Source organism: Oceanicella sp. SM1341 (genome assembly GCF_003448965.1).
Taxonomy (GTDB): Bacteria; Pseudomonadota; Alphaproteobacteria; order Rhodobacterales; family Rhodobacteraceae; genus Paroceanicella.
Window position 1 is genome coordinate 1 of record NZ_QRGC01000006.1, and the last position, 54,940, is coordinate 54,940.

Consider the following 54,940-nt stretch of genomic DNA (forward strand, 5'->3'; position numbering starts at 1 on the left):
CGATATGCGAAGTTCCTCTCGTCGAAACGAGCCGAACACCCCGCATATCCCTTCTTCTTCCAATCATTTCAAAGAGCTGCGAACCGTCCCAGATCCGCTCCCGTTCCCGCCGGCGTCGCCGCCTCGTCTCCGGTGACGCGGCTTATAGGCAGAATCAAAACACCCCGCAACAGCGAAATACGCCTTCGTGACACTTTTTTGCCAAACGGTCAGGAACGCCCTTTTCCGGTGGCTGCGGAGGTGGCGAGGGCCAGGCCCGCGCCCAATGCCAGCACCGCCGCGAGGGCGCACATGGCGATGGGGAACATGGTGAAGAGGTTGTAGTCGAACCCCTCGTACATGCCCCAGGCAGAGGCGCCGAGCAGCAGGGCGCCGAGCAGGCTGTGGCCGGGGGTCATCGCGCCGCCGGCAATGGCGAGGATGGGGGCGAGCAGGCCGGCGAGGCGCCAGCGCTCGGTGTCGGCCAGGGTTTCGGGGAACTGCGCCGCGAGGGCCGGCACACCGCCCAGCATGTCGAGGATCTCGGTGAAGGCGTAGCCGAAGAAGCCCACCATCATCCCGACGATCCCGCCGATGATGCCGAGTACCATGGCCGCGTTGCGCATCTCGTCTCCCCGGAAATCCGTATACAGGACACGGGAGATGGGCAGCCCGGGGGCTGCCCGCAAGGGTTCAGGCCCCCAGGGCGGCCCGCACGGCAGGGGTCCAGCCGGCGTGAACAGTGTCTCCGGCGAGGATCACCGGGCGCTTCATCAGCGTCGGGTGGTCGGCCAGCAGACCGGCGGGGTCGGTGCTCAGCCGGGCGCGCGTCGCGTCGTCGAGCCCCCGCCAGGTGGTGGAGCGGGTGTTGACCAGCACCTCCGGCCCGAGCGCCTCCAGCCAGCCGGGCAGGGCCTCGCGCGGCAGGCCCTCGGCCCGGATGTCGTGGTTGGTGACCTCGTGGCCCGCGGCCTCGAGCGCCTTCAGCGCCTTGCGGCAGGTGTCGCAGGTCTTCAGCGTGTAGGTGGTGAGCTGCATGGCGGGCCTCAGAGCTGCAGCAGGGCGACGAACTCGCGCCACTCGCCCTTGCTCATGCCGGAGGTTTCCTGCGTGACCTCCTCGCCGCGGATCATCCGGCGCACCGCGTCGAGCCCGCGGCCGGAGAGCTGCGCCGCCTCCAGCCGGTAATCCTCGAAGGCCGCGTAGGCGGCGGGCACCCAGTCCGCCACCATGGCGCAGATCGCATCGGCGTAGACGCGGATCTCGTATTGGGCGTGGGCGTCGGCGCGCAGGCGGAGGAAGTGGAAGAGGTTGTGCAGGTCCACCTTCCAGTACCATTGGGTGTAGATGTTGGCCGGCAGGTTCATCCGCGCGAGCTCGCGCGCGAGGCCCTGCTGGCCCTCCTGGCTCAGCATGCCCTCGTAATGGTCGTAGGAGCGGTTGGCGTCGGACTTCAGCATCTCGAGCACGCGGGCGGCCTCCTCGCCCTCCAGCACCGCGCCGCGGCCCTGGTTGTTCGAGGTGGACTGCGCGGCGAGCTGCTCGGGCGCGGGGATGTAGAACTCCCGGTCAAGGATGGAGTAGCGGGCGGAATACTCGTTCACGTTCGCCGTGCGGTGGCGGATCCACTGCCGGGCCACGAAGACCGGCAGCTTCACGTGCAGCTTCAGCTCGCACATCTCGAAGGGCGTGGAGTGCCAGTGGCGCATCAGGTAGCGGATGAGCCCGGCATCGTCGCGCGCCTTCTTCGTGCCCTGCCCGTAGGAGACGCGGGCGGCCTGCACGATGGCGGCATCGTCGCCCATGTAGTCCACTACGCGCACGAACCCGTGGTCGAGCACCGGCACCGCCTTGTAGAGATGCTGCTCCATGCCCGGCGCGGTGGCGCGCAGGGTGGGGCGGGTCTCGGCGCGTGCGGCCTCGATTTCGGCCTGTTGCTCGGGCGTGATCGACATATGTAGGTCTCCTGGCGGCACGGAGCGGTGCTGATTGAAGGCTCGCCGGCCCGCCGCAGCTCAGCGACCGATGGGCCGGGAAACGGGTTGAACCGTGCCGGACCGCATATGTAACCTGCTTGAGGACTCCTGTCTTCCACGTATGCCCGACCTGGGCGCGACAGAACGACGATCCCCAAACACACTACGAGAGGGACCCCCATGACGATAAAATATCTCCACACGATGGTCCGCGTGCGCGACCTCGAGGCGTCGAAAAAATTCTACTGTGACCTGCTGGGCCTCGTGGAGACCAAGCGCATCGACCGGCCGGAGGGCAAGTACACGCTCGTCTTCCTCGCGCCTCCGGGCGGCGGGCCGGGCGACGAGGTCGAGCTCACCTTCAACTACGAGGACGAGGGCGACCTGGGCGAGGCGCGCAACTTCGGCCATCTCGCCTACCGCGTGGGCAACATCTACGAGGTCTGCCAGCGCATGATGGATGGCGGCGTGACCATCAACCGCCCGCCGCGCGACGGCCACATGGCCTTCGTCCGCTCGCCCGACAACATCTCCATCGAGCTGCTGCAGGAAGGCGACCCCCTGCCCCCGCAGGAGCCCTGGGCCTCGATGCCCAACACCGGAAAGTGGTGAAATCCCCGCGGATTCCCCCTTCAAAAGCGGGGGGATTCGCCCTATATCAGCCCTGTTCCCGGCAACGGGGACTATGGCGATAAACGCGCACGTAATAAGCGGATCGGACCCGGGGGCGGTACCCGGCGGCTCCACCAACACCCCGTTCATTGGCGGGCGATGGGGCCGAAACAGGATCGACGGACGTCTAAAGGTGTTTGCTTTCGCTCGGTGAGGTACCACCGTTATCGGTCCGATATGTACAGTTGCCAATGACAACCGTGCTCCGGTGGCGCTCGCAGCGTAAGCTGCGCGCAATACCGAAATTAAGCCCTGGCCTCTAGCAAGGTCAGGCGGGGTTCGCAGGCACCTGGCAACAGAAGCCTGCACTTTCCCCCTTCCGGCACGCTGAATCGCAAGCGCCTGCGGCGACATGCCTTTCCCCGTGCGCATCCATGGCCGGCGCGGCGCGGCTCGGGACCTGCATTCTTCGCCGTCCGTGCGCCGAATTTCCGCGAGGCGGGAAATCTCGCCGCGCCTTCCGCCGCTCCCCCTCTTTCCTCCGTCCGAAAATCGTCTATGGTCGGGGCAACCCGAAGGGGAGATGACGATGGCCTCTCGTGGCTTCAATTACGGCCAACTCATGCAGCGCGCCCTGCGCGGCCTGCTCGTGGAAGTGCTCACGGAAGTGGCCCAGAACGGGCTGCCCGGCGAACACCACTTCTTCATCACGTTCGACACGTCGCACCCCGGCGTGGACGTCTCGCCTGCGCTGCTGCAGCGCTATCCCAGCGAGATGACCATCGTGCTGCAGGACTGGTTCGACGATCTCGCCGTGGCCGGCGACCGGTTTTCCGTGACGCTGAACTTCGGCGACGTGCCGGAGCGGCTGGTGATTCCCTTCGACGCGGTGCGCGTGTTCGTAGACCCCTCGGTGGAGTTCGGCCTGCGCTTCGACCACCACGAGGGCCCGGACGACGACGACCCCGACGAGGCGCCCGAGCCGCCGGAGACCGACGGCGAGGACGACACCCCCGAAAGCCACGCCGGCGGCGACGTGGTGCGGCTCGACCGCTTCCGCCGCAACTGACCGCCGCCGCGCCGGCCGAGGCGGCCCCTTCCGCGGGCCGCCTTTGGCATGCATGCGCTAACTGCCCGGATATCATGACGAATTCGTGACATCCGCCTCGGGATGATTCCTGAGTTTCGTCGGATTGCGCCCCGCCTCCCGGCTGCCTAGCTCTCCTTGCACCACACCGGATCAACCGGCGGACGGAGCAAGATGACATTCCAGACAGACCCGGCCCGATCGAACCCGGCCCTGCCGGCAAGCACCAATCACCTGCGCCTGTTCCTCACCCAGTTCCTGCGCAGGCCGGGCCGCATCGTGGCCCTCTCGCCCTCCTCCCGCAGCCTCGCCCGCGCGATGACCGTGGGCCTCGGCCCCGAGACTGGCCCGGTGGTCGAGCTCGGCAGCGGCACCGGCAAGATCACCGAGGCGATCCTGGCCCGGGGCGTGGCCGAGCGCGACCTCACCCTGTTCGAGATCGACGAGGCCTTCGCCACCCTGCTCGAGCGCAGCTACCCCCGCGCGCGGCTGCTGCGCATCTCGGCCACCGCGGTGGCCGAGGCCGCCACCACGCTTGACCGCCCGGTTGGCGCGGTGATCAGCGGGCTGCCGCTGCTCTCCATGCCCACGGCGGTGCAGCGCGACATCCTCACCGGTGCCTTCGACATCATGGGCCCCGGGGGCGTGTTCGTGCAGTTCACCTACGGCTACCGCCCGCCGGTGGACCGCGCGGTGCGCGAGGAGCTCGGACTGCGCTGGACCCGCTCGCCCCGGGTGTGGAACAATCTGCCTCCGGCGCGGGTGTACACCTTCCGCCGCACGGGCTGATGCCCGGCCCGCAAATGCGTCGGAAGATACGCATTTGCGGTTTCCCTGTGCCGGTGTGCCGCAGTATACCGTGCAGGATCGCATCCGAGGAGGAGAGTGCAGATGACTGATACGAGCAAGGGCACCCGGACGGAAACGGACAGCTTCGGCCCGCTCGAGGTTCCGGCGGACAAGTACTGGGGCGCGCAGACCCAGCGCTCGGTGATGAATTTCCCCATCGGCTGGGAAAAGCAGCCGGTGGCCATCGTCCGCGCCCTCGGGGTGATCAAGCAGGCCGCGGCCGAGACCAACATGTCGCTCGGCAAGCTCTCGCCGGAGCTGGGCAAGGCCATCGTCGCGGCGGCGTCCGAGGTTGTCGCCGGCAAGCTGGATGACAACTTCCCCCTCGTCGTGTGGCAGACCGGCTCGGGCACCCAGTCGAACATGAACGCGAACGAGGTGGTCTCGAACCGCGCCATCGAGATCCTCGGCGGCGAGATGGGCTCGAAGAAGCCGGTGCACCCGAACGACCACTGCAACATGTCGCAGAGCTCGAACGACACCTTCCCCACCGCGATGCACATCGCCTCGGCGGTCACCGCCACGCAGGTCACCATCCCGGGGCTGGAGAAGCTGCACGCGGCCCTCGCCGCGAAGGCCGAGGCCTTCAAGGACATCATCAAGATCGGCCGCACCCACACCCAGGACGCGACCCCCCTCACCCTCGGCCAGGAGTTCGGCGGCTACGCCTTCCAGGTCGAGCAGGGCATCGCCCGGGTGAAGGCCGCACTCACCAACCTCTACCCGCTCGCGCAGGGCGGCACCGCGGTGGGCACCGGGCTCAACACCCACCCCGAGTTCGCCGAGCGCGTGGCGGCCGAGATCGCGAAGATCACCGGCCTGCCCTTCATCACCGCCCCGAACAAGTTCGAGGCGCTGGCCGCGCATGACGCGATGGTCGAGATGTCCGGCGCGCTGAAGGTTGTTGCGGCCTCGCTGTTCAAGATCGCCAACGACATCCGCCTGCTGGGCTCCGGCCCGCGCTGCGGCCTCGGCGAGCTGATGCTGCCGGAGAACGAGCCCGGCTCCTCCATCATGCCCGGCAAGGTGAACCCCACCCAGTGCGAGGCGCTCACCCAGGTCTGCGCCCATGTGCTGGGCAATGACGCGGCCATCGGCTTTGCCGGCACGCAGGGCCATTTCGAGCTCAACGTCTACAAGCCGATGATGGCCTACAACCTGCTGCAGTCCATGCAGCTGCTCGGCGACGCCGCCTCCGCCTTCACCGACAATTGCGTGGTGGGCATCGAGGCCGACGAGGAGCGCATCTCGCAGCTGATGTGGGAAAGCCTGATGCTGGTCACCGCGCTGGCGCCCGAGATCGGCTACGACAACGCCACCAAGGTGGCCAAGACCGCGCACAAGAACCGCACCACCCTGAAGGAAGAGGCGATCGCGCTCGGCTTCGTCGATGCCGAGACCTTCGACCGCGTGGTGCAGCCCAAGGACATGCTCGGCCCCAAGGCCTGAGCCCCCTCGCGGCGCATGACACGGCCCGGCGGCACCCCCGCCGGGCCGTTTTCATGTCTGCTTGACTCGCGGCGCGCGTTTACGGAATGTTCTGCGCAAAGCAGGAGGAGAGCGATGCACCGAACCGTCCGCTGGGCGAATGCCGCCGGCACCGGGCTGGAGCACCTCGCGCTCGGCCCCTCCCCGGGCGGTTTCACCGCCGAGAGCATGGTGATCGGCGAGGACGAGGGCGTGCGCTTCGCCCTGCGCTACCGGCTGGAGGTGGATGCGGGCTGGCGGGTGCGCAGCCTCGCCGCCGCCTGCCCCGGCGGGCCGGAGCTGCGCCTCACCGCCGATGGCGAAGGCCACTGGCAGCAGGACGGCGCCGCCCTGCCGGAGCTCGACGGCTGCATCGACGTGGACATCTCCGCCACGCCCTTCACCAACACCCTGCCGGTGCGCCGCCTCGCCCTCGCCGAGGGCGCCGCGCAGGCGATCCGCGTAGCCTACATCCCCGTGCCCGGCCTGCGCCCGCACGCGATGCGCCAGCGCTACACCCGGCTGGGCGCGGCGCGATACCTCTACGAGAGCGTGGAGAGCGGCTTCCGCGCCGAGCTGCCGCTCGATGCGGACGGGCTGGTGGAGGATTACCCCGGCCTGTTCCGGCGGCTGGCGGGCTGAGCCCCGCCGCCGGCCCGGCTCAGACCTGCTCGACCGTGGCGCTTTCGGGGTAGAAGGCGATGTAGCCCGTCACCCGCTCGGCGGCCGGCAGCGGCGCCTCGTAGCTCCAGGCCGCGTTGCGGATCACGCCGTTGCTCCCCACCAGGTCGTAATGCGTGGCCTCGCCCTTCCAGGGGCAGGTGGTCACGCGGTCGGACTTCTCGAGGAAGGCCATCCCCGCATCCTCGCGCGGGAAGTAGATCACCGGCGGGTAATCCCCCTCGATGAGCTGCAGGGCCTCGCGGGTTTCGGCGATCACGGCGCCGCCGGCGCGCACCACCCAGGTGCCCGGGCTGCGGATGATGGTAATCTTGCGCTCTGTAAGCATGTCGGTATCTCCCCGTACTGGGTCCGGTCTAGCGCGCAGGAATGACGAAACCGTCACACCTCGCGCGCCGGGCGCGGGCCCGTCCCCTCGAATGGCCGGCCCGCTCAGAGCGGAGCGCAGGCCGTCTCCAGCCACTCGGCCGTGTCGGTGTCGAGATGCGGGCGCACCCGGGCCAGCACCTCGGCGTGATAGGCGTCGAGCCAGTCGCGCTCGGCCGCATCCAGCATATCGGCACGGATGAGCCGTCGATCAATCGGCACGAAGGTCAATGTCTCGAATCCGAGCATCTTCCGCTCGCCGCCCTCGGGCACCTCCGGGCCGGTGACGGCCAGCAGGTTCTCGATGCGGATGCCGAAGGCGCCCTCGCGGTAATAGCCCGGCTCGTTGGACAGCACCATGCCGGGCTCCAGCGGCACCATGTTGCGCCGCGAGATCGCCTGCGGCCCCTCGTGCACCCCGAGGCAGGCGCCCACGCCATGGCCGGTGCCGTGGTCATAGTCGAGCCCGGCCTGCCAGAGGGCGATGCGCGCCAGCGCGTCGAGGTCGCGACCCGCCACGCCCTGCGGAAAGCGCGCGCGGGAGAGGGCGATCATGCCCTTCAGCACCAGGGTGAAGGCGCGGGCCTCCTCCTCCCCCACCGGGCCGGTGGCCATGGTGCGGGTGATGTCGGTGGTGCCCTCGGCATATTGCGCGCCGCTGTCGACCAGCAGCAGCTCGCCCGGCACGATGGTGCGGTTGGTGGCCTCGTTCACCCGGTAATGCACGATGGCGCCGTTGGGCCCCGCGCCGGAGATGGTCTCGAAGGAGATGTCCTGCAGCCCGCCCGCCTCGGCGCGGAAGGCCTCGAGCCGGGTCACCACGTCGATCTCGGTGAGCCCGCCCTGCGGCGCGGCGCCCTCCAGCCAGCACAGGAACCGCGCGAGGGCGACCGAATCCCGCTCATGGGCGCTGCGCATGCCGCCGAGCTCGGCCGCGGTCTTGCGCGCCTTGGGGGCCACGCAGGGGTCGGGCTGCCAGCGGATGGTGGCGCCGGCCTCCTCCAGCAGGTCGGCCACCCGGGCCGGCGCGGTGGCGCGGTCGAGCGTGACGGTGCGGCCGGCCAGCCGGGCCAGTGCCGGCTCCAGCGCCGCCCAGGGCTGCACGTCGACCTCGTTGCCGAGATGGGCGGCCACCTCGGCGCCCACCTTGGCGGGGTCGGTGAACAGGCTCACCCGGCCGTCGGCGCCCAGCAGGCCGAAGGCATGGGCATAGGGGCTGCGGGCGATGTCGCCGCCGCGGATGTTCAGCAGCCAGGCGATGCTGTCGGGCAGGGTGATGACGGCCGCATCGGCCCCGGCCTCGGCCAGCACCGCGCCCAGCCGGGCGCGCTTCTCGCCATGCGTCTCGCCGGCCAGCGCCTCGGGGTGCACGCGCATCGGGGCGGCGGGCGGGGCCGGCTGGTCCTCCCACACGGCATCGATCAGGTTGGGCACCGCGCGCAGGGTCACCCCCGCCGGGGCGAGCCTGTCGGTGAGCCGGCCCAGTTCCTCGCGCCCGTGCAGCCAGGGGTCGTAGGCCAGCACCTGGCCCTGCGCCATCGCGCCGGCCAGCCACTCGGCCGGGGCGGTCTCGGCGCTGGCGACGGGGGTGAAGACAGCGGTGTCGACCTGGTCGCGCACCTGCAGCGTGTAACGCCCGTCCACGAACACCGCCGCGCGCTCCGCCAGCGCGGCGCAGAGCCCGGCCGAGCCGGTGAAACCGGTGAGCCAGGCGAGGCGTTCATCGCGCGGGGCCACGTTCTCGCCCTGGAAAGCATCGGCACGCGGCACCAGGAACCCGTCGACCCCGGCCGCGCGCATCGCGTCGCGCAGGGCGGCAAGGCGGGGGGCGCCGGTGGCCGGCGTGGTCTTCGCATCGAAGGTCTGGAACATGGGCGGGCCTCCTTGGCGGCTTTCGGGCGGATGGTCCGGGCGGCTGCCCCGGAGCCCCGTCAGATGACATGTTGCGGGGCAGGTCAATCCCCGTTAGCGTTTTCGCAACTGCAGCAGGAGGACAATCTTGGCCCGGGCTCTCGGACTGGTGCTCATCCTCGCGGCGCTCGGGCTGGGCCTGCTGGACTGGCGGGAGAGCGGCGGGCAGTTCGCGACGCTGCACCTGCGAAGCATCGACACCCTGTGGCGCGACGTGAACTCCGCGAGCGTGGCCGACGCCCGCGCCTGGGTGGAGGCGATGTTCCCCGACTGGATCTGGGACCCGGCGATCACCACCGCGCTGCGCATCCCCCTCGCCCCGCTGCTGCTGGTGCTCGGGCTGCTGCTGGCAGTGCGCAGGAAGAAGCGGCGGCGGCCGTATCGGTGAGGGGGCAGCCTCGCGGCCCCGTGCTTTCGGAGGAAGATGTCCGGAGCCTCGCTCGGCTCCGGACCTGATCTCAGCCCGCCCGCCGTGCCCCGGCAGTGATCTGCTGGCGCATGGCGCGGCCGGCGGCGCGGGGGTCGATGTCGAACAGGGCGGCGAGCTGCTCGGTCATCGCGCCGGCGAGCTGGTCGACATCGGTGATCGTCACCGCGCGCTGGTAGTAGCGCGTCACGTCATGGCCGATGCCCACCGCGATCAGCTCCACCGCCTTGCGCTTCTCGATCATCGCGATCACGTCGCGCAGGTGCTTCTCGAGGTAGTTGGCCGAGTTCACCGAGAGGGTGGAATCGTCCACCGGCGCGCCGTCGGAGATCACCATCATGATGCGGCGCGCCTCGGGGCGGCCGGCGAGCCGGCGATGCGCCCATTCCAGCGCCTCGCCGTCGATGTTCTCCTTCAGAAGGCCTTCCTTCATCATCAGCCCGAGGTTGGCGCGCACCCGGCGCCAGGGGCTGTCGGCGCCCTTGTAGATGATGTGGCGCAGGTCGTTCAGGCGGCCCGGCGTCGGCACGCGGCCGGCCTGCAGCCAGGCCTCGCGGCTCTGCCCGCCCTTCCAGGCCCGGGTGGTGAAGCCGAGGATCTCGACCTTCACCTGGCAGCGCTCCAGCGTGCGGGCGAGCACGTCGGCGCAGATCGCGGCGATGGAGATCGGGCGGCCGCGCATCGAGCCGGAATTGTCGAGCAGCAGGGTCACCACCGTGTCGCGGAACTCGGTGTCCTTCTCCACCTTGAAGGAGAGCGGCGTGGTGGGCTGGGCCACGACGCGGGCCAGGCGCCCGGCGTCGAGGATGCCCTCCTCGCGGTCGAACTCCCACGAGCGGTTCTGCTGCGCCTGCAGCCGGCGCTGCAGCCGGTTGGCGAGGCGCGAGACCGCGCCCTTCAGCGGCTCGAGCTGCTGGTCGAGATAGGCGCGCAGGCGCTCCAGCTCGGCCGGGTCGGCGAGGTCCTCGGCGCGGACAACCTCGTCGAAGGCGGTGGTGAACACCTTGTAGAGCGGGTCGGCGTCGGAGGCGGGCCTCGGCGGCGGCAGCTCCGAGGGGGGCTCGCCGTCGATCTCCTCGGCCTCGGCGGCCTCGGCATCCTCGCTCTCCTCCATGGCCACCTGGGCCTGGGCCTGCTCGGATTCGTCCTCGGCGGTGTCGTCCTGGGCGGCGTTCTGGTCGTCGGAGTCCTGCTCCTGCTCGCCGCCGCCCTCGGTCTCCTCCTCCTCGGACTGGTCCTCGCTCTCCTCGGGGTCCTCGTCGTTCTCCAGCTCGTCGGGGTCCTCGCCGAGCTGCTCGCCGTAGCCGAGCTCCTCGATCACCTTGCGGGTGAGGCGGGCGAAGGCCTGCTGGTCGGAGAGGCAGCCGTCGATGCGCTCGAGCGAGCCGGAGGCCTGGGATTCGATGAAGCCGCGCCACAGCTCCATCACGTTGGCCGCACCGGCGGGCAGCGGCCGGCCGGTGGCGAGATGGCGCACGAGATAGCCCGCGGCCTCGGCCAGCGGCGCCTTGGCGGCCTCGGTGATGCCCTCGTAGCCGTAGCGCTTGGCCTCGGCGGCGATCTTGGCGTCGATGTTGTCGGCGGTTCCGGGCATGGCGCGGGCACCCATCGCCTCGCAGCGCGCGGTCTCCATCGCCTCGTAGAGCGCCTGGGCCACCTCGCCCTGCGGGGCGTAGCGGCGGTGGGTGGCGGCGTTGTGGAACCGGGTGCGCAGGGCATAGGCATCCGCCGTGCCGCGGGCGAGCATCACCTCGTCACGCGTCATCCGCCGCGAGATCTGCGGCAGCCGGGCGGCATCGTTGGTCAGTCCCGGCGGGTCGACCGAATAGGTCACCGTCAGCTCGGGCTCGTTCGCGAGGGCGCGCGTCGCGTCGGTGAGCGCCTTCTTGAACGGCTCCGCCGGGTTGTCGGGCTTGTTGCTCATCAGGGACCCTCCGGGGTCGGGTCGGGATGCGCCCTCCCGCACGGGGAGGGCGGCAGGCCTCAGCCGAGGCTCAGCGAGGCGGCGCTCTCCGGCAGTTCCTCGCCGAAGCAGCGCTGGTAGAATTCCGCCACGGTGGAGCGCTCCAGCTCGTCGCACTTGTTGAGGAAGGTGAGCCGGAAGGCGAAGCCCACGGAGCCGAAGATCTCCGCGTTCTGCGCCCAGGCGATCACGGTGCGCGGGCTCATCACGGTGGAGAGGTCGCCGTTCATGAAGGCCGAGCGCGAGAGATCCGCCACCGTGACCATGCGCGAGATGGTCTTGCGGCCGGCCTCGGTCTGGTAGCCGGGGTTCTTCGACAGCACGATCTCGGTCTCGGCGTCATGCGGCAGGTAGTTCAGCGTGGCCACCAGCGACCAGCGGTCCATCTGGCCCTGGTTGATCTGCTGGGTGCCGTGGTAGAGGCCCGTGGTGTCGCCCAGGCCCACGGTGTTGGCCGTGGCGAACAGGCGGAAATACGGGTGCGGGGTGAGCACCTGGTTCTGGTCGAGCAGGGTGAGCTTGCCGTCCACCTCCAGCACGCGCTGGATCACGAACATCACGTCCGGGCGGCCGGCGTCATACTCGTCGAACACGATGGCGACGGGGTTGCGCAGCGCCCAGGGCAGGATGCCCTCGTGGAACTCGGTCACCTGCACGCCGTCCTTGAGCTTGATGGCGTCCTTGCCGATCAGGTCGATGCGCGAGATGTGGCTGTCGAGGTTCACGCGCACGCAGGGCCAGTTCAGCCGCGAGGCCACCTGCTCGATATGGGTGGACTTGCCGGTGCCGTGGTAGCCCTGGATCATCACGCGGCGGTTGTGGTTGAAGCCGGCGAGGATCGAGAGCGTGGTGTCGTGGTCGAACCGGTAGGTGGGGTCCTTCGCCGGCACACGGTCGGTGGGCTCCGCGAAGCCCTTCACGATCATGTCGCTGTCGATGCCGAACACCTCGCGCACCGACAGTTCCACCGTCGGTTCCATCGCCATTTCCATCGCTCCATCCGCCATGTCTGTCCCGTTTCCCTGGTCTCGAGTCCTGTCGGGCCCGGTCTTTGACCCTCTGCATACGATCTATGTCGCAAGGCAGCAAGTGAAAGACAGGCCCGCGCCTGCTCCCCGCGCCGGCGGCCCGGAGCGGGGTGTTTTCCGGCCCGCCGCGGCGGCGGAGCCTCAGTCGGGGAAGCTGCGCGAGGCGCGGATCTGCTCCCACGCCCAGAACACCTCCTGGAGGCGCTCCTCGTCCTCGCGGCTTCCGCCGTTCATGTCCGGGTGAAGGTTCTTCACCAGGTCCTTGTAGAGCCGCCGGATCTCGCGCTTGGCCATGTCGTCGCGCGCGTCGAGGATCTCGAGCGCGCGCAGCTCGGTTTTCGGCAGCATGCGGCGGCGCGGGGCCTCCGGCGCCCGCTCGGCCCGCGCGCCGGGGTTGATGGTCGCGTTGTCGCCCAGCACGTCCATCGGGTCGGAGAAGCCGAAGCGCCGCCAGGCCTGGCCGTCGGTATGCTGGTTCACCGGCTTGCGCCCGGCCGCCCGCCCGAACGACCAGGTGGGCCGGCCCCACAGCCGGTCCGCCTCGATCTGCTGCTCCAGCTCGTCGCCCGACAGGTCCTGGAAGAAGTTCCAGCGGCGGTTGTACTCCCGCACGTGGTCGATGCAGAACCAGTAGTAGTCGTTGAGCTGCTCGGGGCTGCGCGGGGCACGGTAGGTGCCGCGGGCCTCGCAGCCCGGGTGGTCGCAGCCGCGCGAGGAGGATTCGAAGGCACCCGACATCCCGCGCTGCCGGGTGCGGCGCGCCTTGTCTGCAGAAACCGAGATGTCGTAATCGAGGGGCGAACGGCGAGTCATTGCTTCATGTCTGTGAGGTGAGGGCAGGCCCGCCCTGGCGGGAACTCCCCTTAGTTTAGGGTGTCGGGGCGGGCTGTAAAACACATCAGCACGAAAATGAGGTGAAAAAGATGACGATGGCAGACACGATCCGCACGAAACTGGAGGCGGCCTTCGCCCCCGAGCGGCTCGACGTGATCGACGAGAGCCACCAGCACCACGGCCATTCCGGCTGGCGCGAGGGCGGCGAGACTCACTTCCGGGTGGTGATCCGCGCGGCCGCGTTCAACGGCCTCGGCCGTGTCGCCCGCCAGCGCGCGGTGAACAGCGCCCTGCGGGAGGAACTGGCCGGAAGCGTGCACGCGCTGGCGCTCGACGTGGACGGAACCGCCGCCGCCTGAGGCACCGGGCCCGGCTTGCCGCGGGCCTGCCCGCTTCCGCCCTGCCCGCCGGGCAGGGCCGGGCCGCCCGTCCTCGCGGCGCATCACGTTTCCGCGTTCCAGCCCGCAACGCGGCGCTCAGTGCCCGGAACGGGCCGTCACTCACGCCCCGGCAGGGGCGTCAGCCGGCGGCGCCGGGCCGCCGGGCGGGGCTCATTCGTCGTCGCGGGCCCGGATCTGCGGGCGCAGCGAGGGCAGGTCGTCCACGGCCTCGGACACGGCCGCGGCGCCGAGCACCGAGATATCCGGCGAGCCGGCGCTCACCCCCTCGCCGATCGCGCGGCGGAAGACCAGCAGGCTCTGCCGGTGTTCCTGCCGGGTGCGGAACCAGCCGGGGCGCACCTCCTCCACCAGCGTGTCTGACCGGAAATATTCCCAGCCGCCGCTGGCCTCGGCATTCACGAGGTCGGCGACGGTGGCCGCGAAGCGTTCCGCGCCGTTGCGCCCGCGCAGGCGCTGCGCCCGGCGCGGCGCGGCCACGATCTTGTATTCGTACTGCGTCATCGGCTGTCGCCCTCCTCGATCCCGCGCACCGGCGCCCGTCCGGCGCGCCCCGCAGGCGATCCCGGCCGCGAACCTATCCCAGCCCGACCATCGCCGCCAAGCTGTTAACCCTAAATTAACGTGAATGGATCCATGCTGACACATCCGGCGGCATCCGTGCTGGCCGCGCTGAGTGCGCTCCCCCCGGTCGGCTGATGCCGGGTTCCGCGGGGCACCGGGCCTGCAGAACATCGCCGGGCAACAAAGCTGGTTCGTGGTCATGCCGAATTCGACAAGTCTTCACCGGAGCAAGACCGTGCCGGGGCGCGGCTCTCCCGAACGGGAGGCGCTCCTGCACCTCGCTCCGCAGCCCGCCCGCGAGCCGCCGCGCATCGTGCCCGGCGGGCGCGACGCCACCGCCCCGCCCGCCGCCGGGCAGGGCAACGGCCCGGGGCGCTCGGCGGAGGAACGGGAAGCCGCCTCCGCCGGCCGCATGCATCCGCTCGCCCTCGCCCCCCGCGCCGCGGCGGAGGAGGGCGCCGTGGCGGAGGAGATGCCCGCGCCCCTCGCCGACACGCTCGCCGCCCTGCTCGCGGAACAGGCGGAGGGAGAACAGAGCGCGGCGCTGATGCCCGCCGGCAGTCTTCCCGACCTGGCGCGCGAGGGCGACGGCGCGCGGGACTACCTCGCCTGGAGCAACATCGCCTGGCTGGCAGACAGCCACCTGCTGGAGAACGGCAGCCTGCTGCCCCCCGGCACCCGCTCCATGCTCGCCCAGATGCGCGACCTCGCCGAGGCCATGCGCGACCAGTCCCGCCCCTCGGTGGTCTCTCCCCCTCCCGCACCCGATGCGCAGAAAACCGCCGTGCCGGCCGGTGCGGCACCTGCCTCGGCGCCGGAGGAGACGGAAACCGGCGAGACCGGGGCGGCCGCCGCCGATGGCGAGCCCGCCGCCGCGGAAGCCGCGCCAGCTTTCCCCGGCGCGGCGGGCGTCGGCGCCGGAACAGGCCGCCCACGGGCGCCGGCGCGGCGCCTTCCGGGCATCGTGGCCGCCTGCGCGGGGGTCATCGCCCTCGCCGCCGCGCTGCGCGAACCGCTGCCGGCGCCGGCGCCCGAGGTGACGGAAGCCGTGGTCGACGTGGCCCTGGCCCCCTCGCCCTCCGAGCCGGTGCTGCGCCAGATGCTCGCCACGCGGCTCCACCATGCCACCGCCCGGGCCGACCGCATCGACCCGCTTCTGCTCGAGGACGCCACCCGCCTGCCGCCGGGCCTCTGGCCGCTCGACCAGCTCACGGTGGAGGCCGGGCTCACCCGCTCGCACCGCACCCGGGTCGAGCTGCAGCGCCGGCTCGCGCGCGCCACCGGCGCGGCGCTGGTGGCCGACGGGCTGTTCGGCCCCGAAACCCGGCGCGCCCTGCGCGGCTGGCAGGGCGCGAACGGCCTGCTGCCCACCGGCCATTTCGACCTCGCGACCATCGGCCTGCTGCGCGCCCGCACCGACACGCCGCGAAGCGACCGGCAGGGCGCCATCATGTTGGGGGACTCGCGCCAGGACGCGCTGTGTCTCGACGACCGGCCGGACGCGGCAAAGACACGCGATCTCCTGCGCTGCGAGGAGACCGGCGCCCTGCGCGCCGGCGGCAGCTGGCTCAGCGCGGCACTGCATCCGAACTGAGCGCCGGCGGGATCACTCGATCCCGAGCTTCTCGCGCACGAGGGCGTTCACCGCCTGCGGGTTCGCCTTGCCGCCGGTGGCCTTCATCACCTGGCCGACGAACCAGCCGGCCATCGAGGGCTTGGCCTTCGCCTGCTCGGCCTTGTCCGGGTTGGCCGCGATCACATCGACCACCGCCGCCTCGATGGCGCCGGTATCGGTGACCTGCTTCATGCCGCGGTCCTCGACGATGGCGCGCGGGTCGCCGCCCTCGGCCCAGACGATCTCGAACAGGTCCTTGGCGATCTTGCCGGAGATGTCGCCGGCCGCGATCAGGTCGATGATCGCGCCGAGCTGCGCCGCCGAAACCGGCGAGGCCGACACCGCCATCCCCTCCTTGTTCAGCCGGCCGAACAGCTCGTTGATCACCCAGTTCGCCGCCTGCTTGCCGTCGCGCCCCTGCGCCACCTCCTCGAAGAAGGCGGCGTTCACCGTGTCGGCGGTCAGCACGCCGGCATCGTATTCGGTCACGCCGAAATCGAGCACGAAGCGCGCCTTCTTCTCGTCCGGCAGCTCCGGCAGCGTGGCGGCGATACCGTCCACCCAGGCCTGCTCGAAGGTGAGCGGCAGCAGGTCGGGGTCGGGGAAGTAGCGATAGTCATGCGCCTCTTCCTTCGAGCGCATGGAGCGGGTCTCGCCCTTGTTGGGGTCGTAGAGCCGGGTCTCCTGGTCGACCGAACCGCCGTCCTCGATGATGGCGATCTGCCGGCGGGCCTCGTAGTCGATCGCCTGCTGGATGAAGCGCATCGAGTTCATGTTCTTGATCTCGCAGCGCGTGCCGAGATGCGAGAAATCTCCGCTCTCGCGGTATTTCTCGTAGGCGCCGGGCTGGCAGACCGACACGTTCACGTCGGCGCGCAGGGAGCCTTCCTGCATGTTGCCGTCGCAGGTGCCGAGGTAGCGCAGGATCTGGCGCAGCTTGCGCACGTATTCCGCCGCCTCCTCCGGCCCGCGGATGTCGGGCCGCGAGACGATCTCCATCAGCGCCACCCCGGTGCGGTTGAGGTCGACGTAGGAGTTCTCCGGGTCCATGTCGTGGATCGACTTGCCGGCGTCCTGCTCGAGGTGGATACGTTCGATGCGCACGCGCCGCGCCACGCCGGGCTCCATGTCGACCAGCACCTCGCCCTCGCCCACGATCGGGTGGTAGAGCTGCGAGATCTGGTAGCCCTGCGGCAGGTCGGGGTAGAAGTAGTTCTTGCGGTCGAACTGGCTGAACAGGTTGATCTGCGCCTTCAGCCCGAGGCCGGTGCGCACCGCCTGCTCCACGCAGAACTCGTTGATGACGGGCAGCATGCCGGGCATGGCCGCGTCGATCAGGCTCACATGGGTGTTGGGCTCGGCGCCGAAGCCGGTGGAGGCGCCGGAGAAGAGCTTCGCGTTCGAGCGCACCTGCGCATGGACCTCCATGCCGATCACGATCTCCCAGTCGCCCTTGGCGCCGTGGAGGATCTTCGGTTCGGGGTCGCGATAGGCAAGCTCGGTCATCGGAGGCTCCGTGGTTTCCGGCCCGTTCATACCGGCGGGGCGGGCGGCCCGCAAGAACTCAGCCGCCCTTGCGGATCAGGAAGCGCCGCTCCGGCCCCTCCCCGGTCATCTCCACCAGTTCATGGCCCTGTTCGGCGCAGAAATGCGGCACGTCGATCACCGCCGCCGGATCGTCCGCCAGCATGGCGAGCAGCGCCCCGGGCGCCAGCGGTTGCAACCGCTTGCGCGCCTTGAGCACCGGCAGCGGGCAGAGCAGGCCCCGGGCGTCGAGTTCGGTGACATCGTCCATGCGCAAAGGCCTAGCCCGAGGCCGCGCGCCTGTCCACCGGCTTCGCGCGGCAAGGGCAGGCGGGAGCGCGCGCGGCCGCTCGGGGGGGGCGGAGAGCCGTCCCTCTCCGGGCCTCGACCTGCAACCATCGCGCGGCCTGCCCCGAACGCGGCGCCGAGGCGGTGGCGTGCCGACACCGCCTCGGCCACCACCCCTCCCGACGCTTGCCCGGTCGCCACCCCCCGCGCCTTCCGCTGCCCGACCGCCTCTCCATCGCGCACGCGGCCGCAGCTTGCAGGGCAGGAGAGCCCGCACTGACCGCCAGCACCGGCCCGGAAGGCCCTGGCGGGCTGCCGGCGCCCCACCTGCCCGTTCATGCCCGGCAAGTGCCTCCACCGCTCTGCCGCGATGGCCGGCCCGGGCACGCGGCTGGCCGCCTCGGCCGCCGTCCGCCCGCGCACGGACGAAATCCCGGCCGCAGGCGCCCCACCTCGGGGGGTCTTCCCGCGCGCAGCGCCGCGCCGGGGCCGGCCCGCAGGGCGGGCGCCGGCTCGAGGGGAATGCCGCAGGCTCCGCCGGGTCACGTGGCGGCCGGGACACGGCGCATCGCCCCTACGCAAACGTGACGCCCCCGGCGGGTGACTCGCGCTTCCGCCCGCGCTATCACCCGGTGACACGGGAAGGGGGCGACGCATGTTCGGGATAGACTTCATCGAGGCCTCGGCGGGCATCAAGCTCGCCATCGCCCTCGTGGCGGGGATCGTGAGCTTCCTCACCCCCTGCGTGCTGCCCATCGTGCCGCCCTACCTCGCCTTCATGGCCGGCACCTCGCTCGACCGCATCACCGATGACGGCGCGCCCGACCGCCGCCGCGTGGTCACCGCGGCGCTGTTCTTCGTGCTCGGCCTCTCCACCGTCTTCGTGCTGCTCGGCGCGGTGGCCTCCTCGCTCGGCCAGGCCTTCCTGCAGAACCAGATCTGGTTCTCGCGCATCGCCGGCGTGGTGGTGATCGTCTTCGGCCTGCATTTCCTCGGGGTGTTCCGCATCTCGCTGCTCTACCGCGAGGCGCGGTTCGATGCCGGCCGCGCCGCCGGCGGGCCGCTGGGTGCCTTCGTGCTCGGCCTCGCCTTCGCCTTCGGCTGGACGCCGTGCATCGGCCCCATCCTCGGCACCATCCTCAGCCTCGCCGCCCAGGGCGCCTCTGACCAGGCGGTTGTGCTGCTGGGCACCTACGCCATCGGGCTCGGCGTGCCCTTCATCCTAGCCGCGCTGTTCATCGGCCCGTTCACCCGCTTCATGCGCCGCTTCCGCAGCCACATGGGCACGGTGGAGAAGGTGATGGGCGGCATGCTGGTTTTCGTCGGCGCGATGATGGTGACGGACAGTTTCTCCCGCTTCTCCTACTGGCTGCTGGAGACCTTCCCCGCGCTCGGCATGATCGGCTGAGCCGGGGCACGGCCGATCCGCTCCAGCACGAAGGCCACACGCTCCGCCACCGGCCCCCGCGGCAACTCCACCAGCGTGTAGCCGAAGCCGGCCCAGGCCGTGGCCACCGCGTCATGAGTGGCGCAGGCCTCCTCCCAGCCCTGCGCCCGCTCGCCGTCGCCCGCGTAGATCTTCCGCCAGGGCGGGGCGAGGAAGACGGCCGGCGCATAGCGCAGCCCCTCGCAGGCCCGCTCCAGGTGTCCCGGCACCGGCAGCCCGCAGAGCGCGAGATACCCCGCGACATCGGCCAGCCCACGGTCGAAGACCACCGGGCCGCGCCGCTCCGCCGCCTCCGCGTGCGAGCGCAGCTCCCAGCCCAGCATCGCCTCGGCGAATGCCGCGCGGTCGACCTCCGGCCGGGCCTGTCCGCCGATGGCCCGCTGCGCGCGGATGATCGCCCGCCCGCCCTCGGGCATGCAGGTGAGCCCGCGCGCCGCCAGCGCCGCGACCAGGGTCGACTTCCCGGCCCCCGGGCCGCCGGTGATCACGTGAAACTGCTGCCATCGCGCCATGATCCTGTCTCCTGTCGAAAGGGGAAGGCCCGGGCGCACAGACATGCGAAACGGCACGCGCAGCGCGCGTCCGGGCCTCTGTCTGTGGGATGAGGGCGCAGCATCGCGGCGCGGGCGCTGCCTGTCAACCGCGGCGCACCGGCGCCGGAGGCACCGCTCGTGGGGAGCGCCTCGGGGGGCATCGAGCCCCCTCTCGGCGCTGGCCGCAGGGGCGCGGCCGGTTGCGCGGGGCGCGGGGAGGGCCCGCAAGGGGCCCGACGCGCCTGCCGAGGCGGGGGCCTGCCCCCTCCGAGGCAGGCGCCGCCCGGGCGGGACGCAACCGGGCATCGCCCGGCGGGGCCCGCGCGGCGCGGGCCCCACCTGGGCTGGTTACTTCGACACCGGCATGGTGAACTCGGCGCCCTTCTCGATGCTTTCCGGCCAGCGCTGCATGATCGACTTCTGCTTGGTGTAGAAGCGCACGCCCTCCTCGCCATAGGCATGCATGTCGCCGAAGAGCGAGCGCTTCCAGCCGCCGAACCCGTGCCAGGCCATCGGCACCGGGATCGGCACGTTCACGCCCACCATGCCCACCTCGACCCGCCGGCCGAACTCGCGCGCCACGTTGCCGTCACGGGTGAACACGCTCACGCCGTTGCCGAACTCGTGGTCGTTGATCAGCTGCAGCCCCTCGGCGAAATCCTTCACCCGCACGCAGGACAGCACCGGGCCGAAGATCTCCTCGAGGTAGATGGTCATCTCCGGGGTCACGTTGTCGAACAGCGTGCCGCCGAGCCAGAAGCCGCCCTCGTGGCCCTCCACGCTGTTGCCACGGCCGTCGACCAGCAGGTCGGCGCCCTCGGCCACGCCCTTCTCGATGTAGCCGGTGATGCGCTCCAGCGCGGCTTTCGTCACGATCGGGCCCATCTCGGCGTCGAGCTCCAGCCCGTTCTTGATCACCAGCGCCTTCGCCCGCTCCACCAGCTTGGGGATGACCTGCTCGGCCGCGTCGCCCACCAGCAGCGCCACCGAGATCGCCATGCAGCGCTCGCCGGCCGAGCCGAAGGCCGCGCCCACCAGCGCGTCCACCGCCTTGTCCATGTCGGCATCGGGCATCACCAGCATGTGGTTCTTCGCCCCGCCGAGCGCCTGCACCCGCTTGCCGTTGCGCGCGCCGGTCTCGTAGATGTAGTTGGCGATCGGGGTGGAGCCCACGAAGGAGACCGCCTTCACGTCCGGGTGCGCCAGCAGCGCGTCCACCGCCGCCTTGTCGCCCTGCACCACGTTGAACACGCCGTCGGGGAAGCCGGCTTCCTTCATCAGATCGGCGATCATCAGCGAGGCGGAGGGGTCGGTCGGCGAGGGTTTGAGCACGAAGGTGTTGCCGCAGGCGATGGCCACCGGGAACATCCACATCGGCACCATGGCCGGGAAGTTGAACGGCGTGATGCCGGCGCACACCCCGATGGGCTGGCGCAGGGTCCAGTTGTCCATCCCGCGCGAGACCTGCTCGGTGTAGTCGCCCTTCAGCAGCTGCGGGATGCCGCAGGCGAACTCGACGATGTCGATGCCGCGCTCCACCTCGCCGCAGGCATCGGTGAACACCTTGCCATGCTCGTTGGTGATCGCCCGGGCCAGGTCCTCCTTGCGCTCGTTGAGCAGGGCGAGGAAGCGGTTCATGATCCGCGCGCGGCGCAGGGGCGGCGTGTCGGCCCAGTCGGGGAAGGCCGCCTTCGCCGCCGAAACCGCCGCATCCACATCCGCCGCCGAGCCGAGCGCCACGCGGCCGGTCACCTCGCCGGTGGCCGGGCAGGTCACGTCCTGGAAGCGGTCGGTGGTGCCGGGCACCCGGGCGCCGTTGATGTACTGGCCGATGTCGGTGGTCATTGCAGTCTCCTTTTCCTGTGCCTTTCCGGGAGCCGCGGCGCGGGCCGGCGCCGGGCCCCCGGCCCCTGATGCAGTGCGCCCGGCGCGGGGCCCCGGGCGCCCGACGGGCGCTCCGGAACGCACCGTCCAGAAACTCCGGAGCCTGCTTACCCATTCCGCGCCGCCGCTGTCATCAGCGAAGTGACGGTCGCGGCCACACGCCCGCAGGCTTGATTTTTTGCAGTATGGTAGTATGGTACCATACCGGAGGAACGAAAACCGAGTCATGACCAGCCCGCTGAGCTTCACCCCCGCCGCCTCGATCGGCACCACGCTCTACCGGCAGCTGCGCGCCGACATCATCCAGGCGCGTCTGCGCCCGGGGCAGGCCCTGTCGGAGGCCGAGGTGGCGCGCCGCTACGACGTGAGCCGCCAGCCGGTGCGCGAGGCGTTCATCCGGCTGGAGGACGCGGGCCTGGTGCGGGTGATGCCCCATCGCGGCACCTTCGTGCAGAAGATCTCCCAGCAGGCGGTCACCGAGACCCGCTTCGTGCGCGAGGCGCTGGAGATCGCCATCGTCCGCGCCCTGGCCGCAGACCCCGCGCCCCTGCCCGAGCTGCGCGCCCTCGTGGAGCAGCAGAAGGACGTGCACCAGCAGGACAACGCCTCCTTCCTGGTGCTCGACGAGGCCTTCCACGCCGGGCTGGCCCGCGCCGCCGGGCATTCCTTCGCCTGGACCGTGATCGAGACCACCAAGGCCCAGATGGACCGGGTGCGCTACCTCAGCTTCGGCGACGCCACGCCCTTCAGCGTGCTGATCGCGCAGCACACCGCCATCCTCGACGCCGCCGAGGCCGGAGACCCCGACGCGGCGGAGGCGGCGATGCGCGTGCACCTCACCGAGATCCTCAAGACGCTGCCGCGCATCCGCGAAAGCCATACCGATCTCTTCGAACCGGCGACGGAGGTCGTGAACGACACCGGCACCGGCTGACCGCCTTTTCCCGAACGACCCCCTTCGCAACAGGTGCCGGAAGGGCACCATCGAACGGGGTCGCATTGACGCGCCTGAATCACACGCAAGGAGGAAGACCCCATGAAACATTTCACCAGAGCGGCGCTCGCGGCCTCGGCCCTCGCCTTCGGCCTCGGCACGGCCGGCATGGCCCCGGCGCAGGAGACCACCCTGCAGCTCGGCCACCTCGCCAACGAGGACAACATCTGGCACAAGGCCGCGATGAAATTCGCCGAGGAGGTGAGCCGCCTCTCCGAGGGCCGCATCGCGGTGGAGGTCTTCCCCAACGAGACCCTGGGCAAGGAAATGGACCTGATCGCCGGCATGCAGCTCGGCACCGTCGACATGACCATCACCGGCGAGAGCCTGCAGAACTGGGCGCCCAAGGCCGCCCTGCTCGCCCTGCCCTACGCCTATACCTCGCTCGAGGACATGGACGCGGTGGCCTCCGGCGAGATCGGCGACGAGGTCGAGCAGGAGATCATCGAGAAGGCCCAGGTGCGCCCGATCGCCTATTTCGCCCGCGGCCCGCGCAACCTCACCTCGAACCGGCCGATCTCCTCGCCCGACGACCTGCAGGGGCTGAAGATGCGCGTGCCCAACGTGCCGCTGTTCCTCTCCGTGTGGAAGGCGCTCGGCGCAAACCCCACGCCGATGGCCTTCTCCGAGGTGTTCACCTCGCTGCAGAACGGCACCATCGACGCGCAGGAAAACCCGCTGGCGCTGATCAAGACCGCGAGCTTCGCCGAGGTGCAGAGCTACGTGAACCTCACCGAGCACGTGCGCAGCTGGATCTACCTCGTGATCTCCGAGCAGCGCTTCCAGAGCCTGTCGGAGGAAGACCAGCAGGCGGTGCTCGAGGCCGGCCAGATCGCCCAGGAATACGAGCGCTCGCTGTTCCTCGATGACGAGACGCAGCTGCGCGCCGACCTGGAAGCCGCCGGAATGGAGTTCAACGAGGTCGACACCGAGGCCTTCGCCGCCGCGGCCAAGGACGCGGTGCTCAACGGCGTCTCCGACGACATCAAGCCGCTGGTCGAGAAGATCTTCGCCGACTGATCCTGCCCCATCACGGCGCGCCCCCCCGGGGCGCGCCGCACCAACCCCCGGAAGCCAACCGCAAATGCAACGCCTCATCTCCCTGTTGGTCGGCCTGTCGCGCGCAGCGGTCGGCATCGCCTTCGTCGCGCTCATCGCGACGGTTCTCATGCAGGTCTTCGCCCGCACCTTCCTGCCCGGATCGCCGATCTGGACGGAGGAGCTCTCCCGCGCGGCGCTGATGTTCCTCGCCGCCTGCGGCGTGGGCCTCTCCATGCGCAGCGGCGACCTGGTGAACGTCGACCTCGTGGTCTCCATGCTGCCCCGGAACGCGCGCCGCGTGGCACTCGGCATCTCGGCCGCACTCACTGCGGTGCTGGCCGGGCTGATGTTCATGCCGGCGCTGAAATTCATGAACGTGGGCGCGATGCAGACCGCCCCGGCGCTCGGGATCCACATGAACTGGATCTACCTCGCCATGCCGGTCTTCGCCGTGTCGCTCTGCGTCTTCGCCGTGCTGGCCGTGCTCGAGATCATCGCCGGGCGCGACTCCTTCTCCGATATGTCCGAACTGGAAGACTGACCCAATGGACGTGAGCATTCTCTTCGCCGTCTTCGTCATCGGGCTCGTGATCGGCGTGCCGGTGGCGGCCTGCCTGGGGCTGTCCTCGCTGGCCTACATCCTGGTGCGCGGCATGCCGCTCGTCATCCTGCCGCAGAAGATGTACGCGGGCATCGACGTGTTCGTGCTGCTCTGCATCCCGGGCTTCATCCTGGCCGGAAACCTGATGGCCGGCGGCGGCATCACCGAGCGCATCATCCGCTTCGCCTCCGCCCTCGTGGGCTGGATCCGCGGCGGGCTCGGCCTCACCAACATCGCGGGCTCCATGCTCTTCGCCGGCATCTCCGGCACCGCGGTGGCCGACGCGGCCTCCATCGGCGGCGTGATGATCCCCGGCATGAAGAAGGCGGGCTACCCGGGCGGCTTCTCCGCCGCGGTCACCGCCGCCTCCTCCACCGTGGGGCCGATCATCCCGCCCTCGGTGCCGATGATCATCGTGGGCTCGCTCACCGGGGTGTCGGTGGGGCGGATGTTCCTCGCCGGCGCCATCCCCGGCCTGCTACTCGGCCTCGGCATGATGATCACCTGCTACATCATCGCCCGGCGCAACAACTACCCGCGCCAGGAATGGGCCGGCTTCCGCGAGCTGGGCCTCTCCTTCCTCTCGTCCTTCTGGGCCCTCGCGATGACGGCGCTGATCATCGGCGGCCTGCTCTCGGGCGTCGCCACCCCCACGGAAACCTCGATCATCGCCTCGCTCTACGCCTTCGTGGTGGGGGCGTTCATCTACCGTGGCGTGCGGCTGCGCGACGTGCCGAAGATCGTGATCGACAGCGCGGTGAGCTCCGCCGCCATCCTCGCCCTCGTGGGCTTCGCCAACATCTTCGGCTGGATCCTCGCCTCCGAGCGCATCCCCGAGATGATCGCGCAGGCCGTGCTCACCGCCACCGACAACCCGATCCTGGTGATCCTGCTCATCAACGTGCTGCTGCTCTTCGTCGGCATGTTCATGGAGACGATCGCGGCGCTCATCATCCTGTTCGGCCCGCTCTCGGCCGTCGCCATCGGCGTGGGTATCGACCCCGTGCACTTCGCCACCTTCGCGGTGCTGAACCTGATGATCGGCCTCACCACGCCGCCGGTGGGCGTGTGCCTCTTCGTCTGCGCCAACATCGCGCGCCTGCCGCTTGCCGTGGTGGTCCGGGCCATCGGGCCTTTCCTTGTCGGCAACATTCTGGTGCTTCTGTTGGTCTCCTACATCCCGGCGCTGTCGCTGTGGCTGCCCAACCTTGCTTACGGGAACTGAAACCATGACCTCCGAAACCCGCGTCTGCCGTATCCACGCCGCGCGTGACCTGCGCATCGACACGCTCGAACTGGGCGAGCCCGGCCCCGGCCAGGTGCTGCTGAAGATGCGCGCCGGCGGCATCTGCGGCTCCGACCTGCACTACTACCAGGACGGCGGCTTCGGCGCGATCCGCGTGCGCGAGCCGATGGTGCTCGGGCACGAGGTGTCCGGCGAGGTGGTCTCCACCGGCCCCGGGGTGGAGGGGCTCGCCCCCGGCACCCGCGTGGCGGTGAACCCCTCGCACCCCTGCAACGCGTGCGAGTACTGCCTGCAGGGCCTGCAGCAGCATTGCCTCAACATGACCTTCTTCGGCTCGGCCATGCCCTTCCCGCATTCGCAGGGCGCCTTCCGCGAGATGATGGTGGTGGCCGCCACCCAGTGCGAGCCGCTGGGCGACGTGGTGAGCTTCGGCGAGGGCGCCTGCGCCGAGCCGCTGGCCGTGTGCCTGCACGCCGGAAACCGCGCGGGCGACCTGAAGGGCAAGCGCGTCATCGTCACCGGCGCCGGGCCGATCGGCTCGCTCTGCGTCGCGGTGGCGAAGTTCGGCGGCGCGTCCGAGATCGTGGTGACCGACCTGCAGGACGCCACGCTGAAGGTGGCCGAGGCCATGGGCGCCACCCGCGCCGTCAACACCCGCACCAACCCCGACGGCCTGAAGGAATACGAGGCCGGCAAGGGGTATTTCGACGTGGCCTTCGACTGTTCGGCCGCGGCCCCCGCCATCCGCTCGCTCTTCCCCGTGCTGCGGCCGCAGGCGCGCTTCGTGCAGGTGGGCACCGGGGGTGACGCCACCATCGCCCTCGCCATGCTGGTGGCCAAGGAGATCGAGTGGGCCGGCGCGCAGCGCTTCCACGCCGAATACCCGCTGGCGGTGAAGATGATCGCCGAGCGGCGCATCGACGTGCGCCCGATCATCACCGGCACCTTCCCGCTGGCCGATGCCGTGGCCGCCTTCGACGCCGCGGGCGACCGCTCGAAGGCCGTGAAGGTTCAGCTCGAGCTGGCATGAGCATGTCCGGGGCCCCCGACATCCTCGTGCTCGGCGAGCCGCTGATCGAGTACAACCGTGCGGGGGACACCCCCCCCACCTTCCTGCGCGACGTGGGCGGCGACGTGTCGAACTTCGCCATCGCCGCGGCGCGGCAGGGCGCGCGCGCCGGCGTGCTCTCCGCCCTCGGGGCTGACGAGCACGGCGATGCCATCGTCTCGCTCTGGGACGCGGAGGGCATCGACCACACCCACGTGAGCCGCCACGCCACGGCGCCCACCGGGGTGTATTTCGTCAACCACGGGCCCTCGGGCCACGTGTTCAGCTTCCTGCGCGCCGGCTCCGCCGCCAGCCTCGTCGGCCCGGCCGACCTGCCGCGCGAGGCCATTGCCGCGGCGAAGCTGCTGCATTTCACCGGCATCTCGCTGGCGATCTCCGGCAGCTCCTGCGACGCCTGTTTCGAGGCCGCGGCCACGGCCCGCGCCGCCGGCCGCCTCGTGTCCTTCGACACCAACCTGCGCGACAGGCTGTGGAGCCGGCCGCGCGCGAAGGCGCTGATCGAGGCCGCCCTCGCCATGACCGACATCGCCCTGCCCAGCTCCGACGACATGGAGAAGATCTTCGGAGACCCGAGGCCGGAGGCGATGGCAGATCATTGCCTCGCCCTCGGCGCGAAGGTGGTGGCGCTGAAGCTCGGGGCCGAGGGCGCGCTGATCGCCACGCCCGGGGCGCGCCACCGCATCCCGCCGGCGCCCTGCACCCCGGTGGACGCCACCGGCGCGGGCGACACGTTCGGCGGCAGTTTCACCGCCCGGCTGCTGGCCGGCGACACCCCGGCCGAGGCCGGGGCCTACGCGGCGGCGGCGGCAGCGCTCGCCACGCAGGGCTATGGCGCCGTTGCGCCGATCCCCCGGGCGGAGGCCGTGCGCGCCGCCCTCGGGGGCAAGTGATTTCCGCATCCAAGGAGAGACCAGAATGCGACAGACATGGCGGTGGTTCGGCCCGGTCGACAAGGTGACGCTGCGAGACGCGCGCCAGGCCGGGGTCGAGGGGATCGTGACCGCCCTGCACCACGTCCGGACCGGCGAGGTCTGGTCGAAGGAGGAGATCGCGAAGCGCCAGGCCGAGGTGCGCGGCACCGGGGCCGCCCCCACCGGGCTCGACTGGGAGGTGGTGGAGAGCATCCCGATCTCCGAATCGATCAAGACCCAGACGGGTGACTGGCGCACCCATGTGGAGAACTGGAAGCAGTCGCTGCGCCACCTGCACGAGGCCGGCCTGCGCACCATCTGCTACAATTTCATGCCCGTGCTGGACTGGACCCGCACCGACCTCGCCTGGGAAGTGGCGAACGGCGCGAAGGCCATGCGCTTCGATTTGCCGGATTTCGCCGCCTTCGACATCCACGTGCTCAAGCGCAAGGGTGCTGCCGGGAGCTTCCCCGAAGCCGTGGTCGAGGAGGCCGCGCGCCGCTATGCCGGCATGTCCGAGGCGCGGCAGAAGCAGATCGCGCAGAACGTCACCGCCGGCCTGCCCGGCGCGATGGAGAGCTGGTCGCTCGAGGAGCTGCGCGCCCAGCTCGCCACCTATGACGGCATCTCCGAGGAGCAGCTGCGCGGCCATTTCGTCGACTTCCTCTCCGAGGTGGTGCCGGTGGCCGAGGAACTGGGCATGCGCCTGTGCTGCCACCCGGACGATCCCCCCTTCCCGCTGCTGGGCCTGCCGCGCATCATGTCGACCGAGGCGCAGTACCGCGCGGTGCTCGACGCGGTGGACAGCCCGGCCAACGGCGTCACGCTCTGCTCCGGCTCGCTCGGCGCGCGGCCGGACAACGACCTGCCCGGCATGGCCGAGCGCCTCGGCCCGAAGATCCACTTCGTGCACCTGCGCAACGTGCGCCGCGACACCGAGGAGACCCCCTGCTCCTTCTTCGAGGATGACCACCTCGCCGGGCACACCGACATGGTGGCCCTCGTCGCAGCACTCATGAAGGAAGAGGCCCGCCGCCGCGCCGAGGGCCGGGCGGATGCCGAGATCCCGATGCGCCCGGACCACGGCCAGGACATCCTCAACGACGCCGAGCGCGGCTCGCAGCCCGGCTACCCCGCCATCGGGCGCCTCAAGGGCCTTGCCGAGCTGCGCGGCGTGATGGCGGCGCTGAAGGCCACTGCCGCATGACCCGGCTCACCACGCTCTCCGGCCTGCCCGACACGGTCGGGCAGCCGGGCTACGACCGGGGCGCCCTGCGCCCCGGCATCGTGCATTTCGGCCTCGGCGCCTTCCACCGCGCCCACCAGGCCGTGGCCACCGAGGAGGCGCTGGCCGCCGCCGGCGGCGACTGGGGCATCACCGGGGTCAACCTGCGCTCGCGCGATACCGAAGAGCGCATGGCGCCGCAGAACGGGCTCTACACCCTGCTGGTGCGCGGGCCGGAGGGCACCTCGGCCCGGGTGATCGGCTGCATCCTCGGCGTGAAGACCGCGCGCGACGATGCCGCCGCCGTGCTCGCCCTGCTGGAGGACCCCGGCACCCGCATCGTGAGCCTCACGGTCACCGAGAAGGCCTACGGGCGGGATGCCGCCACCGGCGGGCTCGACCTAGCGCACCCCGCCATCGCCCATGACCTCGCACACCCCGAGGCGCCCTCGGGCGTGGTGGGCTTCCTCGTCGAGGGGCTGGCGCGGCGCCGGGCGGCGGGGCTGCCGCCCTTCACCCCGCTGTGCTGCGACAACCTCCCCGACAACGGCCATGTGCTGGAGCGGCTGGTGCTCGATTTCGCCCGCCTGCGCGACCCCGGCCTCGCGGAGTGGATCGCGGAGCACGTGCCCTTCCCCTCCACCATGGTCGACCGCATCACCCCCGCCGCCACCGAGGCGACGCTGGCCGATGCCGCCGCCCTCACCGGCTTCGAGGATGCCGCGGCGATCGAGACCGAGCCCTTCACCCAATGGGTGATCGAGGACCGTTTCGCCGCCGGCCGCCCGGCCTGGGAAGCGGCCGAGGGCGTAATCTTCACCGATGACGTGGCGCCCTTCGAGAAGATGAAGCTGCGCATGCTCAACGGCAGCCATTCGCTCATCGCCTATGCCGGCGCGTTGGCCGGGCTGGAGCATGTCTTCGACGTGATGGAGGACCCGGCGCTCGCCCCCATGGTGCGCGCCCACATGGCGGCCGCCGCCGCCACGCTCGCCCCCCTGCCGGGCATGGATTACGCCGCCTATGCCGATGCGCTGGCGCTGCGTTTCTCCAACCGCGCCATCCGCCACCGCACCCTGCAGATCGCGATGGACGGCACCCAGAAGCTGCCGCAGCGGCTCACCTGGCCGGCGCTGGAAGCCCTGCGGGCCGGGCAGCCGCTGGAGAGCTTCGCCTTCGCCGTGGCGGCATGGATGCATTTCGCCGAGCGCGCCGTGGCCGGCGACCATGCGCTCGACGACCCCCGCGCCGCCGAGATCGCCGCCTGCGTGGCGGCCGCGGCCGACGGATCGGCCGAGGCCATGGTGGCGGCCCTCTCCGCTCTGCCCGGGCTGATGCCCGAGGACCTGCGCACGGAGCCGCGCTGGACCCGGGCCTGCGCCCGCGCCCTTGCCCGCCTGCGCAGCGAAGGGCCGCGCGCCGCCGCCCGGGCCGCGACGGCCTGACCCGCCGGCCGGGGCGACCGCTCCCCGGCCCGATTGCATGCATCCGGCCCAATTCCGGCTTGGGTTCATGTTGTGTGCGCCTGCGGTTGCACCTACCATGCAAGGACAGCCCCGGGCCTGCCCCGCCCGCCATCGCGCGGCCGGGGCAGGCGCCGGACACCCGTTTCCGATCCCGGCGGGCACCGCCCGCGCCGCCGCCATGCCAGACCCCCGCCTGCCTGAACGCCACCTGCCTGAACGCCACCTGCCTGAACGCTTGCCACGCCGGAGCGCCACCGGGGCCCGCCCGGCTCCAGCCAGAGGTTCCAGCACGCCATGACACCCGATCAGATCGCCCTCGTGCAGCAGAGTTTCGAGCGGATCTCGCCGCAGGCCGAGGCCGCCGGCGGAGTGTTCTACGATCGCGTCTTCGAGCTCGCCCCGCAGGTTCGCCCGCTGTTTCCCGATGACATGGCGGGGCAGAAAATGAAGCTGATCCAGATGCTTGCCATTGCGGTGAACGGGCTCACAGACCTGCCGCGCATCCTGCCCGCGGTCACCGCGCTCGGCCGCCGACACGCGGTCTACGGCGTGGAGGAGGCGCATTACGCCGTGGTGGGCCGGGCCCTGCTCGACACCCTGCAGGACATGCTCGGCGACAGCTTCACCCCCGAGACCCGCGCCGCCTGGACCGAGGCCTACGACCTGCTCGCCGGCGTGATGATCGAGGGCCAGCGCACCAGCGCCACCTGACGCCGCAAAACGCCACCGCCCGTTCCCCCGGCAGGCCTGCGCCTGTCCGCGCCCCTGTCCGCACAGGATTCGGGCAGCGACGCGCGGCTGCCTGCGCCTGCGGCAAAATTCTGACTGACATGTCAGAAAGGGGCTGGTCACATCTCAGGCGCGCGGCTAGCGTCGGGGCATGTATGATCGCTCCTCGCCCTTCGTCGCCCGCCCCGCTGCCCCCGGCGCCCTGCCGGCGGCGGCCTCGAAATCCGAGTTCGCGGCCGACCGGCTGCGCGACGCCATCCTCACCTGCGCGCTCGCGCCCTCGGAGACCGTGAGCGAGCAGGAGCTCACCGAGCGCTTCGGGCTGAACCGCGCCGCCACACGCGCCGCGCTGGCCCGGCTGTCCGGCGAGGGGCTGGTGCTGGCCCTGCCGCGCCGCGGCTGGCAGGTGGCACCGGTGACGGCGGAGCTGATCGGCGGGCTGATCGCGGCGCGCCGGGCGCTGGAACCGGCGCTCGCCGCCCTGCCGCGCGACGCCGCGGCGGCTGCCGGGCTGCGCGGGCTCTGGGAAGTGTGCCGCGCACTGGCCGGGCGGGGCGATGCCGGCGCGCCGGAGGCCCTGCGCGGCTACGACCGCGAGCTGATGGGCCATCTCGCCGCCCCCGCCAGCCCGTGGATCCGCAACTGGCTGGCCCAGGCCTGGGACAATTCCGACCGCATGCTGCGCCATCTCGAGGCCGGCTCCGGCCTGCGCCACGCCCCGCCGGACCGCGGCGCGCTGGTGGCCGCGGCCGAGGCGGGAGACGCGGCGGCGCTCGCCTCCGAGCTTTCCGCCGGGCTCGACGCCTTCGAGGCTTTCGCCGGCCGCGCCCTGCTGGCCGGCGCCCTCGACGGCGCCGCGGCACCGGGAAAGAAGACCACCCCCATGACGGACCCCAGCAGAACGGGGGCGCAGGACGCGCAACCCCGCAGGCCGTCACGCACCCAACAGGAAGGGAAGACCAGATGAAGAGACTTCGCAGCTTCGCCCCGCCCGTACTGGCCTCCACCGCGCTCGCGCTCTGCCTCGCCTTCACCCCGGCCGGCAGCGCCGCCGCCAAGGACCTGCTCACCATCGACCTGGTGAACGAGCCCTCCTCGCTCGACCCGCAGGGCCAGTGGAACCCGGACAGCTACTACGTCTACCGCAACATCTTCGACAATCTCGTCACCCGCGACAACGAGGGCACCATCGTGCCCGAGGTCGCCGCCTCCTGGCAGCGCCTGTCGGAGACGGAGATGGAATTCACCCTGCGCGACGACATCACCTTCCATGACGGCACGCCGCTCACCGCCGAGGACGTGGTGTTCACGGTGGAGCGCATCACCGACCCGGCCTTCGGCAGCCCGCAGCTCGGCCAGTTCAACAAGATCGTGAAGGCCGAGGCCACCGGCGAGTACACCGTGGTGCTCACCACCGACGGGCCCTACCCGGTGCTGCTGCCGCAGCTGGTGAAGCTCTCGATCATCCCGAAACACGTGGTGGAGGAGGTCGGCGACGACGCCTTCAACCTCGCCCCCGTCGGCTCCGGCCCCTACAGGTTCGAGGGCTGGGACCGCGGTGTGCAGGTGACCGTGACCCGCAACGACGACTACTGGGGCACCAAGGGCGAATTCCCCACCGTGACCTTCCGCGCCGTGCCCGACGCCGCCACCCGGCTGGCGAACCTGCAGGCCGGCGCCGCCGACCTGGTGGTGACCCTCGATTCCGACCAGGCGATGCAGCTTGAGAACTCCGCCACCGCCAAGCCCCTCATCGTGCAGACCGAGCGCGTGGGCTATTTCGCGCTCAACTCCACCAAGCCGCCGCTGGATGACGTGCGCATGCGCCGCGCCATCGCCGAGGCGATCGACAAGGAGGGCATCGCCGAGGGCATCCTCGCGGGGGGCGAGCGCGTGGTGGGCGAGATGGTCTCGCCGGCGCATTTCGGCTGGGTCGACGGGGTCGACCCCTTCCCCTACGACCCCGAGGCCGCCGAGGCCCTGATCGCCGAGATCGGCGAGCCGGCGAAGACGCCGATGGAACTCGCCACCTCGCCGGTGTTCGACCAGCGCGTGGTGCAGGCCATCCAGCAGATGCTCACCGACGTGGGGCTCAACGTCGAGATCCGGATGACCGACATGGCCACCTGGCTGAAGGACCAGCAGGTGGAGGACGCGGCCGCCCCCATGCTCACCTTCTCGCGCTGGTCCTGCGCCTGCCAGGACGCGGACGGCATCATGTTCCCGCTGCTGCACTCCTCCTCCGGCTGGTCGCGCTGGTCGTCTCCGGAAGTGGACGCGGCGCTGGAGGAAGGCCGCTCGGTGCTCGACGAGGACGCCCGCCTCGCAGCCTATTCGAAGGTGCATGACATCGTGAAGGAAGAGGTGCCGATCATCCCGCTCTACCAGGCCGCCATCATCTACGGCGGCAACGCGAAGCTGGAATGGCAGCCCACCGCCAACGAAAGCATGTTCCTCAACCGCATGAGCTGGGCGGAATGACGCCCCCGGGGCGGCCCCGCGCCGCCCCGCCGACCCCCACACGAGGTATCGCCCGATGAAACGCCTGCTTGCCGCAACCGCCCTGGGCCTGATGGCCGCCCTCTCCTCGCCCGCGCTGGACGGCGCGCTGGCGAAGGAGCTCATCACCGTGGACCTGGTGAACGAGCCCTCCTCGCTCGACCCCCACAAGCAGTGGAACCCGGACAGCTACTACGTCTACCGCAACATCTTCGACAATCTCGTCACCCGCTCCGACGAGGGCGAGATCATCCCGCAGGTGGCGAGCGCCTGGGAGCAGGTGTCGGACACGCAGGTGAAGTTCACCATCCGCGACGACATCACCTTCCATGACGGCACGAAGCTCACACCCGAGGACGTGGTGTTCTCGGTGAAGCGCATCACCGACCCCGCTTTCGGCAGCCCGCAGCTCGGCCAGTTCAACAAGATCACCGGCGCCGAGGTGACCGGCGAGAACGAGGTGACGCTCACGACAGACGGCCCCTACCCGGTGCTGCTCGCCCAGCTGGTGAAGCTCTCCGTGGTGCCGCAGCACGCGGTGGAGGAGATGGGTGACGACGCGTTCAACGCCGCCCCCGTGGGCTCCGGCCCCTACGCCTTCGAGGCCTGGAACCGCGGCGTGGACGTGACGCTCACCCGCAACGACGCCTACTGGGGCGACCAGGGCGCCTTCGCCGAGGCCCGCTTCCGCGCCGTGCCCGACGCCTCCACCCGCGTGGCCGACCTGCAGGCCGGTGCGGCGGATCTCGCGGTGTCGCTCAACTCCGACCTCGCGATGCAGATCGAGGGCGCGCCCGGCGTGAAGCCGCTCATCGCCCTCACCGAGCGCGTGGCCTACCTGGGCTTCAACACCCGCATCGCGCCGATGGACAATGCCGAGCTGCGCCGCGCCGTGGCCATGAGTGTCGACCGCGAGGGCATCGTGGAAGGCATCCTGGGCGGCAACGGTGCCGTGGTGGGGCAGATGCTCTCGCCCGCGCACGTGGGCTGGGCCGATGACATCGAGCCCATCCCCTACGACCCGGACATGGCGAAGGAGATCGTCGAAAGCCTGGGCGACGCGGCGACCGCCGAGATGAGCTTCGACACCGCTCCGGTGTTCGACCAGCGCATCGTGCAGGCCATCCAGCAGATGCTGGCCGATATCGGCCTCAACGTGTCGATCAACATGATGGACATGGCGAGCTACCTCAAGAAGGCCCAGGGCCCGGAGGAGAGCCGCCCGATGTTCAGCTTCGGCCGCTGGTCCTGTGCCTGCCAGGACGCGGACGGCATCATGTACCCGCTGCTGCAGTCGCAGAGCAACTGGTCGCGCTACGCCAGCCCGGAGATGGACAAGCTGCTGGAAGACGGCCGCTCCACGCTCGACGAGGACGCCCGCCTCGCCGCCTACCACGCGGCCTCCGAGCTGGCGAAATCCGATGTCGCGCTGCTGCCGCTCTACCAGGTGGCCGCGGTCTACGGCGCGTCGGAGAAGCTGGACTGGACCCCCACGGCCAACGAGAGCCTGTTCCTCAACCGCATGGGCTGGACCGAGTAAGGCCGGAGGAGAGAGCATGGGACGCTATCTCGCAAGGCGCCTCGGGCAGGCCCTTGTCGCGCTCTTCGGGGTGATGACGCTGATCTTCTTCGTGCAGCGCCTGACCGGAGACCCGACCTACCTGCTGGTGCCCGAGACGGCGACCCAGGCCGACATCGAGGCCATGCGCGCCAGCCTCGGCCTCGACCGGCCGCTTCTGGTGCAATACGGCGCCTTCCTCGCCGACATGGCGCGGCTCGATTTCGGCCGCTCCTACATCCAGAACGTGCCGGTGATCGACATCATCGCCTCGCGGCTGCCCTACACGCTGCAGCTCGCCGGCGGCGCGCTGCTGGTGGCCTTCTTCATCGGGGTGCCGCTGGGGGTGTGGATGGCGGTGCGTCGCGGCCATGCCGAGGCGAAGGGCTTCATGGGGCTCGTCCTTGCCGCGCAGTCGATGCCCACCTTCTGGTCGGGCATCCTGATGATCATGGTCTTCGCGGTGTGGAACCAGTGGCTGCCGCCCTCCGGGGCCGGGGGCTGGAAGAACCTCATCATGCCCTCGGTGGCGCTGGGGCTGCTGAGCATGGCCACCTTCGCCCGCGTGGCGCGCACCTCGGTGCTCGACGAACTGTCGAAGGATTACGTGCGCTCGGCCCGGGCGCGCGGGGTCACCACCGGACGGCTGGTGCGCCGGCACCTGCTGCGCAACGCCTCGATCCCGGTGATCTCCATCGCGGCGATGGAGGTCTCGCAGCTCCTCGCCGGGGCGGTGATCGTCGAGACGGTCTTCGCCTGGCCCGGGCTGGGGCTGCTCACCGTGCAATCCATCGTCAGCCGCGATTTCCTCGTGGTGCAGGGCGTGGTGCTGCTCGGTGCCTTCGTGACCATCCTGCTCAACTTCGCCGCCGACCTGCTCTACAGCCTGGTCGACCCGCGCATCCGCCTCGGGGGCACGTCATGAGCGCCGCCGCACAGGGGCTGCGCGAGCGGCTCACCGGACGGCGCCGCGGCCCGGGCAGCCGCGCCGTGCTGCCCTTCCTCGCCATCTTCGCGGCCTTCGTGCTGATCGCGCTCCTCGCGCCGCTCATCGCCCCGAACGACCCCAACAGCCAGAACCTGATGGGCCGGCTGAAGGCGCCCGGGGTCACCGCGCGCAACATCACCTACTGGCTCGGCTCCGACGAGCTGGGCCGCGACCTCGTCTCGCGGCTGATCTGGGGGGCGCGCATCTCGCTCTCGGTCGCGGTGCTCTCGGTGGCGCTGTCGGGCGTGGTGGGCACGGTGCTGGGCATGGCGGCGGCCACCGCGCGCGGCTGGGTGGAGACCGTGATCATGCGGCTGGTGGACGTGTTCCTCTCCATCCCCGCCGTGCTGCTCGCCATCATCACAGTCGCGGTGCTGGGCCCCGGCTTCACCAACGTGGTGATCGTGCTCGCCCTCACCCGCTGGCCGCGCTATGCCCGCGTGGCCTACGGCCAGACCCTCTCGGTCGCCAACATGCCCTACGTGCGGCTGGCGCGCTTCATGGGGGCATCGATGCCGCGCATCCTGTTCATCCACATCCTGCCCAACATCATCGGCGCCATCACCGTGGTCGCCACGCTGGAATTCGGGCTGATGGTGCTGTTCGAGGCCGGGCTCTCCTTCCTCGGGCTCGGCGTGCAGCCGCCCACGGCAAGCTGGGGCGCCATGCTCTCGGTCGGGCGCAACTATGTCGGCTCGGCCTGGTGGATCTCGGCCTTCCCGGGCCTCTGCCTCTTCCTGCTCGTGCTCTCGGTGAACCTGATCGGCGACCACCTGCGCGACAGGCTCGACCCCAAGTCAAGATAAGTCCGAAAGGCGTAAACCATGAATTTCGAAGGCGAATTCGCCGGCCGCGGCGTGGTCATCACCGGCGCCTGCGGCATCTACGGCCGCGGCCTCGCCCGCACCTTCGCCGCCGAGGGCGCGAAGCTCTGCCTCACCGACCGTGACGGCCCGGCCCTCGACGCGCTGCTGGCCGAACTCCCCGCCGCCGCCGGCTCCTTCACCCAGGCGGCCGACCTGATGGACGATGCCTCCCTCGCCGCCCTCGCCGCCCGCGTGGGCTCCGAATGGGGCGCGGCGGACATCCTCATCAACAACGCCGGCATCTACCCCAGCGGCTTCCTGCTCGACACCACCAACGAGGCCTGGGACGCCATCCTCGGCATCAACCTGCGCGCGCCCTTCATCCTCACCCGCGACCTCACCACCCAGATGGTGAAGGCCGGCGTGAAGGGCACCGTGATCAACATCTCCTCCGGTGCCGCGCGCAAGATGCGGCGCACCGCGGCACCCTATTCGCTCTCCAAGACCGCGCTCGACCGGCTCACCAAGGGCTTCGCCATCGAGCTCGCGGAGTACGGCATAAGGGTGAACGCGCTGGAGCCGGGCTTTGCCGCCGGCTCCTCGGTGAGCGCGCTCTCCCAGGCGCATGTCGACAAGGTGACCGCGGGCATCCCGCTGGGCCGCGCCAGCTCGGAGGCCGATATCGGCGCCGCGGCGCTCTACCTCGCGAGCTCGGCTGCGGCCTATGTCACCGGCACCTCGCTGGCGGTGGATGGCGGCAACTCCATCGGCTCGCTCGAAGTGCACCAGGACAAGAAGCAGGCGCTGTGATGGCCACCCCGGGATACATCTGGCCCGAGGGCTACCGCTCGGCCGCCTGTTTCAGCGTCGATGTCGACGCGCATGCGCCGCTCCTGTGGCAGACGCGCGAGACCGGGGTGAAGACGCTCGGCCATCTCGAACAGCGCCGCTTCGGCATGCGCCAGGGGCTCGACCGCATCCTCGAGCTGCTCGCCCGCCACGGGATCAGCGGCAGTTTCTTCGTGCCCGGCGTGGTGGCGGAGGAATACCCCGACCTGCTGCCGAAGCTGCTCGACGCCGGCCACGAGATCGGCCTCCACGGCTATTTCCATGAAATCGTGGGGGAAATCACCGACACGCAGTTCACCGAGGCGCTGGAGCGCTCCCTCGCCCTCTTCGCGACGCAGACCGGGCACTACCCCACCGGCTTCCGCTCCCCCGCCTGGGAGATGACGCCGCACATGCTCGCCGAGTGCGCGCGCCTCGGCCTCTACGACAGCTCGCTGATGGGGTTCGACCACCCCTACACCATGGCCGGCGTGCCCGAGATCCCGGTGCAATGGGGCATCGACGACGCGATCTTCTTCAAGTTCCTCGGCGGCGGGGCCGACAAGTGGCCGCCGCAATCGACCCGTGACGTGGGCGAGACCTGGGCCGAGGAATGGCGCCTGCTGCATGGCTACGGCGGGCTCTTCATGCTCACCGTGCATGACTGGATCTCCGGCCGGGCGCGCAACATCGCCATGCTCGACCGGCTGCTCACCGAGATCCGCGCGGCGGACGGCGTGTGGTTCACCACCGCCGCCGCGCTCGCCGCCCATCACGCGGCCACGCAGGCGGAGGTGTTCTCCGTCACGCCCGACCTGCCGGGCCCGCGGGCGGGGAGGCACTGATGCAGCTCTGGAGCGGGATAGAGAAGCACGCGCGCAGCTCGGCCGGCGGGCTCGTCGCCGCCCAGCACGGCGGCGCGGCGGAGGCCGGCGCCCGCGTGCTCGCCTCCGGCGGCAACGCGATGGACGCGGCGGTGGTCACCGCCCTCACCCTCTCCGTCGTCGAGCCCTGGCTGAGCGGCATCGGCGGCGGCGGCTTCCTGCTGCATGCGAGCGGCGAGACCGGCGCGGTCGACACGCTGGATTTCAACGTGCGCGCCCCCGGCGGCATCTCGGCGGCGGATTACCCGCTGCGCGGCGGCAAGGGCGGTGACTGGTTCGACTGGCCGGCGGTGGAGGGCGACCGAAACCTCTCCGGCCCGATGTCGGTCTGCGTGCCCGGCGCCATCGCGGGGCTGGCCGAGGCGCTGGAGCGTTTCGGCACGCTGAGCTGGGAGGCGGCGCTGGCCCCCGCCATCGCCGAGGCCGAGCGCGGGCTGGAGGTGGACTGGTTCACCCGGCTCTGCATCGCCATCGACGCGGGCAACCTCACGGCCGACCCGGCCTCCGCCGCCATCTTCCTGCCCGGCGGCCAGCCGCCTGACCCCGGCCGCACCCCGCGCCTGCCCATGCCCGCCAAGGCCGCCACCCTGCGCCGGCTGGCAAAGCAGGGCGCGCGGGATTTCTACGAGGGCGAGACCGCCGCAATCCTCGCGCGCGAGCTCGCCGAAGCCGGATCGAAGCTCTCCGCCGCCGACCTCGCCGCCTACCGGCCGGAATGGCACGCCCCGCGCACCGCCCGCTACCGCGACCACGAGATCCACGTGATCGACGGGCTCTCCGGCGGCCCGAGCCTGCTCGAGGCGCTCGCCGCCCTCGACATCACGCGCGATACCCCCGAGGCCGAGGCGGCCCTCGCCTACGCGAAGGCGATCCGCGCCGCCACGCACCGCCGCCTCACCACCATGGGCCATGCCTCGGCCGGGGGGGACTGCACCTCGCATGTGAGCGTGGTCGACCGGGCGGGCAACATGGTGTCGCTCACCAACACGCTGCTCTCGCGCTTCGGGGCGAAGGTGACCCTGCCCTCGGCCGGTTTCCTGCTCAACAACGGCATGATGTGGTTCGACCCCCGCCCCGGCGTGCCCAACCGCATCGCCCCCGGTGCGCGGCCGCTGGCCAACATGTCGCCGCTGATCGCCAGCCGCGAGGGGCGGCCGGCGCTGGCCCTCGGCGCGGCCGGCGGGCGGCAGATCTTCCCCGCGCTGGTGCAGATCCTGTCCTACATGATCGACCATGGCATGGACGCGGAGGCGGCCCTGCGCGCCCCCCGGCTCGACGCCAGCACCCCCACCATCAAGGTGAACCGCCGCGCGGCGGCCGACGTGGCGGCGAAGGTGGCCGAGGCCTTCCCGGTCGAACTCGTCACCGATACGCTGCACCCGGTGAACTTCGCCATCCCCTCCGCCGTGGCGCGGGCGGGCGGGCGCAACACCGGCATGGCGCATCCCACCAGCCCCTGGGCGGCCGTGGCCGCCGAGACGGAAGGAGGCCCGGATGAGTGATCCAGCCGCGCCCGTGCTGAGCGTGCGCGACCTCGTCACCCGCATCGGCGGCAACGCGGTGGTGGACGGGGTGAGCTTCGATGTCGCCCCCGGCGAGGTGGTGGCCCTGGTGGGCGAGAGCGGCTCTGGCAAGAGCCTCACCGCGCTCTCGGTCATGGGCCTGCTGCCGGCCGCGGCCCGGGCCGCAGCGGGCTCGGTGCGGCTCGAGGGCGAGGAGCTGCTCTCCGCCCCCGAGCGGCGGTTGCGGCGCATCCGCGGCCAGAGCCTGTCGATGATCTTCCAGGAGCCGGTCGCCTCGCTCAACCCCCTGATGCGGGTGGGCGAGCAGGTGGCCGAGAGCCTCGTCGTGCACGGCCGCGCCGGGAGGGCCGAGGCGCAGGCCCGCGCGGTGGAGATGCTGGCGCGCGTCGGCATCCCCGACCCCGCCGCCCGCGCCCGGCAATACCCCGCCGAGCTCTCGGGCGGCATGTGCCAGCGGGTGATGATCGCCTGCGCGCTGATCTCCGAGCCGCGCCTGCTCATCGCCGACGAGCCCACCACCGCGCTCGACGTCACCATCCAGGCGCAGATCCTCACGCTGATGAAGCGGCTGCGCGCCGATTTCGGCACCGCGATCCTCATCATCACCCATGACATGGGCGTGGTGGCCGACATCGCCGACCGGGTCTGCGTGATGTACGGTGGCCGCATCGTGGAAACCGGCACGGCGGAGGAGATCTTCGCCCGGCCCTCGCACCCCTACACGCGGCTGCTGCTCTCGACCATCCCGCGCCTCAGCGGTGCGCGCAAGGAGCTGCTGCGCTCCATCGAGGGCAGCGTGCCGGACGTGTCGGACTGGCCGGAGGGCTGCCGCTTCCGCTCGCGCTGCCCGCTGGCGCAGGAGGATTGCGCGCAGGTGCCGCCGCATGTGCCGGTGGCGGGCCAGCCCGGCCACACCGCCGCCTGCCTCCACCTCGAGCGGATCGGAGAGATGACATGAGCGCCGCCACACCCTTGCTGCGCGTGGAGGAGCTGCGCGTGCATTTCCCGCTCACCGGCGGCTTCACCGGCCGGCGCACCGGCGCGGTGAAGGCGGTGGACGGCGTGAGCCTCGAGATCGGCCCCGGCGAGACCGTGGCGCTGGTGGGCGAGAGCGGCTGCGGCAAGAGCACGGCGGGCAATGCCATCCTCGGGCTGGTGCGGGCCACCGGCGGGCGCATCCTCTTCGAGGGCGAGGACATCCTCGGCGCCGGCCCCGAGCGCCAGCGCGCCCTGCGGCGCGACATGCAGGTGATCTTCCAGGACCCGGTCTCGGCGCTGAACCCCAAGCTCACCGTGGGCCAGTGCATCGCCGAGCCGCTGGTGATCGCCGGCCGGCCGAAGGCGGCGCGCGCCGCCCGGGTGGCGGAGCTGCTGGAGCTGGTCGGCCTGCTGCCCGGCCATGCCGGCCGCTACCCCAACGAGCTCTCCGGCGGCCAGCGCCAGCGCGTGGTCATCGCCCGGGCGCTGGCGCTGGAGCCGAAGCTGATCATCTGCGACGAGCCGGTCTCCGCACTCGATGTCTCCATCCGCAGCCAGATCGTGAACCTGCTGATGCGGCTGCAGGCGGAGCTGGGCCTGTCCTATCTCTTCATCGCGCACGACCTCTCGGTGGTGCGGCACATCTCGGACCGGGTGGTGGTGATGTATCTCGGCACCGTGGCCGAGGAGGGGCCGACAGACGCGCTCTTCGACCATCCCACGCACCCCTACACCGAGGCGCTGCTGGCCGCGATCCCGCTGCCCGACCCCGCGGCGCAGCGCGCGAAGCCGCCCTTCGCGCTCGAAGGCGACCTGCCGAGCCCGGCAAACCCGCCGGCCGGCTGCCCCTTCGTCACCCGCTGCCCGGAGCGCGGGCCGGACTGCGCCGCCCTGCGCCCCGTGCTGGCCGACACCGGCCACGGCAGCCGCGCCGCCTGCCTCGTCCGCCTCCCCGCCGCCCGACCGGGCTGAGGGGGAGGCGTCGGGCGGAGGACGCTCAGGCAGCGCCCTTCCGGGCTGTGTTCGGGCGCACCCTTCCGGGCGACGCTTGCTCTGCGCCCTTCCCGCAGCGCTCAGGCAGCGCGCTTGCGGGTAGCGCTCAGGCAGCGCCCTTGCGGGCCACGTCAGGCAGCGCCCTTGCGGGCGACGGCGGCCTTGCGGGCGAGGTGGCTGCGCCAGTCCCCGAGGGCGGTGATGTCCTCGGCGCCGCGCGTCGCGATCTCCTCGCAGAGGAAACCGGGCACCGCGCTGCCGTCCTCGAGCACCACCCGGCCGATGCCGAGCGGGCCGGGGATGCCGGCGACGAAGGAGCCGAAGGCCTCCATCGGCATCGCCCAGACCTCCACCGCGATGGCGGCGCCCTCGTCAGGGCCCACGCGCACGAGGCCGGGGCGCACCCCGTCGGGCAGGGCGAAGAACCGGTAGTCCGGCGCGGTGCGGCAGGCGCGCAGGAAGCGGCCCGCGCGCTCGGCGATCTGGTGGTTCAGCCCCAGCCCGGACATGTGCGCGCCGCAGACCGCGACCGCCACCTCGCCCGGCCCCGGCTCCGCCACCGGCAGGGGCGCGGCGGGGCGGGCCCAGGCGGTGGCGCCGAGCGGGCCGGCCTCCACCAGCGTGGCGGTGGCGGCCAGAGCGGCGTCCTGCCCGGCGCGGCCCAGCAGGGTGACGGAGGCCGGGCGCCCGTCCTCGCGCTGCCCGCAGGGCACGGCGAGGCCGCACATGTCGAGCAGGTTGACGAAATTGGTGTAGGTGCCGAGGCGCGAGTTGTGGAGCACGGGGTCTTCCGCGTCCTGCGCGCGGGTGACGAAACAGGGGATGGTGGGCACGCAGAGCATGTCGATGCCGGCCATGGCCGCGGTGCAGTGCCGGCGCAGCTCGGCCAGCCGGTAGATGCCGCGGAAGGCGTCGACCGCCGAAAGCGCGAGCCCCTGCGAGACGATGGCGCGGGTGACCGGGTGGAGCGTCTCCGGCGCCTGCGTGAGCCGCGCGCCCACGGCGGCGGTGCGCTCGGCCACCCAGGCGCCCTCGTAGAGCATGGCCGCCACGTCGTAGAACGGGGTGAAGTCGATCTCGCGGATCTCCACGCCGCGGGTGCGCAGCGCGGTGAGCGTGGCGCGGAACGCGGCCTCCTGCGCCCGGTCGCCGAAGGTGATCAGGCTGGCGGCATCGGGCACGGCGATGGTGAGGTGCGGCGGCACCTGCGGCAGCGGCTGCGCGGGGAAGGCGCGGGAATAGGCATCCTCCGGGTCATGCGCGGCGGCGGCGGTGTGCACCTCCCAGGCATCCGCCACGGTGAGGGCGAAGACCGAGATCGTGTCGAGCGTGCGGCAGGCCGGCACCATGCCGGAGGCGGAGAGGGCGCCGAGGGTGGGCTTCAGCCCCACGATGCCGTTGAGCGCCGCCGGCACCCGGCCGGAGCCCGCGGTATCCGTGCCCAGCGAGAAGGCGACGATGCCGCGCGCCACCACCACGCCGGAGCCGCCGGAGGACCCGCCGGGCACGATCTCGGGGTCGAGCGCGTTCCGCGGCACCGGGTGCGGCGTGCGGGTGCCCACGAGGCCGGTGGCGAACTGGTCGAGGTTGGTCTTGCCGATGACGATGGCGCCCGCGGCGCGCAGCCGGGCCACCACGAAGGCATCGCCCTCCGGCAGGTAGGCGAAATCCGGGCAGGCGGCGGTGGTGGGCATGCCGGCCACGTCGATATTGTCCTTCACCGCGAAGGGGATGCCCCAGAGCGGCCGGCCGTCGGGCTGGCCGAGGGCGCGGGCGGCGGAGAGAGCCGCCTCGCGGTCGGTGTGCAGGAAGATGCCGGGGTCGGCGGCGGCCTCGAGCCGGGCGAAGACCTCTTCGATGACCGCCTCGGGGCGGGTGCCGGCGGCATAGGCGGCGCGCAGCGCGCCGAGGGTGAAGGGCAGGTCGGAAAGCATCTGAGGGGGTCCTTGAGGCTGTCGTGTCAGGCTGCGGGAGGCGTGGCGGCGGAAGGCGCCTGCGGTGTGGAAGTTGCAGGCGCGGGCGCCTGAGACGCAGAAGTTGCAGGCGCGGGCGCCTGCGGGGCGGCGGAGAGCAGGGCGCGCGTGTACTCCGAGGCGGGGTCGTTCATCACCCGCTCGGCGGGGCCGACCTCGACGATCTCGCCGCCCTTCATCACCACCACCCGGTCGCAGAGCAGGCGCACCACGTTCAGGTCATGACTCACGAAGAGGTAGGACATGCCCAGCCGGGCGCGCAGGTCTGCGAGCAGGTTCAGCACCACGGCCTGGATGGAGACGTCGAGCGCCGCGGTGGGCTCGTCGAGGATGAGGAAATCCGGCTCCGGCGCGATGGCCCGGGCGATGCCCACGCGCGCCTTCTGCCCGCCGGAGAGCTGGTGGGGGAACCGGTCGAGCAGGTGGGCGGGCAGGCCGGTGAGCCGGGCGAGCTCCTCCACCCGCGCCGTGAGGGCGGCGCCGGAGAGGCCCGTCATGCGCTTCAGCGGCTCGGCGATGGACTGGCGGGCGGAGTGCCTCGGGTTGAGGCTGTCCGTCGCGTCCTGGAACACCATCTGGATCTTCGGGCGCAGCGGGTGGCGGGCAAATTCGGCGGCCGGGATGGCGGCAAGGTCGGTGCCGCGGAACAGGATCTCGCCGGCGCTCGCATCCATCAGCCGCACCAGCATGGCGGAGGTGGTGGACTTGCCGCAGCCGCTCTCGCCCACCAGCCCCACGCTCTCGCCCTGCCGCACGGTGAGGTCGAAGCGCTTCACCGCGTGCACCGGGCCGGACTTGCCGGCATAGGTCTTGGTGAGGCCGCGCACCTCGAGCAGGGGGTCGTCGGAGACCCGGTGCGGCGCCAGCGCCGTGCGCTCGCCCTCCGGCAGCAGGCTGCGCAGGGTGGCGCCGCGGCGCGGCGTGGCGTCGACCAGCTTGCGGGTGTAGGCGTGGGAGGGCCGCACGAAGAGCGCCCCGGGCGCCCCCGCCTCCACGATGGCGCCGTCCTTCATCACCACGATCCGGTCGCAGTATTGCGCTGCGAGGCCGAGGTCATGGGTGATGAGGATGGAGGACATGCCGCGGGCGCGCACCAGGTCGTCCACCAGGTCCATCACCGCCTTCTGGGTGGTGATGTCGAGCCCGGTGGTGGGCTCGTCGGCGATGAGCAGCTTGGGGTCGCAGGCGAGCGCGATGGCGATGACCACGCGCTGGCACATGCCGCCCGACAGCTCGAACGGATAGGCCTCGTAGCGGGCCTCCGCGTCGCGGATCTTCACCGCCTCCAGCGCGGCGATGGCCTTCTGGCGCGCGTCGGCGCGGGTGGCGCGGGCGTGCTGGCGCAGCACGTCCTCGATCTGGTGGCCCACCTTGCGGATGGGATTGAGCGCTGCACGCGGGTTCTGGAAGATCATCGAGATCTCGCGGCCGCGCAGCGCCTTCATGCTCCGCTCCGAGGCCCGGCGCAGGTCGACCCCGGAATAGACCGCCTCGCCCGCCTTGATGCGGCCGCCCGCGTCGAGGATGCGCATCAGCGCGTAGGAGGTGACGGACTTGCCCGAGCCGCTCTCGCCCACGATGCCGAGGCGCTCGCCCTTCGCCAGCTCGAAGCTGATGCCCTTCACCGCCTCCACCTCGCCGCGGCGGGTGCGGAAACCGACCTTCAGATCCTTGATCGAGAGCATGGTCATGTCCTCCGGCGGGGGTCGACGATGTCGCGCAGACCGTCGCCCATCAGGTTGAAGGTGAAGACGGCGAGCATCAGCCAGAGGCCGGGGAACAGCGCGAGCCACCATTCGCCCGAGACGATGAAATTCGCCCCCTCGGCCACCATGATGCCCCATTCCGGCGTGGGCGGGCGCACGCCGAGCCCGATGAAGCTCAGGCCCGCGGCATTCAGGATGGCCCAGCCGAGGTTGAGCGAGACCTGCACCATCATCGGCGGCAGGGCGTTGGGGAAGATGTGGAAGGCCACCACGCGGGCGTCGGAATTGCCGGCGAGCTTCGCGGCCTGGGTGAAGCCCGCCTCGCGGCGGATGTTCACCTCGGCCCGCACCAGCCTTGCGTAGAAGGGCACGTTGATGATGGCGGTGGCGTAGATGATGTTGGCCACCGAGTTTCCCAGCGCCGCCACGATGCCCATGGCCAGCACGAAGAGCGGGAAGGCCATGATGGTGTCGAGCACGCGGTTGAGGATGATGTCGGTCCAGCCGCCGCGGTAGCCCGCCACGGCGCCCAGCACCGAGCCCACGACGAAGGAAAGCGCCACCGCGGCCACCGAGATCACCAGGTCGAGCCTTGTCGCCACGATCACGCGGGAGAACACGTCGCGCCCCAGGCTGTCGGTGCCGAACCAGTGCGCGGCGGAGGGCGGCTGCAGGGCGATGGCCGCCTCGGTGGCCAGCGGGTCGTAGGGCACCAGCATGGGCCCGAACAGCGCGGAGCCGAGGAAGAAGGCGAAGAGCGCGAAGGACAGCGCCGTCACCGGGTTTTCGCGCAGCACGTAGGCCACGTGGCCCATGGTGCCGGAGCGGGCGGGGGGGTCGGCCTGAACGGTCATTTCGCCTCCGTTCCGAAGCGCGGGTCGATCACCGAATAGGCAAGGTCGATCGCGAGGTTGAGCAGGACGAAGAGCAGGGCCATGCACAGCACGAAGCCCTGCACGGCGGCATAGTCGGACACCACCAGCGCCTCGACGGCGTAGGAGCCGATGCCGGGCCAGGCGAAGACCTTCTCCACCAGCACGTTGGCGCCGAGCACGAAGGAAAACACCATGCCCAGCGTGGTGACCACCGGCAGCAGCGCGTTGCGGAAGGCATAGCCGTAGAGCACCTTGCCCCGGCCCAGCCCCGCCGCGCGGGCGGTGCGGATGTAATCGGCCGATAGCGCCGCGAGCATCGCCGCCCGGGTCATCCGCGCGATGGGGGCGAGGGTGAAGAGCGCCAGCGTGATCGCCGGCAGGATGAGCTGCTTCAGCGTGCCGAGCCATGTCTCCCAGTCGCCCATCAGGGCGGAGTCGACCAGGAAGAAGCCGGTCACCGGGTCGGGCTCGAGGTAGATGAAGTCGAGCCGGCCCAGCGGCGAGGGCGCGATGCCCAGCAGGTAGTAGAAGACGTAGATCAGCACGATGCCGGTGAAGAATGTGGGCAGCGAGACCCCCGCCGTCACCAGCAGCCGGCAGAGCTGGTCGACCCAGCTTCCCGGCCGGGTGGCGGCCAGCACGCCCAGCGGGATGGCGATGGCGCAGGACAGGATCAGCGCCGTGAGCGTGAGCTCGAGCGAGGCCGGCAGGCGGGAGGCGAGCTCCTCCGCCACCGGCCGGCCGGTGGACACCGACTGGCCGAGGTCACCCTGCAGCAGGTCCCCGCAGTAGATGAGGAACTGCTGCAGCAGCGGCTTGTCGAGCCCCAGCGAGGCGCGCACCTGTTCGATCGATTCCGGCGTGGCCGCCGCTCCGGCGAATTGCACTGCCGGGTCTCCCGGCAGCGCGCGGGTGAGGAGGAAGGAGATCACCACCACCCCCAGCACCACGGGCACCGACTGTGCGATGCGCAGTCCGACGGCTGTCCAGCGGCCCGCCATGGCTCAGCTTTCCGCCGCGCCGAGGGTGCGCACGTCGAGCTGGCGGTGGAACCAGAACTCGTAGCCGTCCGCCCCGTTCATCGCCACGTTCAGCGCCGGCTGGTAGAGCGGGATGCGCGGCAGGTCCTCGATGGCGATCTCGAACATCCGCGCGATCTTGGGCGCGTATTCGGGGTCGTCCATGGGCATGTGCAGCGTCTCGCTGGTGAGCTGCTCCACCTCCTCGTTGTAGTAGTTGGAGGAGTTGAACAGGTGGCCCTTCTGGTAGGCCCAGAAGAAGTAGTAGTCCGGCGTGTTCAGCCAGCCGCCGAAATTCTCCAGGTGCATGGCGAGGCGCTTTTCCACCAGGCAGGCGGTGCGCCAGTTCGCGCCGGGGATCTTTTCCACCGTGGCGTTGATGCCGATCTTGCCCACGGCCTCCTGGATCAGCAGCGCCGCCGGCTCCATCCAGGTGGCGAGATCGGTGGAAATGGAGAGGGTGACGTCGAAACCCTCCGCGTAGCCGGAGGCGGCCATGTGCGCCTTCGCCTTCTCGAGGTCGGTCACGTAGGGGAATTTCCGCGGCCAGGCGGTGTCGGTGATCCCGGCCTCGCCGCCCCAGAGCGGCGCGCCGCGCTCATAGGCGGCGGCGCGGAAGATGTCCTCGTAGGGCACCACGCAGGCGATGGCCTTGCGCACCTCGGGGTCGGTGAAGGGGGCGAAATTGGTGTTCAGGCACAGGGCGTGGATGCAGTTCTCGATCGGGGTGGAGAACACGGTGAGGCTGTCAGCGAGCTCGGAGGCGTCCTTGTCGGGGATGTCGAAGGCCACCTGCACGTCGCCGCGCTCGACCAGCGCGCGCTGGGTGGCGGCGGAGGGCACCTCGCGCAGGATGATGCGCTTCACCTTCGGCGCCGGGCCGCCGGCCCAGCCGTCGAACCGCTCGTAGACCACCTGCTGGCCGGGGGTCCAGCGGCTCACGGTATAGGCGCCGGAGCCGATGGTGTTCTGGTGGAGATACTCCATCGCCCAGGGGTCGGCCTCGGTGGCGTGGCTCTTGGCGAGCGCGGAGTTGATGATGAAGGGCACCGGCACCGCGAGGTCGGGCAGCGACAGCTTGGAGGGCTTGTCGAGCTTCACCACGAAGGTCCTGTCATCCACCGCCTCGAACTGGTCCGGGCGCACCAGCCCGCCGGCCTGCATCTGCGTGGTGGGGAAGCCGCCCACGGTGACCGCCCGGTCGAACGACCATTTCACGTCATGGGCGGTCACCTTCGAGCCGTCCTGGAAGGTGGCGTCCTTGAGGGTGAAGGTGAGGGTGAGCCCGTCCTCCGAGATGGTCCAGCTCTCGGCGAGCTCCGGCTCGATGGTGGAGTAGTCGTAGCTCAGCCCGCCGCCCGGGGCCTCCTTCGCACCGAAGGTCACCAGCCGGTCGTAGCAGTTCACCGCGATCTGGTAGCTGGCGCGGTTGGTGCCGGTGCGGTGCAGGTCGAGCGAGTTGATGGTCTGCCCGCTCACCACCACCAGCGTGTCGGTGGCGGCGGCGGCCGGCAGGGCGCGGGCGAAGGGCAGCGCCCCCATCAGGGCGGCACCGGTCTTGAGGAAAGTACGTCGGGTCTGGGTCATGGCGGCCTCGGCGGTGGGTCGGTGGACGGGTCCGGGAACGGATTGGATGAAGCCTGCACGCTTGAGGCGTTCGCGAAAATTGCTACGATTTCACCAATGCGGTGCATTTCCAGCACCACCTGACAGAAAAGCGCGCGATATGAAACACTTGTATACGTTTCAGCTGATCGAATCCGTGGCGCGCATGGGCTCGATGCGCCGCGCGGCGGAGGACATGAACCTCACCGCCTCGGCGTTGAACCGGCGAATCCGCCGCTTCGAGGAGGAGTTCGGCGCCGAGATCTTCGAGCGCCTGCCCGGCGGCGTGCGGCTCAACCCCGCGGGCGAGCTGCTGCTGCACCATTACCGCGCCACGCGCTCCGACCTCTCGCGCGTGCAGGGCCAGGTGGCCGACCTCGCGGGTGAGCGGCGCGGCCATGTCTCCATCGCCTGCTCCCAGGCGCTGGCGCCCTATTTCCTGCCCGAGCAGATCGCCCGCTACCGCGCCGAGCACCCCGGGGTCACCTTCACGGTGAACGTGCGCGACCGGGCCCAGGCCGAGGCGGAGCTGGCGAGCTACTCCTCCGACCTCGCGCTGGTGTTCGAGCCGGTCTACCTGGTGGATTTCGAGGTGATCCAGACCCTGCCGCAACCGGTGCACGCGGTGATGGCGGCCGACCATCCGCTGGTGGGCAAGAAGGAGCTGCGCCTGCGCGACTGCCTCGAGCATGCCCATGTGGCCCCCAGCACGGCCTATGGCGTGCGCCACCTGCTCGACTTCGCGGCCCGGCGGCTGGGCCGGCGCATGGCCCCGGTGGTGGAGACCGAGAGCTTCGATCTCATCCGCCACTACGTGCTGCACGAGCGGGCGCTCGGCTTCCAGATCCCCATCGGGCTGCAGGCCCCGGCGGACGGGGCGCTGCGCTTCCGCGCCATCTCCGAGCGCGACATCCCGCCGGGCAGCCTGATCCTCGGGCAGATGCGCGGCCGCACCCTGCCGGTGGCCTCGGCGCGCTTTGCCATGCAGCTCGCCGCGGCGCTGGTGGAACAGGCCGGCCGGGGCTGAGCGGCCCCGGCCGCCCGTGCCTCAGCCCGGCCTCAGCCCCGCCCGCGCGGCGGCAGGAAGGCCCCCGCGCGGGCGAGGTCGGGCCAGGGCTGCACGGTCTCACCCGTGCAGCGCCACCCTTCCGGCAGCCGGCGCAGGCGCAGCTCGTAGAGCGCCGGCTCCGCCACCGGGCTCATGCGCCGGTAGAGGAGCGCGGTGGCGAAATCGCCCTGCTGTTCCACGTGAAGCAGCCGGTACTCGGTGGAGAGCGGCGGCTCGCCCGCCGCGCGCCGGGCGGCGAACTCGGCGATGAACTGCGCCTTCGGGCTGCGCGCCACGCCCCCGTCGGCGGTGAGGAACAGGATGGCCTGGTCCTCGGTGTAGAGCGCCTGCATGCCCTCGGTGTCATAGGCGCTGCCGATCCGCACGATACGGTCGATGAAGGCGGGGATCTCGGGGTCGATGTCCATCATGATGGTCTCCGGTTTCAAAGGATGGCCATGCCGCCGTCGACCCTGAGGTCGATGCCGGTCACGAAGCTGCTGGCGTCCGAGGCGAGGAACAGCGCCGCATCGGCGAGTTCCTCGGGCCGGCCGAGGCGGCCGAGCGGGATGGCGGCGGCCATCGCGGCCTCGAAGCTCGGCCGGTCCTGCGGCGCCACGCCGAGCTTCTCGAGGATGGCGGTGTCCACCGGGCCGGGGCTGAGCAGGTTCACCCGGATGCGCCGCGCGCTCATCTCCGCCGCCCAGGCCTTCACGAAGGCGCCGAGCGCGGCCTTGGAGCCGGCATAGACCGCGTGGCCATCCAGCCGCTTTTCCGATGCCAGCGAGCCGGTGACGATCACCGAGGCGCCGTCGCGCAGCACCGGGCGGATGGCCTGCACGCCGAAGAAGGTGCCGCGGGTGTTGGTGTCGAACTGGGCGTCGTACTCCGCCTCGTCCACCGCCTCGGAGGGGGTGATGGTGTTCACCCCGGCATTGGCGAAGTAGATGTCGCAGCCGCCGAACCGGCTGTGCACCAGTTCCGCCACCGCGCGGTGATGGGCCGTGTCCGCCACGTCGCCGCGCAGGGCGAGGGCTCCATGGCCGATATCGGCCAGGGCGGCGTCGAGCGCCGCCTGCCTGCGCCCGGTGATCACCACCTGCGCGCCCTCCCGGGCGAAGGCCCGGGCCGCGGCGAGGCCGATGCCGCTGTTGCCGCCGGTCACCACGGCCGTCTTTCCCTCGAGTCTGCTCATCGAACTGCTCCTGTTTCGGGGTCCGGCACCGAAATGGCCGTGACATCGCGGCGATGAAAGATCACAGTCCGGCACATCATCTGTGTCATGAGGGAATGAATGGACCCGCTGCTGAACCATGCCGCTGGATTGCTGGCCTTCGTGCGCACGGTGGAGACCGGCAGCTTCAGCGCCGCCGCACGGGCCACCGGCACCTCGCCTTCGGCGGTCTCGCGCAGCGTGGCCCGGCTGGAGCGGCGGCTGGGCACCCGGCTGTTCAACCGCTCCACCCGCGCGCTGGCCCCCACGGCGGAGGGGCGGGCCTGGTTCGAGCGCGTCGCGCCGCTGTTGCGCGCGCTGGCCGACTCGGCCGAGGCCGCCGGCCCGCCGGGCGAGATTTCCGGCACGCTGCGCGTGAGCCTGCCGGGCGACCTGGCGCGGCTGCTCATCGGGCCGCTCACCTCCGGGCTGATGCGCGCGCACCCCGGCCTGGGGCTGGAGCTGAGCTTCGCCGACCGCAGGGTGGACGTGGTGCGCGAGGGCTTCGACCTCGCGGTGCGGGTGGGCCGGCCGGAGGACAGCGAGCTCACCGCCCGGCCGCTGGGCCGGCTGCGCATGGTGCTGGTGGCCGCCCCTGCCCTGCTGGCGCGCCACGGCCGACCGGCCGATCGCGCCGCCCTCGCCGCCCTGCCCTTCGTGCGCTACATGCGCGGCGGCCGCACCCAGCCGGTGAGCTTTGCCACCGGCCCGACGCTGGAGCCCCGCGGGCCGCTGGCGCTGGACGCCGGCCATGCCATCCGCTCCGCGGCGCTGCACGGGGCGGGCGCCGCCCTGCTGATGCGCTGCGTGGTGGCCGAGGACATCGCCGCCGGCACGCTCGAGCCGCTGTTGCCGGACGACCCGCTGCCCGACATGCCGGTGACCGGCCTGCACGCCTTCGGCCGCCTCGCCCCGCGCCGGCTGCGCGCCTTCTGCGATGTCCTGGAGGCCGAGTTCGCCCGGCTCGATCCGCCCGGCGGCGGCGCCTGAGCGGGCCGCCGACTCGGCGCCGCCCGCCCCCCTCGCTCCGGGCTCCGCACCGGCCGGCCGCCGACGTTGGGCGCAGTCCGGCCGGCGGAATTCATACCGCCCGGTGAGGCGCTTACACCATCGTATAGGCCCGGAATGCCGGAGGCATAGATGATGGCCGTTCCGGCCACATGCTACTCCTTTCCCCGAAGAAACGCCTGAACGATCGGAGACCGCTCGCGGATGCTCGACCGGGGCCCCGGGGGCCTGCCCGCACTGCCACCGGCCGTGAGCCGCACCGTCAGCGTCGCGCCGGGGCCGGCTCTTCGCGCCACCTTCCCGCCCCCGGAGGCCCCGGGCCGGGTCACGGGCTCCACGCCCGCAAACGCCAGCACATGACACAAGGCCAGGAGATCGACATGCCAGATCCGGACACCGATGGCTTCAACAGACGGGAGGTCGTCCTGGGCGGGGCGAGCATCGCCATGCTCGCCTCCGTGTCGGGCGCCTTCGCCCAGACCACCCCTCCCGCTTTCCCTACCGACAACCAAGGAGCCGAAGAGATGAACTTCGTAACCACTTCCGACGGCGTTTCGATCTTCTACAAGGACTGGGGCCCGCGTGACGGCAAGCCGCTGGTCTTCCATCATGGCTGGCCGCTGACCGCCGACGAATGGGACCCGCAGCTGCTGTTCTTCATCGCCCAGGGCTATCGCGTGATCGCGCATGACCGCCGCGGCCACGGCCGCTCCTCGCAGACCGACACCGGCAACGAGATGGACACCTACGCCGCCGACGTGGCCGCGCTGACCGACGCGCTGGACCTCAGGGGCGCGGTGCACATCGGCCACTCCACCGGGGGCGGCGAGGCGGCGCATTACGTGGCGCGCGCCGCGGAAGGCCGTGTCTCCGGCCTCGTGCTCATCGCCGCGGTGCCCCCGGTGATGGTGAAGAAGGAGAGCAACCCCGGCGGCCTGCCCATCGAGGTGTTCGACGGCTTCCGCACCGCGCTGGCCGCAGACCGCTCGCAATTCTACATCGACATCCCCACCGGCCCGTTCTACGGCTTCAACCGCGAGGGCGCGAAGGTGAGCGAGGGCCTGATCCGCAACTGGTGGCGGCAGGGCATGGTCGGCTCGGCCAAGGCGCATTACGACTGCATCAAGGCCTTCTCGGAGACCGATTTCACCGAGGACCTGAAGAAGATCACCGTGCCCGCGCTGGTGATGCACGGCACCGACGACCAGGTTGTGCCCTACGACGATTCCGGCCCGCTCTCGGCCAAGCTGCTGCAGAACGGCACGCTCAAGACCTACGAGGGCTACCCGCACGGCATGGCCGGGGTGCATGCCGACGTGATCAACGCCGACCTGCTGGCCTGGCTCGAGAGCTGATCCGGCCCGGGCGGGGGGCCGGCCGGCCCCCTGCCCCCGCCCGCCGCTCCCGCCTGTGCGGGCGCCCGCCTCAGGGCGCCCGGCGCAGGTTCTCGCGCACGAATTCGCCGAAGCTGCGCACCACGGCCGAGGGCCGCGCCACGCCGTAGGCCAGGCTGATGCCGATCTCGGGCAGGGCCGGCAACGGCCCGTCGAGCAGGCACAGGTCGGCCGGCACCGCGGCGCGGGTCACCACGCTCACCGCCTGGCCCGAGCGGGTGATGGCCAGCAGTCCTGCCAGGCTGCTGGAGGCGAAGGCGATGCGGTAGGCCCGGCCCGCCGCCTCCATCGCGCTGCAGGCGGCGCGGTGGTCGAGCGTGTCGGGCGCGCCGAGCGCCAGCGGCACCACGGGCCCGCGCAGTGCCGCGGGCTCGGGCGCGTTCCCCACCCACACGAAGCGCTCGCGGCGGATGATCTCCTCCTCCCCGCCGCCGCTGGCCGGCACCGAGACCAGCGCCGCGTCGATGCGGCGGCGGCGCAGCAGGCCGCGCAGCTCCACCGTGGGCGCGCAGACCACCTCGATCTCCACCCCGCCGTGCCGCGCGCCGAAGCCCCGCAGCAGCTCGGGCAGGAAGGCGGTGAGGTAATCCTCCGGGCAGCCGAAGCTGATCGCCCCGCGCAGCCCGCTGCCCGAGAGGCTCTCCAGCGCCTCGTCATGCGCGCCGAGGATGCGCTCGGCATGGATGAGCAGCCGCTCGCCCGTGGCGGTGAGGGCGACGCCCGCGCCGGTGCGGTGCAGGACCGGCTGGCCCACCACCGCCTCGAGCCGCTGCATCTGCATGCTCACCGCCGATTGCGTGCGCCCCACCTGCTGGGCGGCGGCACTGATCGAGCCGCTCCGCGCGACGGAGAGGAAACTGCGCAGCAGGAGGATGTCGAGCGAGGCCATGCGGTATCAATAATACTTATTCCGGCGCCCGGCATTATGAATTTGGCTGACCACGGCGCGCTGGCTAGGCTTTGCACACGGAACCCCACGAGAGAGGCTCGCGCCATGAACAAGACCGCCCCCGCCACCGGGCCCGACGCCGGGTTCTGGACCTCCGTCTCGCGCCACGTGATGCGCTATGGCCCGAGCTTCGAGCAGCGGGTGATCGAGCGCGCCGAGGGCAGCTATGTCTATGACAGCGCGGGCCGACCGATCCTCGACTTCACCTCCGGCCAGATGAGCGCCCTGCTCGGCCATGCCCACCCGGACATCGTGCGCACGGTGCGCGACCAGGTGGGGCGGCTCGACCACCTGTTCAGCGGCATGCTCTCGCGCCCGGTGGTGGAGCTGAGCGAGCGGCTCGGCAGCCTGGTGCCGGGGCTGGAGAAGGTGCTGCTG

General features: G+C 71.1%; 53 protein-coding genes and 1 other RNA gene (1 of these 54 cut by a window edge). 33 read left to right on the forward strand and 21 right to left on the reverse strand.

Annotated elements, in window-relative coordinates; genetic code table 11:
* Nucleotides 1-209: 209 nt before the first annotated feature.
* The 3 genes from D3P35_RS07545 to thyX all read right to left on the reverse strand — a co-directional run bounded on the left by D3P35_RS07545 (nt 210) and on the right by thyX (nt 1,934).
* Nucleotides 210-605 (reverse strand): hypothetical protein, encoded by a 396-nt coding sequence (locus tag D3P35_RS07545; RefSeq protein WP_118134103.1) that lies wholly within the window; start codon nt 603-605, stop codon nt 210-212.
* A 67-nt stretch (nt 606-672) separates the two neighbouring features.
* A complete protein-coding gene (locus tag D3P35_RS07550; RefSeq protein ID WP_118134104.1) occupies nt 673-1,017 on the reverse strand; it encodes an ArsC/Spx/MgsR family protein in 345 nt (114 codons plus the stop codon).
* Between the two features lie 8 nt (nt 1,018-1,025).
* Nucleotides 1,026-1,934, reverse strand: a complete 909-nt coding sequence (gene thyX, locus D3P35_RS07555) for an FAD-dependent thymidylate synthase (protein WP_118134105.1) — start codon at nt 1,932-1,934, stop codon at nt 1,026-1,028.
* 201 nt (nt 1,935-2,135) lie between these two features.
* Here thyX and D3P35_RS07560 point away from each other — a divergent pair, with 201 nt between their 5' ends.
* The 6 genes from D3P35_RS07560 to D3P35_RS07585 all read left to right on the forward strand — a co-directional run bounded on the left by D3P35_RS07560 (nt 2,136) and on the right by D3P35_RS07585 (nt 6,612).
* The gene (locus D3P35_RS07560; protein WP_118134106.1) at nt 2,136-2,567 is read left to right on the forward strand and encodes a VOC family protein; all 432 of its coding nucleotides are present in this window, start codon (nt 2,136-2,138) and stop codon (nt 2,565-2,567) included.
* Nucleotides 2,568-2,582: 15 nt separating this feature from the next.
* Nucleotides 2,583-2,937: a transfer-messenger RNA gene (ssrA, locus tag D3P35_RS07565) on the forward strand.
* Between the two features lie 219 nt (nt 2,938-3,156).
* Nucleotides 3,157-3,636, forward strand: coding sequence for an SspB family protein (locus D3P35_RS07570; protein WP_370030551.1), 480 nt, complete (start codon nt 3,157-3,159; stop codon nt 3,634-3,636).
* A 192-nt stretch (nt 3,637-3,828) separates the two neighbouring features.
* Nucleotides 3,829-4,443 (forward strand): class I SAM-dependent methyltransferase, encoded by a 615-nt coding sequence (locus tag D3P35_RS07575; RefSeq protein WP_118134108.1) that lies wholly within the window; start codon nt 3,829-3,831, stop codon nt 4,441-4,443.
* Between the two features lie 102 nt (nt 4,444-4,545).
* On the forward strand, nt 4,546-5,952 hold the full coding sequence (gene fumC, locus D3P35_RS07580) for a class II fumarate hydratase (protein WP_118134109.1): 1,407 nt from the start codon (nt 4,546-4,548) through the stop codon (nt 5,950-5,952).
* Nucleotides 5,953-6,066: 114 nt separating this feature from the next.
* Nucleotides 6,067-6,612 carry a putative glycolipid-binding domain-containing protein gene (locus tag D3P35_RS07585; protein ID WP_118134110.1) on the forward strand — a complete coding sequence of 182 codons (546 nt, stop codon included), beginning with the start codon at nt 6,067-6,069 and terminating at the stop codon, nt 6,610-6,612.
* A gap of 19 nt (nt 6,613-6,631) precedes the next feature.
* Here the strand turns inward: D3P35_RS07585 and D3P35_RS07590 are convergent, their stop codons facing one another.
* Nucleotides 6,632-6,979, reverse strand: coding sequence for a DUF427 domain-containing protein (locus D3P35_RS07590; protein ID WP_118134111.1), 348 nt, complete (start codon nt 6,977-6,979; stop codon nt 6,632-6,634).
* Between the two features lie 104 nt (nt 6,980-7,083).
* Nucleotides 7,084-8,889 carry an aminopeptidase P family protein gene (locus D3P35_RS07595; protein WP_118134112.1) on the reverse strand — a complete coding sequence of 602 codons (1,806 nt, stop codon included), beginning with the start codon at nt 8,887-8,889 and terminating at the stop codon, nt 7,084-7,086.
* 127 nt (nt 8,890-9,016) lie between these two features.
* Between D3P35_RS07595 and D3P35_RS07600 the strand changes: the two genes are divergently transcribed.
* Entirely contained in the window at nt 9,017-9,316 is a 300-nt protein-coding gene (locus D3P35_RS07600; RefSeq protein ID WP_157982064.1) for a hypothetical protein, read from the forward strand.
* 70 nt (nt 9,317-9,386) lie between these two features.
* On the opposite strand, the gene cobT is transcribed toward D3P35_RS07600, so the two are convergent.
* From cobT to D3P35_RS07615, 3 genes are all read right to left on the reverse strand, one after another.
* On the reverse strand, nt 9,387-11,279 hold the full coding sequence (gene cobT, locus D3P35_RS07605; RefSeq protein ID WP_118134114.1) for a cobaltochelatase subunit CobT: 1,893 nt from the start codon (nt 11,277-11,279) through the stop codon (nt 9,387-9,389).
* Nucleotides 11,280-11,338: 59 nt separating this feature from the next.
* A complete protein-coding gene (cobS, locus tag D3P35_RS07610) occupies nt 11,339-12,325 on the reverse strand; it encodes a cobaltochelatase subunit CobS (protein ID WP_118134115.1) in 987 nt (328 codons plus the stop codon).
* A 162-nt stretch (nt 12,326-12,487) separates the two neighbouring features.
* Nucleotides 12,488-13,159 (reverse strand): J domain-containing protein, encoded by a 672-nt coding sequence (locus tag D3P35_RS07615; RefSeq protein WP_118134116.1) that lies wholly within the window; start codon nt 13,157-13,159, stop codon nt 12,488-12,490.
* Nucleotides 13,160-13,269: 110 nt separating this feature from the next.
* On the opposite strand from D3P35_RS07615, the gene D3P35_RS07620 reads away from it, so the two are divergent.
* Entirely contained in the window at nt 13,270-13,539 is a 270-nt protein-coding gene (locus D3P35_RS07620; protein ID WP_118134286.1) for a BolA family transcriptional regulator, read from the forward strand.
* Between the two features lie 192 nt (nt 13,540-13,731).
* On the opposite strand, the gene D3P35_RS07625 is transcribed toward D3P35_RS07620, so the two are convergent.
* Nucleotides 13,732-14,082, reverse strand: coding sequence for a DUF4177 domain-containing protein (locus tag D3P35_RS07625; RefSeq protein WP_118134117.1), 351 nt, complete (start codon nt 14,080-14,082; stop codon nt 13,732-13,734).
* A 259-nt stretch (nt 14,083-14,341) separates the two neighbouring features.
* Between D3P35_RS07625 and D3P35_RS07630 the strand changes: the two genes are divergently transcribed.
* Entirely contained in the window at nt 14,342-15,736 is a 1,395-nt protein-coding gene (locus D3P35_RS07630; RefSeq protein WP_157982065.1) for a peptidoglycan-binding protein, read from the forward strand.
* A 12-nt stretch (nt 15,737-15,748) separates the two neighbouring features.
* On the opposite strand, the gene gatB is transcribed toward D3P35_RS07630, so the two are convergent.
* Nucleotides 15,749-17,263 (reverse strand): Asp-tRNA(Asn)/Glu-tRNA(Gln) amidotransferase subunit GatB, encoded by a 1,515-nt coding sequence (gene gatB / locus D3P35_RS07635; RefSeq protein ID WP_118134119.1) that lies wholly within the window; start codon nt 17,261-17,263, stop codon nt 15,749-15,751.
* A gap of 58 nt (nt 17,264-17,321) precedes the next feature.
* On the reverse strand, nt 17,322-17,552 hold the full coding sequence (locus D3P35_RS07640; protein ID WP_118134120.1) for a sulfurtransferase TusA family protein: 231 nt from the start codon (nt 17,550-17,552) through the stop codon (nt 17,322-17,324).
* A gap of 672 nt (nt 17,553-18,224) precedes the next feature.
* On the opposite strand from D3P35_RS07640, the gene D3P35_RS07645 reads away from it, so the two are divergent.
* Entirely contained in the window at nt 18,225-18,977 is a 753-nt protein-coding gene (locus D3P35_RS07645) for a cytochrome c biogenesis CcdA family protein (protein WP_118134121.1), read from the forward strand.
* On the opposite strand, the gene D3P35_RS07650 is transcribed toward D3P35_RS07645, so the two are convergent.
* The gene (locus tag D3P35_RS07650; protein ID WP_118134122.1) at nt 18,932-19,528 is read right to left on the reverse strand and encodes an AAA family ATPase; all 597 of its coding nucleotides are present in this window, start codon (nt 19,526-19,528) and stop codon (nt 18,932-18,934) included. The two genes, D3P35_RS07645 and D3P35_RS07650, sit on opposite strands and share 46 nt — an antisense overlap.
* Before the next feature lie 369 nt (nt 19,529-19,897).
* Nucleotides 19,898-21,394, reverse strand: a complete 1,497-nt coding sequence (locus D3P35_RS07655; RefSeq protein ID WP_118134123.1) for a CoA-acylating methylmalonate-semialdehyde dehydrogenase — start codon at nt 21,392-21,394, stop codon at nt 19,898-19,900.
* Between the two features lie 265 nt (nt 21,395-21,659).
* Between D3P35_RS07655 and D3P35_RS07660 the strand changes: the two genes are divergently transcribed.
* From D3P35_RS07660 to D3P35_RS07750, 19 genes are all read left to right on the forward strand, one after another.
* On the forward strand, nt 21,660-22,367 hold the full coding sequence (locus D3P35_RS07660; RefSeq protein WP_118134124.1) for a GntR family transcriptional regulator: 708 nt from the start codon (nt 21,660-21,662) through the stop codon (nt 22,365-22,367).
* Between the two features lie 168 nt (nt 22,368-22,535).
* A complete protein-coding gene (locus D3P35_RS07665; RefSeq protein WP_232830430.1) occupies nt 22,536-23,447 on the forward strand; it encodes a TRAP transporter substrate-binding protein in 912 nt (303 codons plus the stop codon).
* Nucleotides 23,448-23,511: 64 nt separating this feature from the next.
* Nucleotides 23,512-24,009: a TRAP transporter small permease gene (locus tag D3P35_RS07670; RefSeq protein ID WP_118134126.1), complete on the forward strand. Its 498-nt coding sequence runs from the start codon at nt 23,512-23,514 to the stop codon at nt 24,007-24,009.
* Nucleotides 24,010-24,013: 4 nt separating this feature from the next.
* Nucleotides 24,014-25,294, forward strand: a complete 1,281-nt coding sequence (locus D3P35_RS07675; RefSeq protein ID WP_118134127.1) for a TRAP transporter large permease — start codon at nt 24,014-24,016, stop codon at nt 25,292-25,294.
* 4 nt (nt 25,295-25,298) lie between these two features.
* The gene (locus D3P35_RS07680) at nt 25,299-26,345 is read left to right on the forward strand and encodes an L-idonate 5-dehydrogenase (RefSeq protein ID WP_118134128.1); all 1,047 of its coding nucleotides are present in this window, start codon (nt 25,299-25,301) and stop codon (nt 26,343-26,345) included.
* Nucleotides 26,342-27,274, forward strand: a complete 933-nt coding sequence (locus D3P35_RS07685; protein ID WP_118134129.1) for a sugar kinase — start codon at nt 26,342-26,344, stop codon at nt 27,272-27,274. Before D3P35_RS07680 ends, D3P35_RS07685 begins: the two co-directional genes overlap by 4 nt.
* 25 nt (nt 27,275-27,299) lie before the next feature.
* Complete coding sequence (gene uxuA, locus D3P35_RS07690; RefSeq protein WP_118134130.1) at nt 27,300-28,502, forward strand: mannonate dehydratase; 1,203 nt, start codon at nt 27,300-27,302, stop codon at nt 28,500-28,502.
* Nucleotides 28,499-29,965, forward strand: coding sequence for a mannitol dehydrogenase family protein (locus D3P35_RS07695; RefSeq protein WP_118134131.1), 1,467 nt, complete (start codon nt 28,499-28,501; stop codon nt 29,963-29,965). Before uxuA ends, D3P35_RS07695 begins: the two co-directional genes overlap by 4 nt.
* Before the next feature lie 315 nt (nt 29,966-30,280).
* Nucleotides 30,281-30,697 carry a globin family protein gene (locus D3P35_RS07700; RefSeq protein WP_118134132.1) on the forward strand — a complete coding sequence of 139 codons (417 nt, stop codon included), beginning with the start codon at nt 30,281-30,283 and terminating at the stop codon, nt 30,695-30,697.
* A gap of 169 nt (nt 30,698-30,866) precedes the next feature.
* On the forward strand, nt 30,867-31,682 hold the full coding sequence (locus tag D3P35_RS07705) for a GntR family transcriptional regulator (protein WP_118134133.1): 816 nt from the start codon (nt 30,867-30,869) through the stop codon (nt 31,680-31,682).
* A complete protein-coding gene (locus D3P35_RS07710; RefSeq protein WP_118134134.1) occupies nt 31,679-33,196 on the forward strand; it encodes an ABC transporter substrate-binding protein in 1,518 nt (505 codons plus the stop codon). Before D3P35_RS07705 ends, D3P35_RS07710 begins: the two co-directional genes overlap by 4 nt.
* A gap of 55 nt (nt 33,197-33,251) precedes the next feature.
* A complete protein-coding gene (locus D3P35_RS07715; RefSeq protein ID WP_118134135.1) occupies nt 33,252-34,754 on the forward strand; it encodes an ABC transporter substrate-binding protein in 1,503 nt (500 codons plus the stop codon).
* A 16-nt stretch (nt 34,755-34,770) separates the two neighbouring features.
* Entirely contained in the window at nt 34,771-35,697 is a 927-nt protein-coding gene (locus tag D3P35_RS07720) for an ABC transporter permease (protein WP_118134136.1), read from the forward strand.
* A complete protein-coding gene (locus D3P35_RS07725; protein ID WP_118134137.1) occupies nt 35,694-36,566 on the forward strand; it encodes an ABC transporter permease in 873 nt (290 codons plus the stop codon). The genes D3P35_RS07720 and D3P35_RS07725 overlap by 4 nt, the downstream gene beginning before the upstream one ends.
* An 18-nt stretch (nt 36,567-36,584) precedes the next feature.
* A complete protein-coding gene (locus D3P35_RS07730) occupies nt 36,585-37,376 on the forward strand; it encodes an SDR family NAD(P)-dependent oxidoreductase (protein WP_118134138.1) in 792 nt (263 codons plus the stop codon).
* Nucleotides 37,376-38,239 (forward strand): polysaccharide deacetylase family protein, encoded by an 864-nt coding sequence (locus D3P35_RS07735; RefSeq protein ID WP_118134139.1) that lies wholly within the window; start codon nt 37,376-37,378, stop codon nt 38,237-38,239. Before D3P35_RS07730 ends, D3P35_RS07735 begins: the two co-directional genes overlap by 1 nt.
* The gene (locus D3P35_RS07740) at nt 38,239-39,780 is read left to right on the forward strand and encodes a gamma-glutamyltransferase family protein (RefSeq protein ID WP_118134140.1); all 1,542 of its coding nucleotides are present in this window, start codon (nt 38,239-38,241) and stop codon (nt 39,778-39,780) included. Before D3P35_RS07735 ends, D3P35_RS07740 begins: the two co-directional genes overlap by 1 nt.
* Nucleotides 39,773-40,759, forward strand: coding sequence for an ABC transporter ATP-binding protein (locus D3P35_RS07745; RefSeq protein ID WP_118134141.1), 987 nt, complete (start codon nt 39,773-39,775; stop codon nt 40,757-40,759). The genes D3P35_RS07740 and D3P35_RS07745 overlap by 8 nt, the downstream gene beginning before the upstream one ends.
* Nucleotides 40,756-41,751: an ABC transporter ATP-binding protein gene (locus D3P35_RS07750; protein ID WP_118134142.1), complete on the forward strand. Its 996-nt coding sequence runs from the start codon at nt 40,756-40,758 to the stop codon at nt 41,749-41,751. Before D3P35_RS07745 ends, D3P35_RS07750 begins: the two co-directional genes overlap by 4 nt.
* Nucleotides 41,752-41,903: 152 nt before the next feature.
* Here the strand turns inward: D3P35_RS07750 and atzF are convergent, their stop codons facing one another.
* Genes atzF through D3P35_RS07775 form a run of 5 tightly spaced genes read right to left on the reverse strand, consistent with a single transcriptional unit; the run spans nt 41,904 to nt 48,932 of the window.
* Entirely contained in the window at nt 41,904-43,706 is a 1,803-nt protein-coding gene (gene atzF / locus D3P35_RS07755) for an allophanate hydrolase (protein ID WP_118134143.1), read from the reverse strand.
* A 26-nt stretch (nt 43,707-43,732) separates the two neighbouring features.
* Nucleotides 43,733-45,430: an ABC transporter ATP-binding protein gene (locus D3P35_RS07760; RefSeq protein ID WP_118134144.1), complete on the reverse strand. Its 1,698-nt coding sequence runs from the start codon at nt 45,428-45,430 to the stop codon at nt 43,733-43,735.
* Nucleotides 45,431-45,432: 2 nt separating this feature from the next.
* Nucleotides 45,433-46,305 carry an ABC transporter permease gene (locus D3P35_RS07765; protein ID WP_118134145.1) on the reverse strand — a complete coding sequence of 291 codons (873 nt, stop codon included), beginning with the start codon at nt 46,303-46,305 and terminating at the stop codon, nt 45,433-45,435.
* Nucleotides 46,302-47,327 (reverse strand): ABC transporter permease, encoded by a 1,026-nt coding sequence (locus D3P35_RS07770; protein WP_118134146.1) that lies wholly within the window; start codon nt 47,325-47,327, stop codon nt 46,302-46,304. Before D3P35_RS07770 ends, D3P35_RS07765 begins: the two co-directional genes overlap by 4 nt.
* A 3-nt stretch (nt 47,328-47,330) precedes the next feature.
* On the reverse strand, nt 47,331-48,932 hold the full coding sequence (locus D3P35_RS07775) for an ABC transporter substrate-binding protein (RefSeq protein WP_118134147.1): 1,602 nt from the start codon (nt 48,930-48,932) through the stop codon (nt 47,331-47,333).
* 139 nt (nt 48,933-49,071) lie between these two features.
* Here D3P35_RS07775 and D3P35_RS07780 point away from each other — a divergent pair, with 139 nt between their 5' ends.
* On the forward strand, nt 49,072-49,977 hold the full coding sequence (locus D3P35_RS07780) for a LysR family transcriptional regulator (RefSeq protein WP_118134148.1): 906 nt from the start codon (nt 49,072-49,074) through the stop codon (nt 49,975-49,977).
* A gap of 32 nt (nt 49,978-50,009) precedes the next feature.
* On the opposite strand, the gene D3P35_RS07785 is transcribed toward D3P35_RS07780, so the two are convergent.
* Together D3P35_RS07785 and D3P35_RS07790 are read right to left on the reverse strand one after the other, a co-directional pair.
* Nucleotides 50,010-50,429: a hypothetical protein gene (locus D3P35_RS07785; protein WP_118134149.1), complete on the reverse strand. Its 420-nt coding sequence runs from the start codon at nt 50,427-50,429 to the stop codon at nt 50,010-50,012.
* 14 nt (nt 50,430-50,443) lie between these two features.
* Nucleotides 50,444-51,193, reverse strand: coding sequence for a glucose 1-dehydrogenase (locus D3P35_RS07790; protein ID WP_118134150.1), 750 nt, complete (start codon nt 51,191-51,193; stop codon nt 50,444-50,446).
* Between the two features lie 99 nt (nt 51,194-51,292).
* On the opposite strand from D3P35_RS07790, the gene D3P35_RS07795 reads away from it, so the two are divergent.
* Together D3P35_RS07795 and D3P35_RS07800 are read left to right on the forward strand one after the other, a co-directional pair.
* Complete coding sequence (locus D3P35_RS07795) at nt 51,293-52,201, forward strand: LysR family transcriptional regulator (RefSeq protein WP_118134151.1); 909 nt, start codon at nt 51,293-51,295, stop codon at nt 52,199-52,201.
* A gap of 542 nt (nt 52,202-52,743) precedes the next feature.
* Nucleotides 52,744-53,574, forward strand: coding sequence for an alpha/beta fold hydrolase (locus D3P35_RS07800; protein ID WP_118134287.1), 831 nt, complete (start codon nt 52,744-52,746; stop codon nt 53,572-53,574).
* Between the two features lie 70 nt (nt 53,575-53,644).
* Here the strand turns inward: D3P35_RS07800 and D3P35_RS07805 are convergent, their stop codons facing one another.
* Nucleotides 53,645-54,502 carry a LysR family transcriptional regulator gene (locus tag D3P35_RS07805; protein ID WP_118134152.1) on the reverse strand — a complete coding sequence of 286 codons (858 nt, stop codon included), beginning with the start codon at nt 54,500-54,502 and terminating at the stop codon, nt 53,645-53,647.
* 105 nt (nt 54,503-54,607) lie between these two features.
* On the opposite strand from D3P35_RS07805, the gene D3P35_RS07810 reads away from it, so the two are divergent.
* A protein-coding gene (locus tag D3P35_RS07810) for an aspartate aminotransferase family protein (RefSeq protein WP_118134153.1) crosses the window boundary here: on the forward strand, nt 54,608-54,940 show its 5' portion. Its footprint extends 987 nt past the window's final position; only the first 333 of its 1,320 coding nucleotides appear in the window; the start codon lies at nt 54,608-54,610; its stop codon lies off the right edge, out of view.

What these genes read in the sequence shown, in the direction of transcription:
- D3P35_RS07740 (WP_118134140.1), top strand. Translation starts at nt 38,239, where the DNA reads ATGCAGCTCTGGAGCGGGATAGAGAAGCACGCGCGCAGCTCGGCCGGC.
- D3P35_RS07725 (WP_118134137.1), top strand. Translation starts at nt 35,694, where the DNA reads ATGAGCGCCGCCGCACAGGGGCTGCGCGAGCGGCTCACCGGACGGCGC.
- D3P35_RS07675 (WP_118134127.1), top strand. Translation starts at nt 24,014, where the DNA reads ATGGACGTGAGCATTCTCTTCGCCGTCTTCGTCATCGGGCTCGTGATC.
- D3P35_RS07615 (WP_118134116.1), bottom strand. Translation starts at nt 13,159, where the DNA reads ATGACTCGCCGTTCGCCCCTCGATTACGACATCTCGGTTTCTGCAGAC.
- D3P35_RS07780 (WP_118134148.1), top strand. Translation starts at nt 49,072, where the DNA reads ATGAAACACTTGTATACGTTTCAGCTGATCGAATCCGTGGCGCGCATG.
- D3P35_RS07795 (WP_118134151.1), top strand. Translation starts at nt 51,293, where the DNA reads ATGGACCCGCTGCTGAACCATGCCGCTGGATTGCTGGCCTTCGTGCGC.
- D3P35_RS07735 (WP_118134139.1), top strand. Translation starts at nt 37,376, where the DNA reads ATGGCCACCCCGGGATACATCTGGCCCGAGGGCTACCGCTCGGCCGCC.
- D3P35_RS07700 (WP_118134132.1), top strand. Translation starts at nt 30,281, where the DNA reads ATGACACCCGATCAGATCGCCCTCGTGCAGCAGAGTTTCGAGCGGATC.
- cobT (WP_118134114.1), bottom strand. Translation starts at nt 11,279, where the DNA reads ATGAGCAACAAGCCCGACAACCCGGCGGAGCCGTTCAAGAAGGCGCTC.
- D3P35_RS07595 (WP_118134112.1), bottom strand. Translation starts at nt 8,889, where the DNA reads ATGTTCCAGACCTTCGATGCGAAGACCACGCCGGCCACCGGCGCCCCC.
- D3P35_RS07760 (WP_118134144.1), bottom strand. Translation starts at nt 45,430, where the DNA reads ATGCTCTCGATCAAGGATCTGAAGGTCGGTTTCCGCACCCGCCGCGGC.
- D3P35_RS07570 (WP_370030551.1), top strand. Translation starts at nt 3,157, where the DNA reads ATGGCCTCTCGTGGCTTCAATTACGGCCAACTCATGCAGCGCGCCCTG.
- D3P35_RS07785 (WP_118134149.1), bottom strand. Translation starts at nt 50,429, where the DNA reads ATGATGGACATCGACCCCGAGATCCCCGCCTTCATCGACCGTATCGTG.
- D3P35_RS07775 (WP_118134147.1), bottom strand. Translation starts at nt 48,932, where the DNA reads ATGACCCAGACCCGACGTACTTTCCTCAAGACCGGTGCCGCCCTGATG.
- cobS (WP_118134115.1), bottom strand. Translation starts at nt 12,325, where the DNA reads ATGGCGGATGGAGCGATGGAAATGGCGATGGAACCGACGGTGGAACTG.
- D3P35_RS07685 (WP_118134129.1), top strand. Translation starts at nt 26,342, where the DNA reads ATGAGCATGTCCGGGGCCCCCGACATCCTCGTGCTCGGCGAGCCGCTG.
- D3P35_RS07705 (WP_118134133.1), top strand. Translation starts at nt 30,867, where the DNA reads ATGTATGATCGCTCCTCGCCCTTCGTCGCCCGCCCCGCTGCCCCCGGC.
- D3P35_RS07655 (WP_118134123.1), bottom strand. Translation starts at nt 21,394, where the DNA reads ATGACCACCGACATCGGCCAGTACATCAACGGCGCCCGGGTGCCCGGC.
- D3P35_RS07680 (WP_118134128.1), top strand. Translation starts at nt 25,299, where the DNA reads ATGACCTCCGAAACCCGCGTCTGCCGTATCCACGCCGCGCGTGACCTG.
- fumC (WP_118134109.1), top strand. Translation starts at nt 4,546, where the DNA reads ATGACTGATACGAGCAAGGGCACCCGGACGGAAACGGACAGCTTCGGC.
- D3P35_RS07590 (WP_118134111.1), bottom strand. Translation starts at nt 6,979, where the DNA reads ATGCTTACAGAGCGCAAGATTACCATCATCCGCAGCCCGGGCACCTGG.
- gatB (WP_118134119.1), bottom strand. Translation starts at nt 17,263, where the DNA reads ATGACCGAGCTTGCCTATCGCGACCCCGAACCGAAGATCCTCCACGGC.
- D3P35_RS07720 (WP_118134136.1), top strand. Translation starts at nt 34,771, where the DNA reads ATGGGACGCTATCTCGCAAGGCGCCTCGGGCAGGCCCTTGTCGCGCTC.
- D3P35_RS07585 (WP_118134110.1), top strand. Translation starts at nt 6,067, where the DNA reads ATGCACCGAACCGTCCGCTGGGCGAATGCCGCCGGCACCGGGCTGGAG.
- D3P35_RS07550 (WP_118134104.1), bottom strand. Translation starts at nt 1,017, where the DNA reads ATGCAGCTCACCACCTACACGCTGAAGACCTGCGACACCTGCCGCAAG.
- D3P35_RS07710 (WP_118134134.1), top strand. Translation starts at nt 31,679, where the DNA reads ATGAAGAGACTTCGCAGCTTCGCCCCGCCCGTACTGGCCTCCACCGCG.
- D3P35_RS07665 (WP_232830430.1), top strand. Translation starts at nt 22,536, where the DNA reads ATGGCCCCGGCGCAGGAGACCACCCTGCAGCTCGGCCACCTCGCCAAC.
- D3P35_RS07660 (WP_118134124.1), top strand. Translation starts at nt 21,660, where the DNA reads ATGACCAGCCCGCTGAGCTTCACCCCCGCCGCCTCGATCGGCACCACG.
- D3P35_RS07560 (WP_118134106.1), top strand. Translation starts at nt 2,136, where the DNA reads ATGACGATAAAATATCTCCACACGATGGTCCGCGTGCGCGACCTCGAG.
- D3P35_RS07695 (WP_118134131.1), top strand. Translation starts at nt 28,499, where the DNA reads ATGACCCGGCTCACCACGCTCTCCGGCCTGCCCGACACGGTCGGGCAG.
- atzF (WP_118134143.1), bottom strand. Translation starts at nt 43,706, where the DNA reads ATGCTTTCCGACCTGCCCTTCACCCTCGGCGCGCTGCGCGCCGCCTAT.
- D3P35_RS07805 (WP_118134152.1), bottom strand. Translation starts at nt 54,502, where the DNA reads ATGGCCTCGCTCGACATCCTCCTGCTGCGCAGTTTCCTCTCCGTCGCG.
- thyX (WP_118134105.1), bottom strand. Translation starts at nt 1,934, where the DNA reads ATGTCGATCACGCCCGAGCAACAGGCCGAAATCGAGGCCGCACGCGCC.
- D3P35_RS07650 (WP_118134122.1), bottom strand. Translation starts at nt 19,528, where the DNA reads ATGGCGCGATGGCAGCAGTTTCACGTGATCACCGGCGGCCCGGGGGCC.
- D3P35_RS07620 (WP_118134286.1), top strand. Translation starts at nt 13,270, where the DNA reads ATGACGATGGCAGACACGATCCGCACGAAACTGGAGGCGGCCTTCGCC.
- D3P35_RS07630 (WP_157982065.1), top strand. Translation starts at nt 14,342, where the DNA reads ATGCCGAATTCGACAAGTCTTCACCGGAGCAAGACCGTGCCGGGGCGC.
- D3P35_RS07765 (WP_118134145.1), bottom strand. Translation starts at nt 46,305, where the DNA reads ATGACCGTTCAGGCCGACCCCCCCGCCCGCTCCGGCACCATGGGCCAC.
- D3P35_RS07640 (WP_118134120.1), bottom strand. Translation starts at nt 17,552, where the DNA reads ATGGACGATGTCACCGAACTCGACGCCCGGGGCCTGCTCTGCCCGCTG.
- D3P35_RS07645 (WP_118134121.1), top strand. Translation starts at nt 18,225, where the DNA reads ATGTTCGGGATAGACTTCATCGAGGCCTCGGCGGGCATCAAGCTCGCC.
- D3P35_RS07715 (WP_118134135.1), top strand. Translation starts at nt 33,252, where the DNA reads ATGAAACGCCTGCTTGCCGCAACCGCCCTGGGCCTGATGGCCGCCCTC.
- D3P35_RS07770 (WP_118134146.1), bottom strand. Translation starts at nt 47,327, where the DNA reads ATGGCGGGCCGCTGGACAGCCGTCGGACTGCGCATCGCACAGTCGGTG.
- uxuA (WP_118134130.1), top strand. Translation starts at nt 27,300, where the DNA reads ATGCGACAGACATGGCGGTGGTTCGGCCCGGTCGACAAGGTGACGCTG.
- D3P35_RS07545 (WP_118134103.1), bottom strand. Translation starts at nt 605, where the DNA reads ATGCGCAACGCGGCCATGGTACTCGGCATCATCGGCGGGATCGTCGGG.
- D3P35_RS07670 (WP_118134126.1), top strand. Translation starts at nt 23,512, where the DNA reads ATGCAACGCCTCATCTCCCTGTTGGTCGGCCTGTCGCGCGCAGCGGTC.
- D3P35_RS07575 (WP_118134108.1), top strand. Translation starts at nt 3,829, where the DNA reads ATGACATTCCAGACAGACCCGGCCCGATCGAACCCGGCCCTGCCGGCA.
- D3P35_RS07625 (WP_118134117.1), bottom strand. Translation starts at nt 14,082, where the DNA reads ATGACGCAGTACGAATACAAGATCGTGGCCGCGCCGCGCCGGGCGCAG.
- D3P35_RS07800 (WP_118134287.1), top strand. Translation starts at nt 52,744, where the DNA reads ATGAACTTCGTAACCACTTCCGACGGCGTTTCGATCTTCTACAAGGAC.
- D3P35_RS07730 (WP_118134138.1), top strand. Translation starts at nt 36,585, where the DNA reads ATGAATTTCGAAGGCGAATTCGCCGGCCGCGGCGTGGTCATCACCGGC.
- D3P35_RS07750 (WP_118134142.1), top strand. Translation starts at nt 40,756, where the DNA reads ATGAGCGCCGCCACACCCTTGCTGCGCGTGGAGGAGCTGCGCGTGCAT.
- D3P35_RS07745 (WP_118134141.1), top strand. Translation starts at nt 39,773, where the DNA reads ATGAGTGATCCAGCCGCGCCCGTGCTGAGCGTGCGCGACCTCGTCACC.
- D3P35_RS07790 (WP_118134150.1), bottom strand. Translation starts at nt 51,193, where the DNA reads ATGAGCAGACTCGAGGGAAAGACGGCCGTGGTGACCGGCGGCAACAGC.